General features: G+C 41.4%; 42 protein-coding genes (1 of these 42 running past the window's edge). 22 read left to right on the plus strand and 20 right to left on the minus strand.

Translation table 11 applies throughout. The features are described 5' to 3' along the window. The first annotated feature begins 170 nt into the window (after positions 1-170). From ACM0OS_RS05570 to ACM0OS_RS05580, 3 genes are all read left to right on the plus strand, one after another. Entirely contained in the window at positions 171-1,931 is a 1,761-nt protein-coding gene (locus ACM0OS_RS05570; RefSeq protein ID WP_414542173.1) for an N-acetylmuramoyl-L-alanine amidase, read from the plus strand. Between the two features lie 100 nt (positions 1,932-2,031). Further along, positions 2,032-2,364 carry a hypothetical protein gene (locus tag ACM0OS_RS05575; protein WP_414542174.1) on the plus strand — a complete coding sequence of 111 codons (333 nt, stop codon included), beginning with the start codon at positions 2,032-2,034 and terminating at the stop codon, positions 2,362-2,364. Next, the gene (locus tag ACM0OS_RS05580; protein ID WP_414542175.1) at positions 2,364-3,062 is read left to right on the plus strand and encodes a DUF6745 domain-containing protein; all 699 of its coding nucleotides are present in this window, start codon (positions 2,364-2,366) and stop codon (positions 3,060-3,062) included. Before ACM0OS_RS05575 ends, ACM0OS_RS05580 begins: the two co-directional genes overlap by 1 nt. A 92-nt stretch (positions 3,063-3,154) precedes the next feature. Here ACM0OS_RS05580 and ACM0OS_RS05585 read toward each other — a convergent pair whose 3' ends face one another. From ACM0OS_RS05585 to ACM0OS_RS05605, 5 genes are all read right to left on the minus strand, one after another. Then, positions 3,155-4,996: a vWA domain-containing protein gene (locus ACM0OS_RS05585; RefSeq protein WP_414542176.1), complete on the minus strand. Its 1,842-nt coding sequence runs from the start codon at positions 4,994-4,996 to the stop codon at positions 3,155-3,157. A gap of 134 nt (positions 4,997-5,130) precedes the next feature. Continuing rightward, positions 5,131-5,604, minus strand: a complete 474-nt coding sequence (locus ACM0OS_RS05590; RefSeq protein ID WP_414542177.1) for a type II toxin-antitoxin system VapC family toxin — start codon at positions 5,602-5,604, stop codon at positions 5,131-5,133. A 7-nt stretch (positions 5,605-5,611) separates the two neighbouring features. Next, entirely contained in the window at positions 5,612-6,013 is a 402-nt protein-coding gene (locus ACM0OS_RS05595) for a hypothetical protein (protein WP_414542178.1), read from the minus strand. A gap of 62 nt (positions 6,014-6,075) precedes the next feature. After that, positions 6,076-6,591, minus strand: coding sequence for a DUF2085 domain-containing protein (locus ACM0OS_RS05600; RefSeq protein WP_414542179.1), 516 nt, complete (start codon positions 6,589-6,591; stop codon positions 6,076-6,078). Positions 6,592-6,632: 41 nt separating this feature from the next. Further along, positions 6,633-8,744 (minus strand): TIGR00300 family protein, encoded by a 2,112-nt coding sequence (locus ACM0OS_RS05605; protein WP_414542180.1) that lies wholly within the window; start codon positions 8,742-8,744, stop codon positions 6,633-6,635. Between the two features lie 612 nt (positions 8,745-9,356). On the opposite strand from ACM0OS_RS05605, the gene ACM0OS_RS05610 reads away from it, so the two are divergent. After that, complete coding sequence (locus ACM0OS_RS05610; protein ID WP_414542181.1) at positions 9,357-10,991, plus strand: TonB family protein; 1,635 nt, start codon at positions 9,357-9,359, stop codon at positions 10,989-10,991. Between the two features lie 86 nt (positions 10,992-11,077). Here the strand turns inward: ACM0OS_RS05610 and ACM0OS_RS05615 are convergent, their stop codons facing one another. Then, positions 11,078-11,557 carry a hypothetical protein gene (locus ACM0OS_RS05615; protein ID WP_414542182.1) on the minus strand — a complete coding sequence of 160 codons (480 nt, stop codon included), beginning with the start codon at positions 11,555-11,557 and terminating at the stop codon, positions 11,078-11,080. A 172-nt stretch (positions 11,558-11,729) separates the two neighbouring features. Here ACM0OS_RS05615 and ACM0OS_RS05620 point away from each other — a divergent pair, with 172 nt between their 5' ends. Next, the gene (locus tag ACM0OS_RS05620; RefSeq protein WP_414542235.1) at positions 11,730-12,554 is read left to right on the plus strand and encodes a M90 family metallopeptidase; all 825 of its coding nucleotides are present in this window, start codon (positions 11,730-11,732) and stop codon (positions 12,552-12,554) included. On the opposite strand, the gene speB is transcribed toward ACM0OS_RS05620, so the two are convergent. Then, positions 12,531-13,601: an agmatinase SpeB gene (gene speB, locus ACM0OS_RS05625; protein ID WP_414542183.1), complete on the minus strand. Its 1,071-nt coding sequence runs from the start codon at positions 13,599-13,601 to the stop codon at positions 12,531-12,533. The two genes, ACM0OS_RS05620 and speB, sit on opposite strands and share 24 nt — an antisense overlap. 417 nt (positions 13,602-14,018) lie before the next feature. Here speB and hflX point away from each other — a divergent pair, with 417 nt between their 5' ends. Then, positions 14,019-15,755, plus strand: coding sequence for a GTPase HflX (gene hflX / locus ACM0OS_RS05630; RefSeq protein ID WP_414542236.1), 1,737 nt, complete (start codon positions 14,019-14,021; stop codon positions 15,753-15,755). An 81-nt stretch (positions 15,756-15,836) separates the two neighbouring features. Here the strand turns inward: hflX and ACM0OS_RS05635 are convergent, their stop codons facing one another. After that, on the minus strand, positions 15,837-17,561 hold the full coding sequence (locus ACM0OS_RS05635; protein WP_414542184.1) for an ABC transporter ATP-binding protein: 1,725 nt from the start codon (positions 17,559-17,561) through the stop codon (positions 15,837-15,839). Between the two features lie 184 nt (positions 17,562-17,745). Between ACM0OS_RS05635 and ACM0OS_RS05640 the strand changes: the two genes are divergently transcribed. Beyond that, positions 17,746-18,693 (plus strand): ROK family protein, encoded by a 948-nt coding sequence (locus ACM0OS_RS05640; RefSeq protein ID WP_414542237.1) that lies wholly within the window; start codon positions 17,746-17,748, stop codon positions 18,691-18,693. Positions 18,694-18,957: 264 nt separating this feature from the next. Here the strand turns inward: ACM0OS_RS05640 and ACM0OS_RS05645 are convergent, their stop codons facing one another. Next, positions 18,958-19,824 carry a hypothetical protein gene (locus tag ACM0OS_RS05645; RefSeq protein WP_414542185.1) on the minus strand — a complete coding sequence of 289 codons (867 nt, stop codon included), beginning with the start codon at positions 19,822-19,824 and terminating at the stop codon, positions 18,958-18,960. Between the two features lie 715 nt (positions 19,825-20,539). Here ACM0OS_RS05645 and ACM0OS_RS05650 point away from each other — a divergent pair. Then, positions 20,540-21,097: a hypothetical protein gene (locus ACM0OS_RS05650; protein ID WP_414542186.1), complete on the plus strand. Its 558-nt coding sequence runs from the start codon at positions 20,540-20,542 to the stop codon at positions 21,095-21,097. A 240-nt stretch (positions 21,098-21,337) separates the two neighbouring features. Here ACM0OS_RS05650 and ACM0OS_RS05655 read toward each other — a convergent pair whose 3' ends face one another. Beyond that, positions 21,338-22,276: a phosphoribulokinase gene (locus ACM0OS_RS05655; protein ID WP_414542187.1), complete on the minus strand. Its 939-nt coding sequence runs from the start codon at positions 22,274-22,276 to the stop codon at positions 21,338-21,340. A gap of 452 nt (positions 22,277-22,728) precedes the next feature. On the opposite strand from ACM0OS_RS05655, the gene ACM0OS_RS05660 reads away from it, so the two are divergent. Continuing rightward, a complete protein-coding gene (locus ACM0OS_RS05660) occupies positions 22,729-24,330 on the plus strand; it encodes a peptide ligase PGM1-related protein (RefSeq protein WP_414542188.1) in 1,602 nt (533 codons plus the stop codon). A gap of 270 nt (positions 24,331-24,600) precedes the next feature. On the opposite strand, the gene ACM0OS_RS05665 is transcribed toward ACM0OS_RS05660, so the two are convergent. After that, complete coding sequence (locus ACM0OS_RS05665; protein ID WP_414542189.1) at positions 24,601-24,810, minus strand: plasmid partition protein ParG; 210 nt, start codon at positions 24,808-24,810, stop codon at positions 24,601-24,603. A 491-nt stretch (positions 24,811-25,301) separates the two neighbouring features. Here ACM0OS_RS05665 and ACM0OS_RS05670 point away from each other — a divergent pair, with 491 nt between their 5' ends. The 8 genes from ACM0OS_RS05670 (at position 25,302) to devC (ending at position 33,954) form a co-directional block, all read left to right on the plus strand. Continuing rightward, complete coding sequence (locus ACM0OS_RS05670) at positions 25,302-26,369, plus strand: Rieske 2Fe-2S domain-containing protein (RefSeq protein ID WP_414542190.1); 1,068 nt, start codon at positions 25,302-25,304, stop codon at positions 26,367-26,369. A gap of 131 nt (positions 26,370-26,500) precedes the next feature. Next, on the plus strand, positions 26,501-27,484 hold the full coding sequence (locus ACM0OS_RS05675) for a Rieske 2Fe-2S domain-containing protein (RefSeq protein WP_414542191.1): 984 nt from the start codon (positions 26,501-26,503) through the stop codon (positions 27,482-27,484). 52 nt (positions 27,485-27,536) lie between these two features. Beyond that, positions 27,537-28,541, plus strand: coding sequence for an oxygen-dependent coproporphyrinogen oxidase (gene hemF, locus ACM0OS_RS05680; protein ID WP_414542192.1), 1,005 nt, complete (start codon positions 27,537-27,539; stop codon positions 28,539-28,541). Between the two features lie 86 nt (positions 28,542-28,627). Beyond that, positions 28,628-28,858 (plus strand): hypothetical protein, encoded by a 231-nt coding sequence (locus tag ACM0OS_RS05685; RefSeq protein ID WP_414542193.1) that lies wholly within the window; start codon positions 28,628-28,630, stop codon positions 28,856-28,858. A 309-nt stretch (positions 28,859-29,167) separates the two neighbouring features. Further along, on the plus strand, positions 29,168-29,782 hold the full coding sequence (locus ACM0OS_RS05690) for a hypothetical protein (RefSeq protein ID WP_414542194.1): 615 nt from the start codon (positions 29,168-29,170) through the stop codon (positions 29,780-29,782). 195 nt (positions 29,783-29,977) lie between these two features. After that, a complete protein-coding gene (locus ACM0OS_RS05695) occupies positions 29,978-31,381 on the plus strand; it encodes an FAD-binding protein (protein WP_414542195.1) in 1,404 nt (467 codons plus the stop codon). Positions 31,382-31,520: 139 nt separating this feature from the next. After that, complete coding sequence (locus ACM0OS_RS05700) at positions 31,521-32,735, plus strand: ABC exporter membrane fusion protein (RefSeq protein WP_414542196.1); 1,215 nt, start codon at positions 31,521-31,523, stop codon at positions 32,733-32,735. 61 nt (positions 32,736-32,796) lie between these two features. Continuing rightward, positions 32,797-33,954, plus strand: coding sequence for an ABC transporter permease DevC (gene devC / locus ACM0OS_RS05705; protein ID WP_414542197.1), 1,158 nt, complete (start codon positions 32,797-32,799; stop codon positions 33,952-33,954). A 719-nt stretch (positions 33,955-34,673) separates the two neighbouring features. Here the strand turns inward: devC and ACM0OS_RS05710 are convergent. Continuing rightward, positions 34,674-37,055, minus strand: coding sequence for a phosphoketolase (locus tag ACM0OS_RS05710; RefSeq protein ID WP_414542198.1), 2,382 nt, complete (start codon positions 37,053-37,055; stop codon positions 34,674-34,676). A gap of 550 nt (positions 37,056-37,605) precedes the next feature. Between ACM0OS_RS05710 and ACM0OS_RS05715 the strand changes: the two genes are divergently transcribed. After that, positions 37,606-37,806, plus strand: a complete 201-nt coding sequence (locus ACM0OS_RS05715) for a hypothetical protein (RefSeq protein ID WP_414542199.1) — start codon at positions 37,606-37,608, stop codon at positions 37,804-37,806. Positions 37,807-37,816: 10 nt separating this feature from the next. Here ACM0OS_RS05715 and ACM0OS_RS05720 read toward each other — a convergent pair whose 3' ends face one another. The 7 genes from ACM0OS_RS05720 to ACM0OS_RS05750 all read right to left on the minus strand — a co-directional run bounded on the left by ACM0OS_RS05720 (position 37,817) and on the right by ACM0OS_RS05750 (position 51,742). Next, on the minus strand, positions 37,817-38,590 hold the full coding sequence (locus ACM0OS_RS05720) for a Uma2 family endonuclease (RefSeq protein ID WP_414542200.1): 774 nt from the start codon (positions 38,588-38,590) through the stop codon (positions 37,817-37,819). Positions 38,591-38,679: 89 nt separating this feature from the next. Then, positions 38,680-40,569 carry an SdrD B-like domain-containing protein gene (locus ACM0OS_RS05725; RefSeq protein WP_414542201.1) on the minus strand — a complete coding sequence of 630 codons (1,890 nt, stop codon included), beginning with the start codon at positions 40,567-40,569 and terminating at the stop codon, positions 38,680-38,682. 72 nt (positions 40,570-40,641) lie between these two features. Further along, on the minus strand, positions 40,642-42,765 hold the full coding sequence (locus tag ACM0OS_RS05730) for an OmpA family protein (RefSeq protein WP_414542202.1): 2,124 nt from the start codon (positions 42,763-42,765) through the stop codon (positions 40,642-40,644). 65 nt (positions 42,766-42,830) lie between these two features. Then, positions 42,831-46,553, minus strand: coding sequence for a TonB-dependent receptor (locus tag ACM0OS_RS05735; RefSeq protein ID WP_414542203.1), 3,723 nt, complete (start codon positions 46,551-46,553; stop codon positions 42,831-42,833). Beyond that, complete coding sequence (locus tag ACM0OS_RS05740) at positions 46,550-48,088, minus strand: hypothetical protein (protein WP_414542204.1); 1,539 nt, start codon at positions 48,086-48,088, stop codon at positions 46,550-46,552. The genes ACM0OS_RS05735 and ACM0OS_RS05740 overlap by 4 nt, the downstream gene beginning before the upstream one ends. Before the next feature lie 471 nt (positions 48,089-48,559). Beyond that, a complete protein-coding gene (locus tag ACM0OS_RS05745; protein ID WP_414542238.1) occupies positions 48,560-49,114 on the minus strand; it encodes a hypothetical protein in 555 nt (184 codons plus the stop codon). A 123-nt stretch (positions 49,115-49,237) separates the two neighbouring features. Beyond that, entirely contained in the window at positions 49,238-51,742 is a 2,505-nt protein-coding gene (locus ACM0OS_RS05750) for a hypothetical protein (RefSeq protein ID WP_414542205.1), read from the minus strand. Between the two features lie 570 nt (positions 51,743-52,312). Between ACM0OS_RS05750 and uvrA the strand changes: the two genes are divergently transcribed. Continuing rightward, positions 52,313-55,189: an excinuclease ABC subunit UvrA gene (uvrA, locus tag ACM0OS_RS05755; protein ID WP_414542206.1), complete on the plus strand. Its 2,877-nt coding sequence runs from the start codon at positions 52,313-52,315 to the stop codon at positions 55,187-55,189. A 42-nt stretch (positions 55,190-55,231) separates the two neighbouring features. Then, a complete protein-coding gene (locus ACM0OS_RS05760; RefSeq protein ID WP_414542207.1) occupies positions 55,232-55,648 on the plus strand; it encodes a DUF29 family protein in 417 nt (138 codons plus the stop codon). A gap of 92 nt (positions 55,649-55,740) precedes the next feature. Here the strand turns inward: ACM0OS_RS05760 and ACM0OS_RS05765 are convergent, their stop codons facing one another. Then, complete coding sequence (locus ACM0OS_RS05765; RefSeq protein ID WP_414542208.1) at positions 55,741-56,169, minus strand: DUF2358 domain-containing protein; 429 nt, start codon at positions 56,167-56,169, stop codon at positions 55,741-55,743. Between the two features lie 204 nt (positions 56,170-56,373). Between ACM0OS_RS05765 and ACM0OS_RS05770 the strand changes: the two genes are divergently transcribed. Continuing rightward, positions 56,374-57,237: an alpha/beta fold hydrolase gene (locus ACM0OS_RS05770; RefSeq protein WP_414542210.1), complete on the plus strand. Its 864-nt coding sequence runs from the start codon at positions 56,374-56,376 to the stop codon at positions 57,235-57,237. Positions 57,238-57,550: 313 nt separating this feature from the next. Further along, positions 57,551-57,671, plus strand: partial view of a pentapeptide repeat-containing protein gene (locus ACM0OS_RS05775; RefSeq protein ID WP_414542211.1) — the 5' portion only. It continues 338 nt past the right edge of the window; 121 of the gene's 459 nt are visible here — the first part of the coding sequence; the start codon lies at positions 57,551-57,553; its stop codon lies beyond the right edge, outside the window.

The raw sequence follows: 57,671 nt of genomic DNA on the forward strand, positions 1-57,671 counted from the left end.
GGGGCAGGGAGCAGGGGGCAGGGGGGAAATACTTTTGGCTATGACTACAATACTTTCAATTTCTATTGCTTATTGCCTTGATATTTTGAAATCGTAAACTTCTTATTCTCTCTGCGACTCTGCGCCTCTGCGTGATAAAAATTATTTTTCTTATCACCTCATAATTTTCCATGCAAATATTTATCGGATTAATAGTTTTACTTACTCCTGCTGTGGCTTTAGCGCAAGAAAATACGCTCAAAGTAGTTTATCCGCCAGCGAATCATCAAACTAATACAGATAAAATCTTCTTTTTGGGAACTGCACCATCAAGCGGACAAGTTTTTATTAATAATCAATTAATTAACCGCAGTAAATCAGGTCATTTTGCTCCTAGTTTTCCTTTGCAAATGGGAGAAAATCTGTTTACGGTGCATTACCCAAATCAAGAAATTAAAATGCGGATAACTAGAGTTAATGACAAAGTACAAAAACCCCCAAAATTAGGTTTTGTTGTAGATTCCCTAACTCCTAATGTTGACATTGCTCGCTTACTAGGTGAAGAAGTTTGTTTTAGTGCCATAGCTACACCAAATGCAAAAGTACAAGTTAAGTTAGGACAGCAAACTGTTAATTTATTACCACAAACACAACAAATATCTTTACCTAGTAATGCGGCAATTTATATAGATAAAAATCAACCTATTATTCAAAATATCCCAGGGAAATATCAGGGATGCACTAAATTAACAACATCTGGTGATATCAAACAACCAGAATTTAAATTAACCCTTAATAACCAGACAATCACTCAAATTAGTCCTGGTAAAATTCTCAGCCTTTCACCAGCTAAACTCCCAGTAATAGAAGTCATAGCTGATGCTGGTGTGGCGCGAACCGGCCCCAGTACCACTGATTCCCGCTTAACTCCATTACCCAAAGGTGTACAAGCATCTGTTACAGGTAAACAAGGTGATTGGTTACGTTTAGATTATGGTGGATGGATTCATAGTCAAGAAACTCGGACTATACCAAAAGCTATTCCTCCACGTTCTCACATTCGCAGCATCATATCGCAGCAATTACCCACAGCCACAGAAATTGTCTTTCCGCTACAAATACCTGTACCTGTGACTATAGAACAAGGCAATAAAAGTTTTACTCTCACACTACATAACACCACAGCCCAAACTGACACAATTCGCCTAGATGATAATCCTATAATTTCTCGCCTAGATTGGCAGCAAATCACGCCAGAAACGGTGCAATACACTTTTCACCTCAAAAAAGACCAACAGTGGGGATATAACGTAAAATATCAAGATACAAGCTTAGTTTTGAATTTGCGCCATCCCCCTCAGCGCAGACAACAAAGACCATTATCAGGGTTAAAAATTTTGCTGAACGCCGGACATGGTGGAGAAGAATTAGGTGCAGCAGGGCCTACAGGTTATTTAGCGAAAGATTTAAATCTGGTAGTCACAAAACTATTGCGGGATGAATTAGTGCGACGAGGTGCATTAGTAGTGATGACTAGAGAAGATGATCGGGATTTATCTTTAGTGGCACGTCAGAGAATGATAGATCAAATTGAACCTGCGATGGCTTCGCCCGCCGTAGGCATCGCACTCACTTTTCATTATCGATTTTTACCCGATGACGGCGATGCAGAAAATACCAAAGGTATCAGCAGTTATTGGTATCATCCCCAAGCCCACAGTTTAGCAGTGTTATTACAAAATCGGTTAGTTCAGGATTTAGGTAGGTCGTCTTTTGGGGTGTATTGGAATAATTTAGCCCTCACGCGTCCTCATACTGCGCCATCGGTTTTATTAGAATTGGGTTTTATGAGTAACCCCGATGATTTTGAATTAGCGATGAATCCTCAGGAACAACAAAGGTTAGCAAGGGTTTTAGCTGAGGGAATTGTTGAGTGGTTTAATTCTCAATGACAACAAATTACCCCATCGAATAACACAGCCATAAACCTTAAGTAAATTTAAGCAACCCTCACACCCCAACCAGTAAATTAAAACACCATATAATAAAAGCATGAACAGCGATCGCAACCACACTCCAACCAACACTCTCTACAGACATGGCGACGTTCTCATCAGACGTATAGCCACCCTACCTGTAGGCGCACAAAAACGTGAAGGTACAACTCTCGCTCACGGTGAAGTTACAGGACATAGCCATCGCATTCAGCAATCTCAGGCTGTGCAATTGTGGGCACATGGTAATGACTTGTTTCTCGAAATCAAAGAATCAAGCGCCACCTTAATTCACGAAGAACATCGAGTCATTGAATTACCCCAAGGACTTTATCGAGTCTGGAAACAAAGAGAATACCGTCCTGATGCTTACATAGAGGTAGAGGACTAATGCTCAACATCATGTCCAATGGGCGTATCCCAAAAAAACCTGTTAAGCAACGCCCTGATATTAACCATGAACCTGTATCACCTGAACGTGGGCGAAAACTGATTTTAGAACATCGCGCCTGGGATGGAATACGTGTTTTGGGTCATCTAGATTTAAGCGGTGCAGCGCATCTTTACCAACTTCCAGAAAATCTCACAAGTGAAAGCCTAGATATTACAGACTGTGTAAACTTAACTACCTTACCTCCAGGTCTTCACGTCACTAATTGGATTGAATTAGCTGGTAGCGGTATTACTAACTTACCTGCGGGACATGGTTTCGTTTTGTACTGGCGGGGTGTAAGGGTGACAGATGAAATTGCCTTTGCCTCACACACTCTTACAGGACAAGAGATACTCAATATCGAGAATGTAGAATTGCGCCGTGTACTGATTGAGCGTTTGGGATATGAAACATTTTTACAGCAAGTAGGCGGATTAATCCGCGATCGCGATCAAGATACTGGCGGAGAACGTCAACTTGTATCCATACCCCTAGAAGATGACGAACCATTAATGGTATTAAAAGTAACCTGTCCATCCACCGGACACATTCACGTCCTGCGCGTTCCCCCATACATGCGAAATTGTCATCAAGCAGCAGCCTGGATTGCAGGTTTTAATAATCCAGATGAGTATCATCCAGTAGTGGAAGCGTGAAGAAATTAGGGAGTAGAGAGTAGGGGGAAATACTTTGCATTAGTACTAAAATTTTTGTTTTTCATCTCCCTCATCTCCCCAATCCCCAATACTTAAACACCGGGTTGCACAAATCGTTTAATTTCCCCACAGGCTATATATGATTTGCCATCGGGTGCTGTTTTCACTTCATCAACAACGTACAGCATTCCTTCTTCACGCACCGTCCGAGGAAAGCGCATATTCCAATCTGGTTCATAGCCGTCGGAAACTACCCTAGCTCTGAGTTTGCTCCCTTCTTTGACACACTGCACTAAAATTTTGTCGTCCACAGTGTCAGTCGTAGCTAAGTCAGCTGCACTAGCCGGGCCTTTGGCGGCTTTACCTGTGCTAACTCGTTGGGATGATCTGCGGGTAACAAAAATATCTGGTTCACCAGGTTGAGTCAGACGGGTAATTGTACCTTCTACACGGTAGAAACTACCATCGCTGGAAAGTTCTAGTTTTTCAACCACATAACGTGCGCCTTCAGCACGAATAGCTCGCGGAAATTGGACGTTCTTGCTAACATCGTAACCGTCAGACTTGACTTTAACTCGCAATTTACCTGCTTCCCGAACACAGTGTAGTTCCACACCAGAACCAACTTCATTCACCACCGACATCGCGTAGACTTCATCGCCAGCTGTCACACCACGCCCCACTAAATCGCTCCGGTTGCGGTTCATGGTTTGGTAACTTTGATCTCGCAGTTCTTTTCTCCCAGCATTACCTAGAGCTTTTTGCGCGATGCGACTGGCGAAATACTCTAACTGATCTATTTCCTCAGCAATTTCAAAGTTCTCATTTAATCCTTTATCCCGTAACTCTTTAATTAACTCACGCAAAATTTGTTCAGCTTCTTCATGTTTGCCATGTTCAGCTAAATTCAGAGCAATTTCTTTGGCTTTAGCAATAGTGAGGCGGCTGAGTTCTAAGATAATATGACTAGAAGATGCGATCGCGGATTCTTCTACAGTGCCAACTTTGGCAATAACATCGGCCATACCAGAAACACTTTGAATTATTTCATCTTGGATAACATCAGCGCTGTAATGCAACTTCATCACAGGTAAATCACCAATTGCGGCGGCTGTTATCTCTAGACTCAACCCCAAAAGTTTATCTTCTCCCTCGTACAGTTCGCCCAAGCTAATCACAGTTTGACCAGCTTCATTTTGACTGACTGTAGCCAAACTTAAAGTATCTACAAGGCTAACACCATCAGCTAATTCCAGTGTCACCTTCAGATTTTGACCTACCACTGCTCTGAGACTATCTAGCTCAATGCTAAATACTTCTGTAGCCTCATCAATACTTTGGATAAAATAGAAATTACCATTGGCGGCTCTTGCCATCCCAATCAACAAATCTTCATTAAAACCTTGATCAAAACCTAGAGTAGTTGTAGTAATACCTTCTTCAGCTTTTTTGGCTGATGTCGCTGTGAGTACCTTGGGGTCTCGAATACCCATATTAGCGTGACCATCGGTAAGTAAAAGCACCCGATTGATTTTTTGCGAATCAAGTTGTGATTTTACATGTTCGCAACCTTGTAGCCAACCCCCAGATAAGTTGGTAATACCGCCGGCTCGAACTTTGCGAATAGAGGTTTTCAATGCAGATTTATCAGTTACAGATTGGGGTGGTATCACAGTATCTATTGCATCGTCATAAACTACCACTGAGAGAATATCTTTTGACTCTAGTTGATCTACCACAGACTCGGCGGCTTTGAGTGCATGATGTAAGGCTGCACCAGCCATAGAACCAGAACGGTCAATTACTAGAGATAGATTGAGGTCACGCCGGGGAGATTCAGCAATATCAGCTCGAAACCGCAGCAAAATGTTTGTCTTTAATGAAGACCCTGTAGGTAGAATTGCCTGATCAAAGTCGTAACTAGTATTAATCATTTTATATAGCCTTCTGAGTTAACTGTATTTAGTTACAAGCCTGATATTGGAGAGTTTATCAGGGTTATTTTTAGTTTACCCAGAACGCAGGTGAATCAGTATATAGAGGTAATTTAAAGTAATTATTGCGTCATTTAGTCATTTTTACCGCAGTTATTTAGAGTTTGCTGCCAATCTGCTACACATATCCCTTTACTCTCAAACCGTGATATGTGTTTTAAGTTTGTGGTGACAATTACGACTTCATCAAAACTTGGTAACTGGAGAATAGCCTGAGCCGCAAGAATAACATCACCATCCAAACTACCATCGCTTGCAGTCGGCTGACCTTGATTTCGCACCCATGCCCATAATTCTGCTGCTTTTCGCATTGTTTCTGGGGTTAGTGGTATGAGGCAAGTTTGACTAAGTTTGTTGAGGCGATCTATACTCTTTTGCTTTCCTTGTCTCAATAATTCCCGCCGCAGCTCATAGTCAGCTATCTCTGGCACACGTATAGCAGTTTCAGTGTTTTGTAAAGATTGTAGCCATTTACTAACTTTCGGTTCGATTTTTGGATGCGTAACTTTACTGAGGGGATGAGTGTCCAGTAATATAACATTACCCATTTGATTGTTATACAGTCCGCCAATTCTGATTTAAAGCTGTTTCAATCTCAGGGTATGTTTCTTCATCGTATCCTGATTCATCGGCCATCCATTCATCAACTAAGCCTAGGACTTTTTCTAACGAATCGTCCCCGTTTGTTTTTGGTTCAACAAATCCCTCAAAGTCAACGATATCAATGTCTCTCGTTTGACTCGAAACGAATGTTGCTCGGCGATAGCTTCCGCGAATACTAGTAGCGGGAATCAAGTAATTATGTTTACGATCAGCAAAATATTGTCGTATTTGACTAAAAGGCGAAGATTTTGCCTCAACCAATGCATCGACTCTCGCCTTAACTTCTAGCAGTTCTGCTAAAGAAAGGGCATCTAATTGTTGAATAATCAAATTTATCGATGGTGTCTTGACCATAGAGTTACTATAGGTGAACTTATTTTTCAATTCTATGCCATTCGCGGCTGAAGTCTATCTGCTTACCTAGCGCTGTTACCATACTGCGACTCATGCAAAATTGGCATAGTAAACAAACCCCAAGCCAAACCCGTAATCAAACCAAAGGGAGTCACCAAATAATTATTAAAATCCCATAACCCAAACACCTGGGCCGCCAATTCCAAAGGATAAGCCATCATCAACACACTAGCCAGCGCTGCACCATTCCAGCCATACTGACTCAACCAATAAAAACCCTTACCACCACTCATCCCATACAACAACCGAGTAATTAGCAACCCCGTCACAGTACCATAGCAGCGCATACACACAGCCATAATCAACGGGGGAGCTAAATCAAGTCCCATATTTGGTTGCGGACACACATGATTACCCATGAAATAGATAATGTCCGCAATCCTCCCCAACAAAAACACATCAGACGCAGCCAAAAAAGGAGCAAAAGGCGGGCCGAAAACCATCCCCACCAGCATAAAGTCAGCAACAAAACTGACCCAATTAACCCGTAACTCATCCTTAAAAGCTACCCTTACCATTCTTCTTCTTCGCGCCTTTGCGTCTTTGCGTGAGACATTTCTTAACCTACATTAGCAACATAGGGACTTGTCAACTTATCCAACTGCTGAATCAACAGACTGAGAAACAAACCCACATCAGTCACCACACCCACCGATTCCACAGAACCGCGATCGCTTAACTTAGTCACCACAGCTGGATTAATATCGACACAGACCATTTTCACTCCAGCCGGAGTCATATTTCCCACCCCAATGGAGTGCAGCATACTAGATAACATCAAAATCATCTCCGCACCCTCAATCTGTTTGGCGTATTCCTCCTGTGCTGTCAGCAAATTCATTTCGGTATCAGGTAAAGGCCCATCATCCCGAATGGAACCAGCTAACACAAAAGGTATATTATTCGAGACACACTCATACATCACGCCACTTTTAATTACTCCCGCCTCCACAGCTTTGGCAATACTGCCATAACGACGGATAGTATTAATTACTTTGAGATGATGACGATGTCCACCACGCACCGCGACACCCCGCTTCATGTCCATCCCCAAGGATGTACCCATCATATTTTGCTCGATGTCATGGACTGCGATCGCATTGCCACCCAACAGTGCTTGTACATATCCTTCGCGCATTAACTGCGCTAGGTGTTCACCACCACCAGTGTGAATCACCACAGGCCCCGCTGTGACAACTACTTTACCGCCAGCATCTCTAATTTTTCGTAATTCCCAGGCTACTTGCTCAACTACCAGTTCCACGCGCCGTTCGCTAGAAACTCCCGCTGACATAAAGCTGAATTCTTGAGCATTCCGCTGTTCTCGTGATTCTGTTTTGCGGATGGTGCGGATACCTAGTACATCAACAACTACCCGGTCATCAACTTCTAAATCGCGTAAAATTTTACACCTTGCCACTAGACCATCAGAACTTTGAGTAATGGCGATCGCCCCATCCATGCGCTGATTTTGTACCTTCACCCATTCACCGTTAATCCGCACTTCTGTGGGATAAATCGTACTCACGTAAAAATCATCAGGAGCAACCCCATTTTGGATCACAGGTTCTAGTTTGGCATCCCGTTCATCGTGGGGCAAATCTACCGCACCCAAATCGATTAACTCAGAAATGATTTCTTCCATCACTTCATGGGAAGGCGCTGACACTCTCACCTCAGCGGCTGAAGTGCTTTGCCGTTGTTCTCCCAAGTTGAAATTCATCACTTGGAAGCTACCCCCAGCATCCACAATCAAATCCAAGGCCCGATTAATTAAACCAGAGTCGAGTAAATGCCCTTCTAGACGAATAATTCGGCTTTCTACCGAGACATTGGCATGGATTTCTGCATGTAGGGGTTCCGTTACGCGCAGGGTGAGACATTTAGCTGCACCACCAGCTTTGAGAAATTCAGTGAGTGGCGTTTCAATGACGCGGAAGCCCACATCTGCTAAACGTGTTTTTAAAGCATTGCTAGCCTTGTTCATGATGACGATGCTTTCCACGTTCACCGTGTTGCAGGCAAAGTTGACAGCATCGGCTTCGGTAATCTCTATCCGCTTTTCTGGTGCGACGCGCATTTCGATTAAGCGGTTAGAATAGGCATCAAAAGCGCCAGGATAATACAATAAATAGCCGTTAGCTAAAGGACAGAAGCAGGTATCTAGGTGATAGAACCGCTCATCAATTAGGCGCAGGGAAAGCACCTCAATATCTAGCCATTTAGCTAAATAAGGGTGAGAATCTAATTCAGAACGAAAGCCGTATCCTGCCCATAGCCAACGTCCTTCTCGATCTAATAGTGCATCCCCTGCACCTTCAAAGGGTAGGTCTTTAGGTAGTAAATGAACTGTGTAACCGTTCTCTTCAAACCAGTTGTTGAAAAAAGGTTCTTCGCCCTGACGTTCTTTGTGCAAAAAGCGGCTGAGGACGACATTATCTCCTAACACCAAGCCAGCATTGGCAGTAAACACCATATCTGGCCAACCGATCTGGGGTGGTACTAAATCTACAATGGCGTGTTGTGTAAGGATGTGGTAGAGTTTCTGCCACTGTTCGACGGCGCGATCGCGCGATGACTTGTGAATATTCCCTTCCATCCAGGGATTGATTACATAGTCCACATCGTAGTGGTCAGGGGCGCACATCAAAAAGCGAATCAGGGAAGTCATAAAAAATATTACAAGCGTTTAGATGCTACAAGCCTACTTCGGATACAGACTTTTACTAGTTCTAGTTTTGTAAAACCAGCTATTAACCTTCTATCTTTTGATAGTTCTCAGGTGACACACAGGCTCCGCTCTTATTCTATTCTTAGAAAAGACAAATTAAAGTGTCAATTTGGCAGCAGTAATTTAGTCAGTAATACAGATGCCAGTATTAACTCACAAACTGGAGTATAACCTTGATTTACAGAATAGTTGCAGGTTAATTAGCTAATTATTTGACTAGATGAGGATATATCGTATTTTTTGATTTTCTGAGGAAGTAATCAAAATTTGATTGATCCGCAATCACCCCAGATATATTTGATATAATTTCGCAAGATTTTTTTATAAGTTGATAATTATTTTAAATAAAGCTGAATCGTACACTTAGTTTATGGGGTTGATGGGCAACTAATTTATCGACATAAGTTAAGCTGTAATTACAGAAAATGCTTACAATTCTCCGGTAAAACCCACCATAGTAGGATTACGGAAATAATTTGCCTATTTCGCTTGATATTTTGAGCTAGTACGTTTTAAGATAGCTAAATTAGTGATAATAGGTAGCAATAGACTATGAGCTTTTCTGGAATTACTGTCAAACATCGTTCCCAAGAAGTTGAGGCTCTCAAGTCGTTTCTGATTTACAGTCTGATTGGTTCGTTAGCGCTACATATTGGCGTATTGGCCTCAGGCATAGGCAATTTGTTGGTGAGAACGCCTGAAGAAGAATATGCACCAATAGAAATAGCTATTATTGATCCTCCTACTGAAGAACCAGAAAAACCACCCGAAGTAATTCCAGAAGAAACAAAACCACCCCAACCGCGCCCAATTACCAGTAGCGAAATTCCAGTTAGTCCGGCAAAAACAGAAATTGTCCAGGAATCCCAGCCACAGATTGCTCCTCAGCCTCCTGTAGTTGCCGCAAAACAACCCCTCGTAACACCGCCAGAACCAAAGGTTGAGAGTGTAGAAAAGCCTCCAGTGCAACCGCAACCACAACAACCTACGGTAGCTGCTGAAAAGCCACAGCCAACAAGTGTTCCCCGACAAGAAGCTGTAGCCAAGCTAGAATCTCTATTAACTTCAGAATCATCACCATCAACAATTGCTGTTGCTCCCACTAATCAAGGTAACGAGAAATTGAGGGAGTCTTTAAGCGGCTTAAGAGATTCTAGAGCTAGTCAAGATAGTAATGCAGTCGAGTCTAATGAACCTAGTGGTACAATCGCCGTCCCCAGACAAACTACAGCTACCAGTACTAACAGTACACGAGTACCGCGATCGCCCATAGCGGCAGCACCTACAGCACCACAAACTCCTAATGCTGGCAGTAATTCCAGTGGTTCAGGTGATGGTCGTGCAGCGTGTACCCAGTGCCGTACCAGCTATCCAGAGTTTGCTAAAAGACGAGGAATCGAAGGTAGAGTAGAAGTAGCTGTTGATACTGATGCTAAAGGTAATGTCACTAATGTCCGGATTGTTAACTCTAGTGGCAATAGCCGATTAGATGAAGAAACAGTCAGACAAGCGCGTAATTGGAGATTAAAACCCTCAGAAGGTGGTAGACAAGGAGTTTCAATAGCTACTGATTATGCTATCCAAGGTTCCCAGCGACACCGCCAAGTCCAAGAAAGAAAAAAACAACAAGAAGCACAAGCTCAACAAAGAAGTCGCCAGACCGCAGCACCTAGTTCTAGTAACTCTCCAGCCCCAACAACTAGCGAACCCAGAGTTAGAGCAAGACGAGAAACTACACCAGTAGCGAATCCAGCCGCAGCTTCTAGTCCTACAACGACAACACCAGTCAGACAACCTCGTCAACCTGCACCCAACACTGCTACAGGCTCGTCATCGGGAACCAGGACAACTCCTACTCCCAATCAAGGAAATGTCAGAGATTCTTTACGCAGTGTCCAGCGTCAGCGAACATCTCCTACTTCAGCACCACCAAAACCAGCAGCACAGCCAGCACCACCAAGACCAGCTGCAAAACCAGCACCAGCACCAAGACCAGCACCAAGACCAGCACCAAGACCAGCACCAGCAGCTAACACAAATCGCCGTCCTCGTCCCACAGCCAATACCCCACCTCCCGCTAAGACACCATCTCCTAGTCAAAACAATTTGCGGGATTCTTTACGCCGTAGTCGCCAAAGCGCTCCCTCACAGCCAGCAGCAACGCCTGAAGCCGCGGGTCAAGAGTAATTTCACAAGAATGCTCCCGCTAGTCCTGTTCATGTGCAGAAGCAGTGGGAGCAAGTACCGCCAAACGAGACTGATGGGTTTTATTTTTAGGTGTGGGATTCTTGAAGTTCTGTGGACTTAGCTGCTGCTGCTTGATAAGCGTCTAAATATTCCTTACCACCCAACATCACATCACCGTAATACTCATAAGGTGCATCACCATAAATTGGTAAGGGGTCATCTTCTGGATAATCTTCTTGCGATTCTTCTATTACTGCTTTCAGTTGCTTGACACTCCAACTCTGTGCAGCGAAGTACCAAAGCTCATGAGAACTTTTTTGCAGATGTGGCAAGGTGGGGTCAATAATCTTGACAGTTGAATCATTACCCGAAGTATCACTTAATTCCATCCAACTATGTTCAATTGGTTGAGATGGTTTATCAGCAACCGCTAAAAACCCCTGGACATACTTTGCGCCTTTTGTGATTAATACTGCTCTGTAAGCATTATCAAATGGCTTATTAGCTTTGCTTTTTATACTTTCAGCAATTTCAAGGGAAAGCGTTTCATCTAATGCTTTATTCATTAGAGTGGGGATGAGAGCAATGACTACACTATATTTTATCACTACCATGTCGGCGGATAGCTTTATTTTTGAATCTTAGTACCGCTGATACTAGGTTAGTAGTAGCGTCAGGAGTCTAAAATAGTAAAAAATAGCATATGTGAATCAGACAGCGTTAGGCGCTCAAAAATCAATGGTGGAAATAATTGCTGTTTTTATGATCATTGGGCTGATGGTGATTGGTATTTTAATCAGTCCCTTAATCATTAAACAGCGTCGCAACCGTGTTAAACGCCGTTCTTTTCCTCCATTGTGGAATGCCATCATTGAAAATCATCTGCCCATTTATCTCCAGCTTTCACCTGATGAACGGAGAAGACTTCAGGGACATATTCAAGTATTCTTGGCAGAAAAGCAATTCATTGGCTGTGGCGGATTACAAGTAACCGCAGAAATGAAGGTAACTATTGCTGCTGTGGCTTGTTTACTTTTACTCAACGAGCGAGGAAAATACTTCCCGAAACTGCGTTCTATTTTGATTTATCCCGGTACATATTTTGTCAATCAAACTGTGGCTACGGGAAATTATGTAGTCGAAGAAAGACGCGAGGCCCGATTGGGAGAATCCTGGACTCAAGACCAAGTGATATTGTCTTGGTTACAGGTTAAACAAGATACCGATAACTGGAAAGATGGACATAATGTTGTGCTACACGAATTTGCCCATCAGTTAGATCAAGAGGATAGAACAGCCAACGGTGTGCCTATCTTACAGCACAATTCCGATTATGTTATTTGGGCGCAGGTGATGACGGCAGAATATCAACAACTTTGTCATGATATTCAAAAAAAAGCCAAAACTGTGATGGATGGCTATGGTACGACCAATCCCGCCGAATTTTTTGCCGTGGCTACTGAAACATTTTATGAAAAACCACGCCAATTGCAACGGCAGCATCCGGTACTTTATGAGCAATTACAACGCTACTATCAATTAGATCCTGTTCAATGGACTTAATGATAAATCCATCAAATTCGCTAGTTTGTAAACAGTCCGCGCCCCAACATTACCATCCCACTCCGCATCGCCAACTTCGCAGACATCAAAACCGATGATTTTGCGTGGCTTGCCGCCGTAGGCATCGCTTTTGATCAATTCTCGAAATAAACAAAAAGTTTGCTCTAATTCTAAGCCACCAGGAACAGGAGTACCTGTATTTGGACACAACTTGGGATCAAGTCCATCAACATCAAAGCTGATGTAAATATACTCTGGTAAATGACTGATAATTTCTCGGCATAAATCAATCCAAGTGCTACCAGCGTAGAGCTTTTGTTTAATCATGGGATCATAATAAGCGATGATGCGATTATCTGATTGATCAATCATTGCCACTTCGTCATGAGAAATATCACGCACCCCTACCTGCACTAACTTGGAAATCTGCGGTATTTTCAGCCCATTAAACATAATAGAAGCATGGGAAAACTCAAATCCCTCATAAGCATCGCGTAAATCTGCGTGGGCATCAATGTGTAAAATGCCGTAATTTGGGTATTTAGTGGCTAATGCTTGGAGGTAACCTAAAGGTACACTGTGATCCCCACCAATGACTGCAACACGTTTCCCTTGGTTAATTGCTTCCTGACACTGGGCAAATAACCATTCATTTATCTGTTGACCAGCTTGATTAATTTCAGTCAGCACAGGGGTTAAGTCGGGTGCATCTGTCAATGATTTACCTTGTGCTAATCGTTCAATAATCTTCGCTGCCAAGGTGCGATAATATTCGTTTTTTTCTAAAATATCCTGGGAAATTTCCTGCATAAAAATTCCCTGTTTCCAGCCATCAGGATGATCGAAATCGAATAAATCCAGTTGTATGGAAGCATCCAAAATTCGCTGTGGCCCATTGGCAGTACCAGCACCATAAGATACAGTTGCTTCCCACGGCACAGGAATAACAATCAAGTTAGCAGACTCATAATCGCATGGCAGACCAAATAAGTTGCCATTAATTTCCCCTACGCCACTAGGATTGTAGTCTGGTTGTTGAGTACTCATCTGGATTTACACCTGCCTGGGTAAGTTACTGTCTCGTACCCAATTATCCTAACGAAAAGAGGCTCCGTAAGATTGCTTCCTGGGACTTCCAGAAATTAAATTATCCAATTTACTGGGATGCAAGGTTGTCTTTCTCCCCCCTGCTCCCCTTCGGGTTCGCCAGTCGCTCATGGGGGAAACCCCCAAGACCGCGCTGGTCTCACCTGCTCCCCTGCTTACCGAGTGTTCGCGTAGCGTCCCGTAGGGATTTGGACATTTATGTAGTTGGAAGTCCCCCTAGCGTCGCCATGACAAAAACTTCACTTTTCACAGTGCAAGAGGTTTGCAACTATCAAAAGAAAGAGTTTGCACACCAAACCCTGTTGTAAAATAGACATTAGCAGGATTCGGGGGGCCATTTACTGGTCATAAACGCCTATAGAAACTATCTTTGGAAATCTTCAGGGCTTAAAGTCCAGTCAGCTGAAGCAACTACAGCGACTGTACCACCAGCGCATACCAGGCGATCGCATCACAACGCCTGAGTTCTCCCAGCGTCTGGCAGCCATTAGTACAGAAATCAATCAGCCTGTGTCTGCCTACCTCAATCGTCGTGGACAAGTGTTTCGCGTAGGGGTAGGCACACCGCGTCAAACACAAATCCCACCGCTGGAATTGCCCCGTTATGGTGCAGAACGTCTCAGCGGTATTCGTTGTATTTCTACCAATCTGAAGCCAGAACCGCCCAATGAATCGGCACTGACGGCCATGGTGATGCAACGTTTAGATGCCCTAGTAGTATTAAATATTACGGGGACAGGATTTACGCGACGTGGTGGCGGCTCTACTGGATACGTTAAAGAAGCTTATTTAGCTCACCTAGTATCAAATACTAAACAACTAGTCTCAACTGAGCAATCAGCTATCGGTACGCAAAATTCTGAAATCTTCTCCAGTGTATCGCCGCCTATGAGCTTAGATATGCTGGCAGAACAGGATTTCATCGAATTGGTGGAAAATCTGGAAGCAGAATTTCAGCGGGAATTTGTTGCCCAGGAAGTAGATGCGGAAAACGATCGCGTGTTAATTGTGGGAGTAGTAACAGATCATGTGACTGCCCAACAATTCCAGGATACCCTGATAGAATTAGCGCGGTTGGTGGATACGGCTGGCGGCGAGGTACTACAAACATTACAACAAAAGCGATCGCGCATTCATCCCCAGACAGTAGTGGGTGAGGGTAAGGTGCAAGAAATTGCTCTAACGGCCCAAACCCTGGGAGCTAATCTCGTGGTTTTTGACCGCGACCTCTCACCCGCCCAAGTTCGTAACCTAGAAAGACAAATTGGTGTCCGGGTAGTTGACCGCACTGAAGTGATTTTGGATATCTTTGCCCAACGGGCCCAATCCCGTGCTGGTAAATTGCAAGTAGAACTAGCACAGTTAGGATATATGATGCCGCGACTAAGTGGTAGAGGTCTGGCCATGTCGCGGTTAGGTGGTGGTATTGGGACTCGTGGCCCCGGTGAAACTAAACTGGAAACAGAACGCCGGGCTATTCAAAGACGGATTTCCCGATTGCAACAAGAAGTAAATCAGTTGCAGGCTCATCGTTCGCGGTTGCGCCAACGTCGCCAACATCAGGAAGTGCCTTCAGTGGCTTTGGTGGGTTATACCAATGCTGGTAAGTCTACCTTGCTGAATGCCTTAACCAATGCTGAAGTATATACCGCAGACCAATTGTTTGCGACTCTTGACCCAACTACCCGCCGCCTGGTACTTTCTCATGGCGAGACTGGGGAAACTCAAGAGATTCTACTGACAGACACAGTGGGATTTATACATGAACTGCCTAATTCCTTAATGGACGCCTTCCGCGCCACATTGGAGGAAGTCACAGAAGCTGATGCTCTACTGCATTTGGTGGATTTATCCCATCCGGCTTGGTTGAGCCATATTCGCTCAGTGCGGGAAATTTTGGCACAAATGCCAGTAACTCCTGGACTAGCTTTGGTTGTGTTTAATAAAATTGACCAAGTTGACAGTGAAACCCTGGCTCTAGCCCAGGAAGAGTTTCCTCTAGCGGTGTTTATTTCCGCAAGTCAACGCTTGGGATTAGAAACCCTACGTCAACGGATTACCCAGTTGATTCAATATGTTGTTGATAATCGTTAACCTCTCAAAGGGAAGTTAACCTGGGTGGATTCAAGGAATTAAGATGTTGAGCCTGCGTTAGCAGGCTTTATTATGAGGTTTTTAACTAAACTGTTGAGCATAAAACTGAGCGTAGCGTTGCTCAAGTGCGATCAATTCCTCATGGGTTCCTGATTCGACAATTTGACCCCGTTCGAGTACTAAGATGCGATCGCATCGGCGCACTGTACTTAAACGGTGGGCAATAATAAATACTGTCCGATTTTGCATCAGTCTTTCTAATGCTTCTTGGACTAGTGCTTCTGATTCGGAATCTAGCGCAGATGTGGCTTCGTCCAAAATCAAGATTTGCGGGTTGAGAAAGACTGCACGGGCGATGGCAATTCTTTGTCTTTGTCCACCAGATAAATTCACACCCCGTTCACCTACCCAGGTGTAATATCCATCTGGTAGTTGGGTAATAAATTGGTGGGCGTTGGCAATTTTCGCTGCTGCGGCTACTGCGTCCATGTCAAAAGAGTCTTGGCCAAAAGCAATATTTTGGGCAATAGTTCCCGAAAACATCACGGTTTCTTGGGGGACAATGCCAATTTGTCGCCGTAGACTCTGCAACTTCACATCCCGAATATCCACACCGTCAATTAAAATTTTCCCAGATGCCGGGTCATAAAATCGGGGAAGGAGATTAACAAATGTGGTTTTACCAGCACCGGAAGCACCCACAAGGGCGATCGCCTCTCCTGGTAATGCCAATAAACTGATATCTTTTAATACAGGTTCACCTGGTTTATAGGCAAAGGATACATGATGATATTCCACTTTGCCATGAACTGGAGGTAAGGCGATCGCGTTGGGCTTTTCTAATATTGTGGGTTGAATTGCCATCAATTCAAAAACCCGGTCAACGGATGCCTCACCTTGTTTAAATTCGTTGTAATTATTAGTAGTGTGACCAATGGGGTCAATTAATAACGCCGCCGCCGCCAAGTAGCTGAAAAATTCCCCTACCGTTAAGTTATTTTGGGAAATTTGCCAAGCTCCTACTATTAATAAAGATATGGCACTTAAGGCTTCCAGAAAGCCCACTATAGGTATTTGAATTGCTTTTAGTCGTTCGGCAGAGTATTTGGCTTGAAAACTGCGTTCTGCTTCATTACCAAACCTAGCAATCTCATAGTTTTCGGCGGCAAAAGCTTGTACTAAACGAATACCGCTAAATACTTCCGTAAGAATTGCCGATAAACCAGAAACGCGATTTTGGCTTTTGAGAGAATACTTGCGTAACCGTTCGCCAAACCAGGTAATTAAAACAGCCATCAGTGGCGCAATAATCACTATAGCTAGGGTCAATTGCCAATTCAGGTAAATCATGTAGATGGGTATGGCCACCAGTTGCAAAATGCAGGGGATAAAGTCGTGAAACAGTTTATTTACAACTTCCCCAACACGGTCAATATCTTCAGTGAGGCGGTAAGATAAATCACCTGCTTTGGCTGTCTCAAAATAGCTCAAATCGAGCTTTTGTAAGTGGGAATAAACCTGCTTGCGGAGATTAAAAGCTACCCTTAAAGCAACCTTTGCCATGTAAATATCTTGCAAAGACTGAAACAAGCCGCGCACTAGAAACACTAAAACGAGACTTCCAGCCAATTGGGCGATCGCTACTACATTACCTTCGCCGAAGGGAGTTGCCAATCTACCCGCCAGATTAATGAGCGTTAATGTCGCCAGTACATATCCACAGATACCAATAAATCCCTTGGTAATATTTCGCCACTGGGGTCGAAGATAGGGTGATAATTGCCAGTAATTAGAACGGGTTTTCAAGCTGCAACTTCCACAAAAATATTTTATCTTGTTTGACGCTATCAGCTTTTGCGTAGTTTCAGGAAAATTATCTATTTTTCTTGTGGCTAGAGACTAGTCAATGAATGTTTGCAAAAGTTGATTGACACGAACAGGGGTAATGAGTGATGTGTTAAATCAATACTTGATTTATGACTCGGAAATTATGACGTTAATTTTAGCGCTGGATTTTGGTGGAACTAAGCTAGCCGCAGCAGTTGTAAATTCTGGTTCTCCGGAATGGTTACGCTATGAACGTCGTCTTTCCCCAGTTAATGCAAATGCTAACACTGACTTAGATATTATGCGATCGCTCATTGATTCTCTACTACAAGGAGAAAAACCTGCTGCAATTGGTGTCAGCTTTGGGGGGCCTGTTGATGCTTCCACTGGTACGGTACGGCTATCTCATCATGTGGCTGGTTGGGAAAATATTCCTCTCAAACAGTTGTTAGAAGATGAGTTTAGCGTTCCTGTGAGTGTAGACAACGATGCTAATGTGGCGGCTTTGGGTGAATACCGCTTTGGTGCTGGTGCGGGACACGATAGTTTGTTTTATATCACCATCAGTACTGGTGTGGGTGGTGGTTGGATACTCAATGGCCAGCCTTGGCGGGGTGTGGGCGGTATGGCTGGCGAAATTGGACATATGGTTGTCGATCCAGCAGGGCCATTGTGTTTGTGTGGGAAGCGGGGATGTGTGGAACGATTAGCGTCGGGGCCTTATATGGCGAAGAATGCGCGGGAAGGTTTGGAAAATCAACCGCACACAGGCGAAATATTGAGGGGGTTGGTGGGTAATAATTTGGAGTTGATTACAGGAAAGGTGGTGAGTGAAGCAGCAGCGCAAGGTGATGAGTTAGCGTTGGATGTTTTAGCTAAAAGTGCTTGGGCTTTGGGTGTGGGTATTGGTAATGTGGCGAATTTGATTAACCCACAGTTATTTATTTTGGGTGGGAGTGTAACTAAAGCGGGGGATAATTGGTGGGATGTAGTGCAAAAAGTGGCGCGAGAGACGGCGTTACCGGAAATTGATTTTGCAGTTGTCCCAGCGGCGTTGGGTGATGATGCACCGCTTTGGGGTGCTGTGGCTTTGGCGGAATTAGGTTTTTGACATCCACCAGCGCATTTCTCATAGATAATCTTGCATACGTGAAGAGTCCCGCTAAGTAAGTTGGCGAGAATAAACCTAATTATGTAAAGAATCGTGGGACGCACGATCTAAAAGCTCAAAATATGTCCTCAATGAGGAGTCTTTGAGAAGCCTACACTTGCCTGTACTCAGGAAGTGTAGGTACGTCACGATAATTAAATTTTAGTTGCTTCGCCTCCGTTGGAGACTCACGTTAATGTTGTTTTTTTGTAATTATGATTGATATTAGACCTTGTCTTGGTAAATAAAATTGAATTGTTGCAATATTAATTTCATTTCATGACGAGCTTTAAAAGCACAAAATAAAAGAATAAATATTACCTGTAAATTCGTCAATAACTCAATATTACCATCCTTCAAGATAGTGAATAATACAAGCAGTGAAAAGAACATCAAACGTATAAATTGCTGGGGTATAGACTCAGGCCAAGAACCAGCTTCACCAAATCTATAAGTAAAATAGTTTATAAAAGAAGCAAAAATTTGAGATGCAAATAGCATCACACTAACAATATCAATTGATGTGATTACAGCAAAACTAAAATATTTGCAGGTTTGTAATAATGGATAAATCCATACCCTTGTCTTTTTATCTACATGGTTATAGACATAGAAAATAATACGCACAAGGACTAATAAACCCAGCCACAAACTGATAGTATGCATATTGAGCAAATGTCTTCTATCAATTTGAGAAATAGGCTGCCCTATTTGATTAATTTCTAGCAAAATAACGCCAATAAAAGCAAATAATAAAGCCCATAACCAATTAGTCCATATATTAAAATTATTTTTATAAGTTTTATATGTGCTTGATAATACAGGTGCTTTTTCAAAATTTTCTGCTATTAAATCATTCTCGTAATAACCTATTTCATAAATGCACCAAAAAGAAAATAGTAAAAATAAAACTCCTACAGCATGAATTATAGGTTGGATACTCAGAAAGCTTATTCCTAAAATTAAAATTATAAAATCTTCAGATATAATTTTCTTTAAAAAATAATTTTTTCCAGGTCTTTTAATACATTCCAGATAATAAAAAGGAAACCGAATAGATTGAAAAGGATTTTTATTAAATTTATTTATCATCAAATTCATGAGAAACAACATTTATTTAAAGGTATTAAGATTGCCAAATTGTTAAGATTCGCAACCTGAATGTATCTATTCTGTTAGGTTATCCAAAATTACAAAATGTGATTTTAATATTAGTAAAAGTTGTCATTATCTATGAAAAATAGGTCATTCCATATATAACTATTATGATCAACACTTAAGTATTTTGAACAAAAAACATGATTTTTGATTGACATAGTAATGACAAAGAACTTTACATAAACCTAAATATATAGGTAAATCGACTTAATTACTGTAAATTCATAAAGACTTTAAAGTCTTACTATCTTTTGTTTAAGATATTGTTAAATAACAAATAAGCTTTTATTAATGATGTTATCATATGTATATTTTTAATTTATATAATATTCATATAAAAACGTCAGTTCGATGAACCGCACTAGGATACAAAGTCAGATCCCTCATGCTTCCTAGATACCGCCGTCACCCTCTTAGTGATGCCTACGGATGCCGAAGGCTGTACGCGAATGGCACTAAGAAAAGCTCAAAGCTTTACCCAATAAGGGCTACAGGTTTAATATTCAAATCCTACAGGAATGGCATGAGTTAGTGGAGAGCCGATGAGGGATGATATAGAATTGCCTAAAATTTTTTTGAAGGTAGAAAAAGCTTACTCGTTTATGAAATACTTCCTGGAGACAAGCAAGCAAATACCATAACTACTACTGTGACACTAAGAGTAGAAATCCTCAAGAATAAATTTAGTCAAAGTTTAGGACTACCTTTTCAAGAATTATTACCAGAATCTACGATTAAACAAGCAATTTTTGAGCTAAAAATTAAATACAAAAAGCGTTTAGCTGAACCTCACGAAAAACTAACCCGTCAGGCTAAGAGTCGCAAGGATCTCCAAAAAGTGCTAGATACTGAACTACGACAACTCGCACGTTCAGCATCATATACTACTCGAATTAACAGCATTCAAGATATTGCTTCTTTGTTGGTTCAGAGTAGTGAAGAAGAAAGGCAAAGATTTGTACAATATCGAGGTCGATTGTTGAATAGCGCAGAAGTAATAGCGCTAAGTGCTGATATTCTCTGTGAAGCTGGAACATACGAAGCTCCTTATGATTTGAGTCCACAAGATGCACTGGTCTATTCATCGGTTATCAGTCATCTTCGCCAAAATCAACCCCAAGTATCGTGTTTTCTCAACCGCAATTCCAAAGATTTTGACAACCCAGATATTGTTGATGAACTGACTAGTACAACACGGCGTAAATAGGCATACCATTTGAAATCGTCAAATAGCCTGTTTGATAAGCTTTTTGACTTTTGACTTCCGCGCAGCGGTACTAGATTAAATTGCAATATGATACCACGCTTTGATCATGGTTATGGCTTCATTAAATCTCAATTGCAATTATAAAAGGTTTAACCAATTACTGTGTGGGAAAAATTCGATGTTAAGTGTAGGTAGTTGACGGTAACCCAGACTAACGCATTACACGACTCCTGATGGCAGTTATTGATGAATTTGCGTCGCTTTCAGCATATGGTAAGTAATAATCAACTGAGTTAGCGCTAGAGGGTAACTTTGCAATGTCTCTCCAGTTGTTCCCGCGATTTTGCCCAACTCTGGATTACTTTCGCGATCGCACACATTAAGTAGGTAAGGCATATCCGAACATAAAATATGCTCTAATTTATTCACCTGTTCTAAAGTTGCATGACCATCAACTTCCAACACATCCACGGGTTTACTCATATCCCGGTCTAATCCCAGGCGGATGGCTGACTGAGAATTACCATTAGTTAAATTAAGAATTGGTGTAAAATTAGGATGAGGGATTGTTGGCCGCAGTACCAACCGGACATTTAAATGTCCATTGCTACCATCAGCATCATCACTGGCTGGATAAAAACTCACAACTATATCCGACCATTGCCGTTGCGGACGAATAAAACTATCTGAGTCTGGTTCACGCTTTTCTAGTTCTGCTAAGACTTGTTCCGGAGTGTAGCCGCGCTTTTGGGTATCTCGCTTGACTTTCCATTGAGCGCGTAGCGGTTCTGGTGGTGCAAGATAGACCTTCACGTCGTAAGCGTCACGAGCTGCACGGGTAGAATAACCCAGTAATCCTTCAATAATTACGAATTTATTAGGCTTGATATACTTTGGTGCCTCAAATGTCCCGGTTTTATGGCTGTAAACTGGCTTGAGAATTGGCTGTCCTGTGCGTAGCAGCGATAAATGTTGCTGCATAATATCTAGATGATTACAGTCAGGATGGAGGGCTGTGATGCCAATTTCTGCACGTTGCTGGCGATCATAACGATGGTAATCATCGGTACAAATAAGCGTGACATTTTCTGGCCCAAGTACTTGAGCAATTCCCCTAGTCAGCGTTGTTTTGCCTGCGGCGCTGTCACCGACAATTCCCAGAATTATTGGACGGCTCATTATACCCCCCCGATACGAGCAATAAGTACAGTAATCAACTTTTTCAGATAATGTTCTTTATTTTAGAAGGTAATTGACAAATAAATCAGGTGTATTAGTGTACGCAACATCTCTATACATTTTTCCAGGCACTCAGGAATAAGGAATGAATATTTAGACACATCAAATAGCAATGCTATTCATTTTTATTAATGGGTTTTGATGACGAATTTTATTTACCATAAATACTTATATGTAAATAAGCGGCAGATATTGACAAATATCAACAAATCTCTGCTTACTGGTACGATTTTATGAGTCTCATGGTACAGGTCATAAAAATAATGACTGTGACAGAATTAGATTACTAATATCTCCACTCAAAGAAGTGTTGCATATTCGCGGTATCGGACTTTCTTTGGTATATACCAGAGTAGTAAAGCAGTGTTGGGGATGATGACGGGGTAGGGATTATGGTGACACTAAATATTACAGATTTTGACAAGATAGATAAGTTTCGCCATCTTCAGTTGACTTTGTGCGATCGCTGGCCAACTATCGAGCTATTTGACAATAGTGAGGCGGATATTTTAATTATTCCCTCCCTCAGCATCGACCAGCGTGAACTCCAAAAAATTGAAGGTTGTGAGCATTATGAAGAAAGATTGCTATTTTCGTTGATGCGCTTGCGAAATCCCCGCACAAGGCTGATTTATGTTACTTCCATGCCTCTGCATCCAAGTATTATTGATTACTATTTGCAATTATTACCAGGGATTCCGTTTTCCCATGCTCGTAATCGTTTATTGCTACTTTCCACTTATGATTCTTCCCTGCGACCGCTGACGGCTAAAATTTTAGAACGTCCCCGGTTGCTAGAGCGAATCCGCCAAGCACTGCGGTTAGAAAAATCATTTATGACTTGCTACAATTCCACATTTTTGGAAGCTGAATTATCTTTGAGATTAAATGTACCATTGTACGCAGCCGCCCCAGACTTACAAAATTGGGGGACAAAAAGTGGTAGTCGCAAAATTTTTGCAGAAAGTAAAGTACCATTACCAGACGGAAGTCCAAAGGTGTGGAATCAGGAAGATTTAGCAGAAGTTGCTTGTGAGTTATGGGAACGCCAACCAACATTACAACGCATAGTCGTGAAACTCGATGAAGGCATTTCCGGAGAAGGTAACGCCCTGCTAGATTTAAGACCAATTATGGATGTAGCACCAGGGAAAGTTTCTCATGAGGAAACAGTAGCAGCAATTAGCGATCGCTTTACAAATTTACGCTTTCAAGCCAAAAAAGAGAGTTGGGCGAATTTTTCCGGACGGATTACTGAATTGGGAGCCATCGCCGAAGCATTTGTAGAAGGAGAAATCAAGCGATCGCCTAGCGTCCAAGGACGCATCACACCCACTGGCGAAGTAGAAATTGTCTCCACCCATGACCAAATTCTCGGCGGGCCAGACGGGCAAATTTATTTGGGTTGCCGATTTCCTGCTGATCCCAGCTATCGGATGCAATTGCAGCAATGGGGATTACAAATTGGCAGAAAACTTTCTGAAAAAGGCGCAGTTGAGCGCTTTGGCGTTGATTTTATCACCGTTGACAAGGGCAATGGCGAGTGGGATATTCAGGCGATCGAAATTAACTTGCGGAAAGGTGGCACAACTCATCCTTTCATGACATTGAAATTATTAACCAACGGTCGCTATGACCTATCCACAGGATTATTTTATAGTCAGCAAGGGCGACCCAAATACTATATAGCTACCGACAATCTGCAAAAAGACCGTTATCGCGGATTGTTACCCAACGATTTAATGGATATTATCGCCCATCATCGATTGCACTTTGACAGTGGTACAGAAACAGGCACAGTCTTTCATCTCATGGGTTGTCTTTCCCAGTTTGGCAAGTTGGGCTTAACCAGCATCGGCGATTCACCACAACAAGCTGAAGACATATACAACAAAGTCGTAAAAGTGTTGGACGAAGAAACCCGCAGCGACAACCCAGATTTTCCCCTGTTCTCAGATTACACCTTTCCTATTGCTTGGGAAGGATATAGCTAGCACCGCAAGGCGGAAGTGAAAAAGCAGGGGGGTAAGGGGAGCAGGGGAGCTATCGCCTACAAGGGGCGAAGCTTTAAACCTTATCTTTTTGGTAAATAGCGGGAAGATGGCGCAACAGGTGGGGTTGAATCCCCATTTTAACTTTCCCCCTTGCTCCCTTGCCTCTTGTTCCATTCCAGTTTCCAATAAAGACTTCCTGAACCAGTAAAACTACACAGCCCAGTTATAGAAAGAATTAGACCTGCAATTTATTTAATACACTTTCTTGAATCATGCCGATTTATTACTCTTTTCACTTTTAGGTGCGGGCGAGTTTCTCTGAGATTTTGGCAGTTCCATATCATTTTTTGCTAACCAATCTTCAATAAGTTCGGCTGAAACGTCGGACATATTCAGCCCTTTAAAAAAGCAAACTGTTTTAAACCTGTCTTTTGTTTCAGGGGACAGGTATACCCGAATCGAAGCTTCTCCTTGTGCCACACTATACTCCAACTAATAAACCTATTCACTAGTTTATTGGTGTAATGGTTTATCGGGAAAAATTATACATTGGTTGACTAATGCACTAGTGCATTGGTATAGTATCACCTATGCCCAAGGAAAGATACTCCAACTCTATCCAAAGGATGACACACCACAAAGGCAATAGACGCCAGAAAGTGTCAGAGCGGGTTAACGAATACTCTAAAAGCTAAAAAAGCAAATTTTGGCTTTATTTGCTGCTAAATACATACTTTTATGCGATGAAACCAAATGATCATATGCCCACAAACCACAAATAATACTTCCGAGGGAGAAATATTGGTAAATCGCCTGTAGGCATTATTCCGGGTATGTTTGATCGGCTGGTATCCGGGGACTGTCTAAAAACACTTACCTTTGCAGCTATCCCTGTATTCACGAATAAACAATCATCCAGTGAAAAATCACTTTAGGTTCAGTCATTTATCGAGAATCTTAGGAGCTTAGGGATGCTAAAGAACTTCTGGTACGCTTGTGAATTTAGTTCAGCTGTGAGCAACCAGCCCAAGCAAATTGTGATGTTAAATCAGAGATTTGTCCTCTACCGCAATTCTCAAGGGCAAGTAGTCGTACTAAAAGATCAGTGTTCCCATCGTGGTGCAGCATTGTCTCAGGGCTGGCTAGAAAACAACTGTATCCGTTGTCCTTATCATGGATGGAAATTTCAAGCTGATGGAAAATGTTTAGAAATTCCTTCTAATGAAACAGGAGTACCTATTCCTAAAAGAGCGAATATCACCAGTTACCCAGTGCAAGAAAAATATGGGTTTATCTGGATATTTTATGGTGACTTACCGCCATCAGAAAGACCACCTATTCCTCCTTTTCCAGAATATCAAAACCCCAAAATGCATCCTATTTATCTAGAATACGAGATGCAAACTCACTACACTCGTGTCATAGAAAATGCTCTTGACCCTGCCCATCTTTATGCCGTTCATGCTAATTCTTTTGGGGCGGGATTATCGCAAGATCCCACAGTTGAAAACTATGTAGTTCAAGATGAAGATTGGGGATTCAGTACCAAAATTATCTACAAAAACTATACCAAGCCTAAAAATGGTATATTTAAATCTTTTTTCCGTCCCAAACAGACACAATTAAATGCCACTACCAGCTTCTATCTGCCAAATATAACTAAAATTGAAAGTGACTTTGGTCGGGGCAAAATCATCAATTATGCTATTCATCTTCCTGTGGATAACCACACCACACTGAGCAAGCGCATTCAATTACGTAATTTCTTTACCTACTCTTGGGCTGATAGGTTATTCGTGAATTTTCACCATAAAGTTGGTTTGGAAGATAGGGTAGTAACCGAGTCCCAATATCCCAAATTGATACCGGAAACTTTATCAACTGAAGTTCATGTTCCTGCTGATGCTTTAACCCTAGCTTATCGCCAGCTTCGCCAAAAATATTTATCTATGGGCTGGGGCGAGGACTTTAATAAAAACAAATTAGATGATTCTCACCAAAAACTAATACAACCTGTCTATACATCATCGATGAACTAAATTCACCGTGGTTCTAATTTTCATAAATTACAGATTTAGCTGGGTGGACAATTTCTGAATTTCCCGCTTGCAAGTGCAACTTGGGATTAATGTGATATGACAACATATTTAAAAAACATTAGGAGACAAATATGTTGAAAGACTTTTGGTATGCTTGTGAATTAAGCTCGGCTATTACCAATAAGCCTCAGCAAGTTGTGATGTTTAATCAGAGATTTGTCCTCTATCGTAACTCTCAAGGACAAATTATAGCTTTGAAAGACCAATGTCCCCATCGTGGTGCTGCCTTTTCTCTGGGTTGGATTGAAAAAGACTGTATTCGTTGTCCCTATCATGGATGGAAATTTCAAGCTGATGGGCAATGTAATGAAATTCCTTCTAATACACCAGGGACACCTATTCCTAAAAAAGCTCGTGTAGATAGTTACCCAATTAAAGAAAAATATGGTTTTGTTTGGCTATTTTATGGAGATTTACCAGAAGAACAACGTCCTCCTTTACCAACATTTCCAGAATACATGGTTTCCACCATGCGTCCTGTATATGATGATGGCATAGATAATGCTAACTATGCTCGTCTCATGGAAGCTAATCTCGATTTTACCCATGTGATTGCAGTCCATAGAAAATCTTTTGGTCAAAGAATACCTATCAATAAAACTATTAATTATGATGTGGAAAAATACGATTGGGGTGCAATTGCTAAAGTCAATTATGAGTCATTAGGTAACTCAAAAAGTTTTTTGAATTTTTTACTAGGTGGACGACCGGAATTAAAGACAAAATTGACTTTATATTTGCCTAATGTTACCCTCGCAGAAATTAGTGTAGGTAGAGGTAGCCGATTTGATATCAAGTTTGGAATTTTAGTTGCTCACCTACCCATTAATGAAAATACTACTCGTGTGAAACGCGTTTTATATCGTAATGTTTTACCTATACCTTGGTTAGATGGCTTTTTTAGAAAAATTGACCATAAACTTGCCCAAGAAGACACAGTAATAGTTGCTAGTTTAGATTCTCAATCAATGCCAAAAATATCAGATGAGCTGCATGTTGCGGCTGATGCTTTGGATATTACTTTTCGGAAGTTTTTACTAGAGGCTAGAGGCTAGAGGCTAGTCCCTCAATAAATGTACTTCATCAATCAATCGTGGGGAGAGAAATATGACTGATGTCCTAGAAAAATCTGTGACTCAACAAGTAACCATGCGTGGGGTAATTGACAAGTTTTTCAGACAGATGTTTGATAATACTTGCCAAGCACTAGCAGCGATAGATGGACAAAACTTATGTGAACAGTCGTGGAATCGTGACCACAAGGGTATCTGGACAGTTGGTGAAAGTACTAAAGAAGCCATATATATTGACCGAGTGCTACATAATGGCAATGTTTTAGAAAAGGTGGGAGCTAATTATGTAGCGATAGAGGGTGAATTACCTCCGGGAATGTCTTTTCAGCAATCAGGGGCCTTAGCTACAGGTGCAGCGGATCAAATGATTACCAAAAGAGGTAACCGCTTTTTCGCCACAGGTTCTAGTTTTGTGATTCATCCTCATAACCCGATGGCGCCGACTGCTCATGTGAACTACCGCTATTTTCAGATTAATAATAATAACCAACCAGTTTATTGGTGGCTGGGCGGTGGCGCTGACCTCACACCGGCATATCTATTTGAGGAAGATGCAGTTCATTTTCATCAGGTGCATAAAGAAGTTTGTGACAGGTACGACTCTGCTTATTATCCCCGCTTTAAAAAGTCGTGTGACGAGTACTTCCACATACCCCATCGTGGTGAACACCGAGGTATAGGTGGGATTTTCTTCGACCATCTCAATCACGGTAATTCCCAAAAACTGTTGTCTTTTGTGACCAATTGTGCTGATGCTTTTCTTCCTGCTTATATACCCATTGTTGAAAGACGCAAAGATATGCCCTTTACAGAAGAGAACAAGTATTGGCAGCATCTAGTGCGGGGACGTTATGTGGAATTTATTTTGTCATGCGATCGCGGCATTCGTTTTGGTCTAGCCAGTGGTATGGTGAAGCAGCAAAGTGTGTTCAATTGTATGCCGCCTGCTGCTAGCTGGGAATACGACGACCAACCCGTACCCGGTAGCAAAGAAGCAATGCTTAAAGAAGTATTGAAAAATCCTCGAAATTGGCTATAAATTTGCCGAGCCTGATCCTTATTAGGAACTGATGGAATCCTGAATCGAGAAGACCCAGCATAGTAAATAACATAGTCATTTTTGAGATGAAAAAAACAAAATCGCTGAAGAAAAAAGCCAAAAATGTGTTGAGGAATCGCTCCACTACCTACAACCAACGGCTGTCATTAATGGCGAATGGCTTTAGCTATGACACAACAAAACAACAACAAGGAACAACTAGTGAACTGGAAATAGATATTGCATTATCTTGCCTGAATGCTTGTAAATATGGGCTGATTTGGATAGTTGGACTTTGCTTGTATTCGAGTATTTAGAGACTGAGGATTGGGAGATGAGGGAGATAAAAACAAAGATGTTGGTACTCACCGAAAATATTTCCCCCCTACTCCCTGCCCCTGACAGGTGTAGGTATTTTACAAACGTGCCTGAAATGGAGTTTTTACGTTGGTTAACAACTCAAATTTTAGTTTCTGATTTCCCAACCAAGAACGAAATTTCGTTATTTGAACCACGTTTATCGCTCTGTTTGAGAGTGCCTACTCATACCCAAATAAAAAACCTACACTTGTGAGACTCCCTGCCCCCCTGCTTCTTCCCCCCCTACTCCCTTATTAATTATGAACATGGAAACTGAATTGGTTACGGGTAATCTTCGCATGGAAGACATCATCAATTTAGATGAAGCCAAATCCATGAATTTGTTTAGAAAACGATTTCAAAAATATAAAAAGCTGGTAGAGGAGCTAGGAGAAGCAGCGGCTTTTGAAAAGATGATGGAAAAATATCCTGAACAACAAAAGGCGTTGATGGGTACTTTTATTGATGACAATACTCTAGCTCAAGGTTTTCAGCAAGCTGCTCCCTTGCTAGGTTTGATGGGTTTTGTGATGGATGTAGTCGATGTCTCTCAACAGGGGACAGATGCAGCTTTAGAAATTCAAAGAGTTTGCCCGGTTCTTTCTCTTGCCAAAGAATACGGTTTTGATCATCCCTGTCATCTATTTTGTGAGATGGAACAAGAAGCCACAAGAAGAGCTTTTCCGGGAATTAAAGCGGCGATTTTAAGTAAACAAGCAGAAGGTGATTGTGTTTGTGTATTTAAGTATGAAAGAGCAAGTAACAAAATATTATTAACTAATATACAAGAGCTAAGTTTAAAACATCGCATTTTATCTTTAATGGGATTAGTACCTAACTTGTGTAAAGTTGCTTTCAAGATGATTAGATTACGTTTTTAACTAATAATAAGCATTGATTAATTATGATTTAACTCAATCTCATTCAGTTGCAGGAATAAAGAACATGAGATTGTTTACTGGCATCGCAATGACAAAAGCTCCATTTTTCACGACGAGGTTTAAATCAAATTCTTGAGGACTAAAGTCCTCACTACAAACTTTTTTCGTAGATAAAAAATTAACAATACCAATTTTATGAACAGTATCATTACCGATTTAAAACAAATTATTGCTGGAGAAGTTAGCAATAAAACGACAGATTTAGAGGTGGTTTCTCAAGATTTTGGTGGCATTATTCAAAAACAACCTCAAATTGTAATTCGTCCGCAAAATGCTAATGATGTGGCTCAAGCTATCAAATATGCTGCTAAACAAGGGTTAACTATTTCATCACGGGCCGCAGGACATTCGTTAGGTGGTCAATCTTTGAACCAAGGTGGAATCCTCTTGGATATGCGAAATTTCAATCAAATTCATGAGTTTCGCGCTGATGAACTTTGGTTCCAAGCTGATCCTGGTGTGACTTGGAAACAGATAGTTGATACAGCCATACCTCATGGTGTGATTCCGCCTGTCCTCACCAATAACTTTGAAGTTACCTTAGGGGGAACACTCTCGGCTGCTGGTTTAGGTTTGAGTTCTTTTCGTTACGGTTCTCAAGCTGATAATTGCTTGGGTTTGGAAGTTGTCACTGGAACGGGAGATATTGTTTGGTGTACACCAGAAGAAAATAGTGAACTTTTTTATCACGTTTTGTGTGGTTATGGACAGTTTGGGATTATTACTAAAGTCAAATGTCGTCTGAGAAAATATCGCCCTTATACTCGTAGTTATTTTCTTTGCTATGACGATTTAAATACTCTTTTACATGATGAACGTCGTCTAGCTTCGCAAGGGTATATTGATGGTTTAGTATCTTTATTCTCTCCCTGTTTACAAGGTGTATCTAGGGCGGAAAGTAAAATCAAACCGCTAATACAGTGGTTTTACAGAATGCAAATTACCATAGAAGTTGATTCTGTCAATGATATTAATGATGTGGAATCACTATATGATTTAAATTTTTATCGTCATGTGCATACCGAAGACTTGACTTTTGAACAGTTTATTCAACCCATAGGACAAGTACCTCATCCTGTGGGTACTGCTAATACTTGGATTGATATTTTATTACCTGCTAAACGGGCAAAAGAATTTATTGATCTTGCTCTCCAGTCTATACCTTCTTTTGTTGATTTTAGAACTGTACCAGTAGGTTCATTTTGTCTCAAAGCTGACAATCACAAATTGCCGATGTTTCCTTTACCTGATGATGATTTAATTATCGGCTTGGGTATGTATCCTACTGTGCCTAAATCTCAGATTACACCTGTGTTAGAGCAGTTAAATTTACTGACTGATTTGGGTTTCCAAATGGGTGGGAAAAGATATTTGGCGACTTGGGCGGACTTCGATCTACCAAGATGGCGATCGCAATTCGGTGACTACTGGCCAAAGGTCAATGAAATGAAGCAGAAATACGATCCTCAGCAAATACTCAATCCTGGTTTCTTTAAGTATGAGGCATTGGCTCAGGTTGGTGTCAAGTCTGGCGACTAGAAGTCGCGCGCCAGTTGCTTATGGGGGAGACCCCCAAGACCGCACTGGCTTGGCTACACAAACCAAACCCGCCTACGCGGGTTAAGACCCTTACCAGTAAACCTTATTTGCACCGACCTAGTTACAAAAGGGATTTGAGATGTTGCGAAATTCTGAGGAAATTAAGAAATCGTCTTTGTTTCCAGCTAATTTGCGTTGGTTAGCTGCTTTGGGTGTTACTTGTATGTTGGCCATGGGAACAGGTGTAGTTTATGTAACTCGTCAATCTAATACTACTAATACGAAAAGTCCGGTTATGACTACACCAGTTAATCAACCTGTGATGTCAACCATCAATGCACTAGGAAGATTAGAACCAGCGGGCGAAGTAATTAAAATTTCCGCTCCTACTGATCCTAGTGGTGGTAGTCGTGTTGCTGAACTTTTGGTAAGTGAGGGTAAAGAGGTACGCGCTGGAGAGGTAATTGCTATTTTAGATAATCGCGATCGCCTGCAAGCTAATTTAAAAGAAGCACAGCAAAAAATCCGAGTTGCTCAATCAAAGCTGGCGCAGGTGAAAGCCGGGGCGAAACAAGGTGAAATCTCGGCTAAAGAAGCAACTGTCAGCAATTTGCAAGCACAGTTAGAGGGAGAAATCCAGACTCAAAAAGCCAGCATTGCGCGTTTAGAAGCAGAGTTACAGAATGCAGAGATAGAATTTGGACGTTATGAAAGTCTTTACCAAGCAGGAGCGATCGCAGCTTCAGCGTTAGACGGTCGCAGATTAACTCTAAGAACCGCCCAAGAAGAATTAAATGGAGCGAAAGCCAGTTTAGCCAGAACCCAACGCACAATCACCGCCCAAATTAAAGAAGCCCAAGCCACCCTAGAACAAACAGCAGAAGTGCGCCCTACCGATATAGCCATAGCACAAGCAGAAATAGATAGTGCGATCGCCACGGCTGAAAAAATGCTAGTTGAACTGGAGGTAGCATATATCCGCGCTCCCAAAGCCGGCCAAATTCTGCGAATCCAAGCCCGTCCCGGCGAAACCATCGGCGAAGAAGGAATAGTGGAACTGGGACAAACTGATCAAATGTATGCGATCGCAGAAATTTATGAAAGTGACATTGGCAAAATTCGCCCCGGTCAAACTGCTAGTATTACCAGTCCTAGCAACGCCTTTGAGGGTAATTTAATAGGAAAAGTTGATCAAATAGGTTTAAAAGTAGCCAAAAAAGACGTTTTAGACAGCGACCCCACAGCAGCCACAGACGCCAGAGTAATTGAAGCCAAAATCCGTTTAGATCCAGCCGCCAGTCAACAAGTATCTAAATTTACTAACCTCCAAGTCAACATCGAAATAGATATTTAAATCAGGAAACAGGGGAATAATTTTGACTACTTCCCCATCTCTCTACTCCCCACTCCCTCTAATGTTTAAACCAAAAATTCCCCTAGCTTGGCGACAATTAATGAAGAAACAAGGGCGTTTTATTGTTGCCCTTTGTGGAATTACTTTTGCTGACTTTTTAATGTTAATGCAATTAGGTTTTCAGTCGGCTTTATATGATAGCAATACCCGCTTTCATGAATTGATAACAGCAGATGTAGTATTAATGAGTCGCCAAGGGCAAAATTTAGGATTACTTAGTAGTTTTCCCCGGCGGCGGTTACTTCAAGCTGCCAATTTATCTGAAGTTGAGTCAGTTAATCCCTTGTATATTCGCATAGGAGTTTGGAAAAGTCCCCAAACCAAATTAGATGAATCAATTTTGGTCATTGGCTTTAATCCCGAAAACCCTGTATTTAATTTACCAGAAGTTAATCAAAAGTTAGACCAGATTAAATATCCCAACACATTGTTATTTGACCGCAACTCTAGTGGTAAATATGAACAGGCGATCGCCCAAATTTCTCAAGGTCAATCTGTCTCTACAGAACTGCAAGGACGTAAAGTGAAAATTGGTGGTTTGTATGAAGTTGGGGCATCTTTTGTTGCTAATGGTAGTGTCATCACCAGTGACCAAAATTACTTGCGAATTTTCTCTGCACAGCAACCAGGTCAAGTCAATCTGGGTTTAATTAACCTCAAACCAGGTAGCGATGCTGATGTAGTGGCCAAAGCATTGCAGTCTTACCTTACCGATGATGTGAAAGTTTTTACTCGGCAGGAATTTATTGATTTTGAAAAGAAATATTGGCAGGAAAATGGCGCCATTGGTTTTATCTTTTCCTTGGGTGTCACCATTGGCTTTCTAGTTGGTGTAATTATTGTTTATCAAATTATATACAGTGATGTCATGGATCACTTGCCGGAATATGCCACCCTCAAAGCAATGGGTTATCGCAATGCTTACTTATTATTTGTAGTGTTGCAAGAGGCTTTGATTTTAGCGGTATGTGGTTTTATTCCTGGTGGATTTGTTTCGTTTTTTATGTACGGATTTACCAGAAATGTTACCAAATTACCCTTATTTATGACTCCTGACCGGATAATTTTAGTTCTAATTTTGACAATGATCATGTGTTTGATATCTGGTGCGATCGCTATGCGAAAACTAAACTCAGCTGACCCAGCCGATATTTTTTAATTTGAGCAATTGAGACTTTTAATTTCTGATTTTTGGTATTAAGTATCAACATTAAACTTTCTCATAGTATTTTGGCTGATTTTATGACAATAATCGAACCAAATAATTATGTTAATTATACGTAATAACAACCAGTGACTTTTATTACGAAAATAATTAATTTATGGGAAAATTTTGGATACATCCTAAAGGAAGATGAACTGTAAAATGAGTGTGTTTAAATTAATTTAGTACGTTGTTAAGCACAGCAATTATTTAGGTTTGGTTCACAGCCAAACCTTTTTTCTATATTATCCAGTATTTTATTATCAGTAGTTAAGATATTTGCACACATCCTTTAGGAGGATGAACTAAAGTAATAGAAGTTTTAAATTAATATTGGTGTAGTAAATGCTTGGTATACATAATGGCTTGGTTTAACCAAGCCTTTTCTCATGCAAAATTGTCGATTAACTAATTATTTGTGGTCGTTCACAGATTGTTGTCGCTATTAACTAATTATTTGTGGTCGTTCACAGATTGTTGTCGCTATTAACTAAGTAAGTGTTGCTTTAACAGAGCGTTGTCATTTGACCACCTTTGTCATTGCGACCGTAGGGAAGCAATCTCAAAGCCTTGATTTTCGTAGCGAGTACGTAAGTCCTATAGTATTGGTCTTGACTACGACAAACACCGTAGCCCACAGGTTAAAACCTGGGGCTATATCAACTCATTAAGGCTTAATAAGGCCACTTCCAATCACGAATTTCCGGCATATCTTCACCGTATTCTTCAATGTAGTGCTTGTGTTCAATTAACTTATCTTCTATCATCTGTTTGACATAAGCTGCTGTGTATCCTAGTTTCGGCACACGGTCAATTACGTCCATCACCAGATGAAAACGATCTAGATCGTTAAGCACAACCATATCAAAGGGAGTGGTAGTAGTACCTTCTTCCTTATAGCCACGCACGTGCAAGTTCTTGTGGTTGGTATGGCGATAAGTCAGACGATGAATTAACCAGGGATAGCCATGAAAAGCAAAGATAATCGGTTTATCGGTGGTAAAAATTGTGTCAAAATCTTTATTGCTTAAACCGTGGGGATGCTCACTTTGTGGCTGTAGTTTCATTAAATTCACTACGTTGACTACCCGCACCTTTAAGTCTGGGAAGTGCTGACGCAAAATATCAACAGCTGCCAAGGTTTCTAAAGTGGGAACATCCCCAGCACAAGCCATGACTACATCTGGTTCACTACCTTTATCATTGCTAGCCCATTCCCAAATGCCGATACCTTTAGTACAGTGCTTAATGGCGGCATCCATATCTAAAAATTGCAATGATGGTTGCTTCCCAGCGACTATGACATTGACATAGTGACGACTTCTCAAACAATGGTCTGTCACCGACAGCAAAGTATTGGCATCGGGGGGCAGATATACCCGAATAATCTCGGCTTTTTTGTTAAGTACATGGTCGATAAAACCAGGGTCTTGGTGAGAAAAACCGTTGTGGTCTTGTCGCCACACATGGGAAGTTAATAAGTAGTTGAGGGAAGCAATAGGTCGCCGCCAAGGGATATCATTGGTAGTTTTCAACCATTTGGCGTGTTGGTTAAACATTGAGTCAATGATGTGGATGAATGCCTCATAACAAGAGAAAAATCCGTGACGACCTGTTAGTAGGTAGCCTTCTAACCATCCTTGACAATTTGTTTCACTGAGAACTTCCATCACCCGACCATTAGCAGATAAATGCTCATCTTCTGGGAGAATTTCGGCTACCCAAGTCCGGTCTGTAACTTCTAGTACAGCATCTAGGCGATTTGAAGCGGTTTCGTCAGGGCCAAAGATGCGGAAGTTGCGATATTCTTCGTTGAGTTTCATCACATCCCGCAAGAATTTTCCCGTGACTCTAGTAGCTTCGGCATAGCCTTTACCTGGTTGACTGACATCAACAGCATAGTCCTGGAAATTGGGCATCTTCAGGTCACGTAGCAAAAGACCGCCGTTAGCATGAAGATTATCACCCATGCGCCGATGTCCTACGGGGGCGAGTTCTGCTAATTCGGGAATCAGTTTGCCATGTTCATCGAAGAGTTCTTCGGGTTTGTAACTCTTCATCCAGTTTTCTAGCAACTTCAAATGTTCTGGATTACCGACTACATTCCCAAAAGGAACTTGGTGCGATCGCCAGTAACCTTCGGTTTTTTTGCCATCTACTTCCTTCGGCCCTGTCCAACCTTTGGGGGTTCTGAGGATAATCATGGGCCATTGGGGACGCTTTTTAAAACCGTGTACCCTGGCTTCTCTTTGGATGTTTTGAATTTCTGCGATCGCAATGTCTAAAGTTGCGGCCATTTGTTGGTGAACATCTGCGGGTTCGGCACCTTCGACAAAGTAAGGTTTGTAACCATAACCTAAAAATAGATTTTCCAATTCTTCATAACTCAACCTTGCCAGTAAGGTGGGGTTAGCAATTTTATACCCGTTCAGGTGCAAAATGGGGAGGACTGCACCGTCATGGACAGGATTGAGAAACTTGTTGGAATGCCAGCTTGTTGCTAAAGCCCCTGTTTCTGCTTCGCCGTCACCCACTACAGCCGCCACAATCAAGTCAGGGTTATCAAAAGCTGCACCATAGGCATGGACAAGAGCATAACCCAGTTCACCACCTTCATGAATTGAACCGGGAGTTTCTGGGGCTACATGGCTAGGAATACCACCAGGAAAGGAAAACTGTTTGAAGAGTTTCTGCATTCCCTCAGCATCTTGGGAAATATTGGGGTAATACTTGCTGTATGTACCTTCCAAGTAGGTATTGGCTACTAGTCCTGGGCCACCATGACCAGGGCCAGCAATGTAGATGGCGTTGAGGTCGTACTTTTTGATGACTCGGTTGAAATGAACATAAATGAAGTTCAGCCCAGGTGTGGTTCCCCAGTGACCAAGGAGTCGGGGTTTGACGTGTTCCTGTTTTAAGGGTTCTCGCAGTAGGGGATTATCTAATAAATATATTTGCCCCACTGAAAGATAGTTAGCTGCACGCCAGTAAGCGTTGATTTTATGCAGTTCTCCGTCTGTTAACGGCTTGGTTTGTGGAGTACTTACTAAAGTCATATCCAACCCTACAAAAGTATTTTTACAAATTCGCCAGTATGCCAGTTTAGTTGTCTGTGGTCATCAGTCCATCTTACCCACGACAAAGTTTTCCAGGTTGTTACTGGAAGATTAGGCAACATTCTTCATGATTACGGTTAATCAATTGCCAATAAATAATTGCACAATGCCCATAATGTCTCCATGAAAGACTAACAAATTTAGTATCCCATTGAAAAATTTTTAAAATTGATTTTAAGCTTAATTTAATATTTGTTTTCAAAGAATAGAGGATTATCTGGTGTCAGCTTAATAATCTCTAATAGGTGCTAATTATAAATAGTTCTTTTGGTAGAGGCGGATTAGAAGATAAAAATATTTATTTATCTAATTTATATTTTATTATCGATCTGTCTGCTCACAGAGTATTCCTGCAAGGGCTTTGTAAAGTTGCAGACCAAACTTTGTGTGATTAATTATGTACAACTGCTTATTATAAATATTTAGGCGATCGCCAGTTAATTAAAGCTAGCCTAGAGATGAAATTTCTTAGATAAACACTATAGAGAAAATGCCAGATTCAGCATTTACTATCTTTATGATCTTCGGCTTTATTTGGATACTCATGGGAGTTGCTGCGGTAATTGCTCTTGTGAAGTCGGAAGGTCAAGCAATTCGCTTTGACAAATCAGCACTAATTGTATTTATCCCCATTATTGTCCCCATTGTGATTGTTCTGTTATATCAGGTTTTCAGACCATTTTTCCCCTAAAATCAAAACCTTATTCTGAAACAAACGATTGCGCGGAGCGCAGTGCCGGAGGCGATCGCACTTCGTCCACTGATAAACTTAATGCTTGGGCAATTTGTTCTACACTCAATCCCATTTGCAATAATTGAGGTACAGCATTTCTTCTGGCTTGTTCTGCTTGTTCAGCCCGTTGGTGTTCTTGTTCAGCCCGTTGGCGTTCTTGTTCTAAGCGTTGGGAAATCTCTGCATAACTTAAAAAACGTTCACCATCTGGACGATAAAGCTGCAACCCAGTCTCTGATGGTACGAAACGAATTTGTGATCTCGGACTTACCCAATCTGCCATTTGAGGGATGACATCTAAACCATCTTCACCACGCAGCCAACCCTGGAGATTATTGCTATCAGGATCATAAATGTAATACTCCTCTACACCATAGCGGTCATAGAAAAGTAGTTTCTTCTCCATCTCTACTTTTGTGTTGCTAGGAGAGAGAATCTCAAAGACTACTTGCGGTGCAATTTTACCTTCTTTCCATTGTAGATAAGATAAGCGATCGCCTTTCGGTCTGCCTATAACTACCATCACATCCGGGGCGTTGACAATGTTATTACGCCCTTCTACTGGATACCAAAATAAATCGCCAGCCACAAATACGTTTGGGTCATCAGCAAATAGCCAATCGAGATTTTGTTTAATTTCGACAATCCAGCGAAACTGAATCGTGTTATTCGCCACTGGTTTTCCGTCACTATCTGGATAAATGACCTCTGGTTGAGTCTGCGGTGGGATTTGCGATATCATAGCTTTGCCCTCAGCAGGATGTGGAATAGGGATGTTTTTAAGGTAGCAGAGAACTGCGGATATCTGAATAATTCACTGCCAATACTTGATTATTTAATTTTTGCCCAAAAACGGATAAATCCATAGGAATCGCTTGGTGTACCAGGACTTGTAGCGGGAGGTACATCCCCTAAGTTGACGACTACAACACCGCTATGATTAACGCCGCCACAGTCAATATTTGGGTAAACGGTTGTAGGTTCTACACCTGGAGGAAAATATTGACCACCATCACCATCTGCAATATTGGTCAGAGGTATGTTATCGCCGTTGTAACTTAGTAAAATGCCTTTATCTGCACCTAGTAAACCATTATTAAAGGCTGTGGGAATAAAAGTGGTATTTTGGGGCAGGCGATCGCACATTAATACATTAGGTGCAGTACTATCTCCTGTAGACAGGAAATAGATAGTATATTCTAGTTCGTCTTCTGGTAGCACCGTACCACCATTTAACCTACCTTGTAAATAATTAGCAAACCAATTGGGGTGATTATCATCTGCATCATGAGGCGCAGGGACATAATGGGGAGAGTTGATATCATTTACCCCATCAATGAGGTCAGTGTATCTGGTGGAATTAAGTGCTGTGATGCGCTTGACTAAAATAATATTGGGATTACTAGCTACAGGTTGGTTAAACCCGAAGTTTTGATTGGTGACAGGAGTACCAGAAAGATTCACAGCCAAGTTGTTTGCTGTAGTTAAGGTATGTCCATTAGGAATATCTGGGTCATTGGTATCTACTTGAATTGTATAATTACCGTTAGGAATACCTGTAAATAAGTATTCACCGTTACTACCTGTATTAGCAGTGGCGATCACAGTATTACTAGCATTAATTAATCTGACGCTGATATTAGCAGGTAAAGTTGGCTCACCATTATTGAAATTACTATCATTATTTTCGTCTTTGTAAAGATTACCAGAGATTGTAGTCAGACCATCAAGCATAAATATACCCCCTCCCGCCATCAAATCTAATCCTCCTGCTCCAGAAGCACCAGAGGTAGTGAGGGGAAAGTCAGTTAGATTAATTAAATCGTTGCTATCCGTAATATCACTAGGAAAAAGAGCATAACCATAGATTTTTTCACCCGGAGTCATGTCAAGAGACGATATAGAAATATAAATACCAGATATTGATTGTGAGGGAACTGTATGTGATGGTCTAAATACTGGTTCAAGTTCTTCTCGACGCATGACTGCGCTAGTAATACTAGTTCCACTATTACCCCAGGTATTTGCAGGAACGTTCTTTAAGGGGCCAAATTTACTAGGATTACCATTTGCATCTAGTTCTGTTATGGCGGCTATTTTGAACGGGTCATTCCCCCCACGTTCTAAAATCAAAAAACCAATATTTCCAAGAGACGCATTTGGTACAGCTAAACCTGCGGAAATAATATAATCAATGCGCTCAATATTATTACTAGCGGTACTAGCATCATTAGAAAAAGCATTGTCAATACCTCTATTAATGATAGTACTGAGCATAGCTTCAGCCATTGTGTTTGTATAAGAAGAACGCATTTGAGTATTATTAACTGACGGAAAGAAAACAAGTTGTCTTTCTCCAGTTGTATTAGCATTATTAATACGGCGAAACTCTACACTGTCAGCTAAATTTATTAAAGTGTAGTTCTGGGTTCCGACTTGAAAACCTGATAATACTAAGTCATTAGTTGCACCTACCCCAAATTGTAAATCGATATTGCTACCACAACCTCCAGGATAATTGCCAGTACTACATGGATTACCTACCTGAGTACTATAAGTACTAAATGTTCCTGTTTGGTATGTAGCAGTCACGCCAGTTATCCCCACTTGAGCCGCAACTGGACTCGCTGTTACCATTGCGATCGCTCCTGCTATCCCTAGATGCCAGCCAAGAGGAAAACACTGATTAATTGGGATTAATTTTTTAAATAAAAAGTTCATTTTTTGGTTCCGTTAATTATATTTAGATAATTCATATTTTGCTAAGTTCTAATCTTCTCAATAACTAAGTTTTTATGGTTCAATCTGTAAGTCACTATCTTGTTTTGTTAAAATAATTTCCACACCACGAATATCCAAGAAAATAACTTCAACACGACGATTGTAAGCATGTTCAAGTCTATCTCTTCCAGGGGTTTTTAGTTGTCTCTCACCAAAAGAACGAATCGTCATTCTTTCTGGTGCAATCCCTTTTTTTAGCAGGTAATTTCTAGTGTTGTTAGCACGTCGTAATCCTAAAGCTTGGTTGTAAGCATCACTGGCGCGAGAATCTGTATGTCCCTGTAATTCAATGATGATAGTAGGATGCTGTTGCATGACAGCAGCGATTTGATTGAGAATTTCGCCACTCCGGGGACTAATCAAGTCTTTATCTAGGGCGAAGTGAATGTTATTAGGTACTTGTAAACGAATTGGTTGCAGTTCGGGTATGGATTCGGGTATAGGTTCAGGTTTAGGTGCTGGTGGTTGATGACGGGTGAGACAATGGGGAACAGAAGATGGGGAAATAGAAGATGAATTAGCAATCCGGACATTTTCTGCTGGTTCCGAGGTTCCATATTCAGGAAGAGTAGCGATCGCACTGATCATTTCTCCCAGTTGTGAATGATCCAAGGTGACACCAAATCGTCCTTGTTCATTGGCTGTGACGGTAGTAATCACTTGATTTAATGCGCCATCATGACCCACATTGTAAATTTGCACTTGCGAATGAGGATCAGCAACCCCATCGAGATTGACTTGATTATTAATACTGACAAATTCCCTAGCCAGAAATTCTGGTGCGTTAATTGCGGCGTTACCTGTATCTAAACGGCGATTTTTAGAGTTGCGTTGTGGATTTTTGCCGTCACCTCTTTGCCAATCTTGCACAGCAACATGACCATTGGTAATTAAATCAATGCTGAGTTCTTCTAAGTTAGCAAAACTGTTATTTGTAATGACGTTACGAATCGATGCACCATGATGGAAAGAACCGCCAACAGGAAAAGCCGTCACCACAACACCGGGGCCAGTTTGATGACTAATTAAGTTATTGATTATTTGATGGTCACTTCCCATTACATAAACACCAGCACGGCGAAGACGACGACCATTAAATTTGATTTGATTGTCGTGAATTTGCACTTTACCCTCTGGATTAAACATAAATATGCCGCTACCATCATTAGCACAAAGTAAATTAGAACGAATTACAGATTGATCAATTTTTCCTTCTAAACGAATGGCGTCGGGCATTCCTGCTAAACCGTTGCCCATAATAATATTGTCTATAATCTGCATTTTTTCAGCATTAACCCCGGTAATAATACCGCTACCATCGTGATAAGCAATGCGATTATTTTTAATAGTTGTATTTAAGCCATTGAATACATACACCCCAAAAGCAGATGTAGTTTGAGGCATACTTTCATCAGGGGGAATACCCAACCAATTATTTTCAATGATGACGTTTTTAGGTGGTTGGGTGTGATGAAATTGGTCTTTTGCGGCAATAAAAATATCAGCAGCAGGTGTACTGGCGGTTTCTCGGTGCTGGGAGGTGAAACCGAAAAGACTTAAACCGCGAATGGTAATATTATCGGCAAAAATTGATAAGCCCCGATATATTTCTTGTTGAGGTGCTGGAGTAATTACGACAATTGGTATGGGAACAGGAAAATTGACTGTGGGTGATTTACTAAGGTCATAATTTGGTTGAGTGGTGCCATCGATTGTTAAACCAGGTGTAGTTAAATTAGGCAGAATTTCTTTTAATTCAATAGTTGTTTGTAATGGAGGAAGATTAAATTCAATGCGGGAGCATGGTTGATTGCATTGTAGGATTTCTATTTGAGATTTTTCTGCATCACTCAGATTTTCTATTGATAATGTGCCGTTGACTAGATGAATTGCTTCTCGTAATGTCAGGAAATTATCTGTTTGTATTGTGTCTTGGTTGCTGTTGACAATTATGCGTAAATTGGTAAGGGGTGATTGAGCGTGAGTTATATCTGGAAATGCTAGTAGTATGAATAATAAAATGATTTTTGTCTCACGCAGAGGCGCAGTGAGCAGTCCGTTGGGCGGCTTTGCCGACTTGAAGGAACTGCGAACCCGAAGGGAGACGCAAAGAATAAAAGTTTTAAAAGACCTCATTCCTCTGAGTATTCTGTGTCTCTGTGGTTCGTTTAATTTCTTAAACCCTAAATGCTGATTTTTCATTATCTCCTCCTCAACCGTTCGACCAAACTTTTCACCACCGACTCTTGTTGCTGCGGTGTACCGATATTTTGTAACCCAAAACCGCTAAATAACTCATTCAACTTCAAAGTCAAACCCAAATAAGGCCCACCCGCAGAACGCGTTCCTGAAAAATCTCGGTCATCAACCTTACCAAAAGCATACCCAGCTGCTACCCGCAAATTAGGTGTCAGATAGTAACCAGTTTCCACAACAAAACCTGTTTCTGTATAGTTGGATTGATGAGTAACGCGTGCCTCTCCCACTAAATCCATGCTGTAGCCTAAACGATAGGTAGCGCGCAATTGTCCTAAATTAACCGTACTTGTCCCTACTAAATCGTTAGCTAAATTAGAAGTGCTGTTACGTAAGGCATACTTACCATAAAATTCCCATTGCCAATTGGGTGCATAAATAGCCTCAGCCGCAAAGGTATGATCTTGAGAACCTGTACCACTACCTAAAAAGATAGTCTCAGGAATGATTGCCGGGTTTTTACGGTATTCATAACGCAATAAAGCATTAAATTTATCATTGCTGGGGTCGCGGTAAGCTAAACCTACCCTTAAATGAGCAGTATCTCCTAATCCTGTTAATTTTTGGTTGGCGGAATTAGCTTGTTGATAACGCAATAAAGCTGTGAGCGATGGCGAAATTTTACCTGTAGCCCCTGCGGAAATTACTGAATTACTGCCACTACTAGAACTGCGATGTTCAAACCTAGCACTAGCTTTAAAATTCGGATTATCTGTATATTCCAATCCCACGCTGTAACTATCGCCACCTTGAACCCCAAGGGCTGCTGCACTTTGACCAATGGCGAAGGGTTGAACAAATTGTTGACCTGCACCGGTACGTCCGATGAAGTTACCAAATACATGTTCGTAAGCTAAATTTAGCCGTAATCCAGGGGCAATTGTCCAACGATTATTTAAACCGATGGCACCTTGGGTAGTAATTTCGTTAGCACCTCCTAAAATTGAGTAACGTCCGGTAATGCTGGTATCTGTACCTAGTTTGTGTTCGCCGTTGACACTCAAACTCGTAATGGAGTTACCGGCAAATTGACCACGACTATAAAACTGTTGCGCCAGACTAATATTAATTCCTGGTATGGCTGCCCAATTTAAACCTAAAATAGTCCGGTCTGGATATACGGTGTCTGTTTGATTGGATAAAGTGAGTTCGTTTTGGGCGATAAAAGTCAGGTTTTGTACCACAGGAAGTGTGAGCCGCGAACGCAGTTGATCTGATTTACTAGTTAAAGGGTTGGTAGGAATCCGGTCTTCTCGATTCCGATGAATCCAATCCACATCGAAACTCGCACTACCAATTTTTTGCTGAATCCCAGCGGAAATTGTCGTCAGGGAATTATCAACTTGACTCCCAGGAACTGCTGTAGAACGTGGTGCCAATAATTCTTCAAAGGTGTCTAAAGGTTGGGGCGCAATGCCAAAGTTATCTTCATGGTCGTATTGCACTCTCAAATTAGTTCTAGAAGTTAATTTACCTGTGAGTTGTGCGCCATAACGCGTTTGTCCAGGCACAAAACTAATGGTGGCATTATTGGCAAAACCTGTATCGGCAAAGCGATAATAAGCACGACCTTGTAAATTATTAAAAATCTGTCCTTGGGCTTCTAAACGGTAAGCTTGACCACTTACTAATCCCATTAAATCAGAATCATTACTAGAACGGGCGTATTCTCCGATTAACTTACCCTGTGAACCTAGGGAAATCATGGCATCTGCGCCATACAATTCAAAGCCACGCACCCCTTGATTTTCTCGGATGTAGGTTGCAGCTACCCAACTTTCTTGGTTGAGGACACGAGACAAGTTGTATTGCAAACGTCCTGCATAAATATTGTTATTAGACTCTTGACTCTCATATTGATAACTCGCCACAATCCGACGCACTAAGACTTCGCCGGTATTACTGATATCTGTCCGGAGGATAGGTTCACGAAATAAAATTGTGCCGCGATCATAATCTATTTCATAGTCTGGGCCGCGGTTGAGTTGTTGACGTTCTAATACAGTACCGGGACGATTGAGTTCTTCTAATTCCAGAAAGACATTTTCACTACCGGGAATTAATAGCCGCCGAGATAAGAAGTAAAAACCGCTAGTCCCATCAGGTGCGATCGCATCTCGTTGAAAGCCTTGGACATTATTACCGTAAAAACCCGTAAATTGTAAGTTACCTAAGTTGTAGTTAGTTTTAAAACCATGAATTTGTCGGGTAATTGCCGTATATTGCTGTGACTGACGAGCAAACTCTTCGGTGTTGTAGTCCCCCCACATAGCATAATCAGGGGTGCTTCCGGGGATGTTGCTCGAACGCTCAAACCGCAGGTATAAGCTGTCAGTGGAAGGAGTCAAGACATCGATTGTCGAACTATCACCGTAAACAGGATAATTTTGCTCACTAAATTGATAATTGCGAAATAAGCGCGACTCACAATTACAGTCTTCGTTGAGATTGCGTTGACTATCATAAGCACCAGTAAACAACCAATCGCCCACTTTCCCAGTCGCAAATACCGCCGAACGCACATCTAATTGACTACTATTATTGCCATCTGGCGGCAGAAAATCTCGAAATCTGCTGTAAAAATTAGTACCTCTTGCTCCCAAACGCACATCTACTACCCCAGTCACTAAACTCGGACGCAAAGCCGTTTCTACTGGCAACTGGGTAAAGGCTTCTAAATTGTTAGATATAGCCCGAATCCGGACAGTTTGTGCTTGTAAAGGCGATCGCAATTGCGCTGTAAATTGTCCTCCCTTGGCCTCAACTTGAAATCCCGGTTGATCAGGATGGAGATCTACACCGACAAACTCACCAGCCGTAGGTATCAGAGTTACAACAGCATCACGATTGGAGCGATTACCATTTTCATCAATCAATTGACCATTGATTGTCGCTAGAGAACGTCCATCAGCCGGAATCCGCGCTTCTACAGTTGCTAATGTGAGTTGCTGAGGCGCTCCCCTAACTGTTAATTGGACTGTTACAGGGGGTGTTGTGGCATCAACTATTTGAGCAGAAATCGTATTAGTTCCTTCTTTTAACGGGACACCATACCATGTCTGCGTTATCAAGTTATTACTCTCGTCGGTTTCCGTTCTGCCAATTAAAGTGGCATCAACCAACATATTGTTAACACGCAATTCGATTTGACTACCTACTGGAAATTGCAGCATTACCGTAGTTGCTGGCACATCGGCAACCATATCCGCCGTAGGAGTCAGAATATTAACCGTAGGAGTAGCGTCTTCCTGTAGTTGTGCTAGTTGGCGTAAACCCTTGGGTAATTGAATATCCGGCGCTGGCTGAAAAGGCGTAATTTCGTTAGGAGAGTTAGAAGAATCTGGTTGATGCTCGTCTGTTACTTTTGCTACTTGACCCAAATCTTGCAGCAACTGAGAGTCAACAGTTGGTTCTATATCTTCCCCTACTATTTGTAGTTCTGGAAACTGTTCCAATTCCCCAGTTCCCAGTTCCCCAGTCCCTAGCACTGCACTGAGATGCCCTGAGCTTGTCGAAGGGAGCGCAGTCGTTCTACGAAGTCGTTCCCGCAGGGTAATGTCCTCACTCCCTTCCACAGCATGAGCGATCGCCGGATACAATACCATGCTCATAGTTCCGGCCATGACTGCTATTAACTTCAGATTATTGGTGTAGTACATGGCTTTCATTGGTTAACTCGCTCCTGAAATGTGGGAGTAACGGCGAAGTTCATCCGCACCAAACCACCGGGTTCTAAACGAACTAAGCGAGATTGGCTATTGCGTTCGCGGAATTTTTGATTGGGAGCTAGGGTGTAACCAGGGAGGCTACTCAGGTCTAAAACTCCTGTATGACTACCGGGTAAGACATTAGCAACGGAGAATAAGCCATTGATATCAGTAGTAATACGGTTACCATTTTGAAAAATGATTACTGAATTAGGAACACCAGGTTCACCCGACTGTTGTTCACCATCAAAATTTTTATCGACAAACACCCGACCAATGATGGTGCCGCAATCCGAGGTAATTCCTGGGCGAATTTTTAAATGATGGGTAACTGGGCCATCTTTGGTACTAAAACCGTTATCAGCTCGTTGGGCATTAACGATCGCACTATTACGACCAGTACCCCGCACAGCATCGGGGGTTAATTGCACAGCGTAGGCAATATTTAACACCTGACCGATGGGAATGGTGGTTTCGGAATTGAATGTGATTGTCGAACCGTTGTGAGAGGCAGTAATCTCAATTGGTTGACCACCTACTTCTCCTCTAACTGATTCTGGTAAAAACCGGAATCCTAAAGGTAAGTTGTCAGTCACAATTAAATTGTTCAAACCTGCATCACCTTGATTGCGAATTGTCAGCCGATAAATCGCTGTATCTCCTGGTTCAGATGTAGCGCGATCGCCTGTTTTGACAATCTGCACTTGATTGGGTTGACACATCCCCGTAGTGAAGCGAAAAGCTAATAAATCCAGTCCTACTAATTCGGCGTTGGGAACAAACGTAATTGTGTCTGTAAAACTCGTACCACCGGTAGTAGTAATTGGCTCTCCATCTAAAGAAGTTGCTACATAGCGAATAACACTGTTATTGATGCCTCCAGTACTTGTTAAGAGTTCAATTTTGATGCGGCGTTGTTGATAAATAGAATTAGCAGGAGGATTAACGACAAAAATGTAGATTTTACCCGGATCAGTTTGACCTTCATTAGGATCTAATAAAAAGTTATAAGTACCACGGGGTTCTTGATTAGTTAAAAAATACGGATTAACATTTTCAGTATTTGGCGCTAATCCAGCGGGAATATTATTATCAGGAATATCTGGCAATTCTGTACGAGTTAAGGTGAGTAAGTTACCTAATTCTGTACCAGTCGGGTCGTTGGGATTTGGCTCATATATACCAACAGAAAACCCTGTATAGTCAGGCAAGGGTTGACCACCACAACCTAAAATTCTGCCAAATGGGTCAACTAAGGGGTTGCTAATAGCATTTATTTGAACAGAGCTTCCTTGAAATTGTAGATTATTACTAGGGTCTGTATATCTATATCTAGCTTGATTATTAATAGCTGGACGCGATACCAAATTGCCTGCTTCTTGCGCTGTTACATGGATAGAAAAAAACAATATCATTCCTAGCAAAAAAGTTACAGTCAGACTCTGGAACCATCTACTATAAAAAGATTTTTTTTGTCGCTTTGGTAAACGAATCACTCACTATTTCTCCTTTAAGAGAGGCACCAAAATGTAATACCCTTTTAACGTCAGTTCGATGAACCTCTCCCCAACCCCTCTCTGACGCGGAGAGGGGCAGATATATTTCGCCTTTTCAACGAAAAATAGACATTTCAAAGCCGCTAACACCACTTGCTACAAGTCGGCGTTTAGCCGCCCTTACAAGGGAGAGGAATGGAAGCGGAGTTTTTTAGATCCGTCGAACTCACGTCCTTTTAATTGTTTTTGCTATTTGTATGACAGTTGCTAAATCAGGGAACTTGCTTAATGCACTGCCTTATCTTTGCGGTTTGTTCTTCTCAGCGTCTTAAAACTAAGGTGATGAACTACTCGTAGAGACTTAGCCGGACTAAATCCCTCCAAGAATTTGCGATTCATACTAAGTTGCGTTCAAATATAATATTCCTACTCCCTATTCCCTACTCCCAGCCCAAATGCAACTCGGTATCATTACCGCACTTGCACTTGATAATTGGCTTTGACTATAGACTTGGCATCTACCGTAGGGACATGCAAACGGATATGGGTGTAAACATTAGCTGGTGCTGGACGAGTTTCCACATTGCCATTAGGTAAAGTAACTTTCACCGTGGGATTTTCCACAAAACTGCGTCCATTATCAATGCTGTAAGTAATTTTGCTATTTTTATTCCCATCAACATTTGCAGACTTCAGCACGTACACCATACCTTTGGGAATCGGCTGATTGAGAGTCAGATTTTTGACTGGGCGATCGCTTGTATTTTCGCCATTTAAGGTATAACGCAGCACATCACCTGGCTGCACTTGGACTTTACCTTGTAAGGGTTGCCATTTCTTGACTTGCTTACCTTGTTGGTCTTGAGAAATGACTTGTTTTTCCGCATCTAAACGTAACTGTACTTGTCCTTTTTGAGCATTTTGGGCGATCGCCACTCCAGAATCCCATATGGGGATTTGCCCGATAAATGGTACTGTAGCAATTAAGGCGATCGCACCTATACCAATAATTGAAATCCGCTTCATCTTCATCACCTCAAACAATGTTGTCAATGGATGTAGAGACATAGCATGACTAAACCTCTACACACCAATACTTGTTCAACGAAGAACAACAAAACTTTCCCGTCTATTGTTCCCCGTTGAGTCTTAATTCACTCGACGACGGAAAATAAATGTCCTTTCTTGACCAGGTTCAACATTACCTGTAACAGTATTGATATACTTAGTCACATCAGTATTTACCGTTGTCCCTGTTTGGTCGATACTAGGATTAGTCGCTGGATTACCATTGAAGAATTGAATTGTGGCAGCACCAGAATCTTGAGCTGAACCGACGATATTACTCGTATCAATTTGACCGTTAGCATCGTTGTCTAAAGCCCAGTTATTACCATTGCTAACACCGTCTTCTGTAATCACTACATTGTTAGCTCGTAAAATCACATTACCCGTACCAGATTGAGCTTCGGAAATATTGCTATATCTAATCCGGTACTCAATAATATTTCCTGGTGCTGGTTTCTTGGGATCACTACTAAAGGTGCCATCACTACCTTGTACAGCCGGGCCAGTTCCTGCTAGAATCCGTGACTCTTTCACTAATTTCAAGTACCCAGTATATACACGGTTGATGGTGATGTTTTGAGGTTCTGTTCCTTGTAAACCAGGATTACCATCATCAATAAAGGCAGTAATTGGTACTGGGAAGCCGCGGTTAATATCAGTAGATAAAGGTGTACCATCTGGTAAATTCACTTCCACACCGTAGTTAACACTTGTATCTGGTGCAACGTTAGGAATGGTGATGTATTCTGCAATCGTATTAATTACAGATTGATCGCCTGTGGTATTGGGGTTACCGTCAGCATCAAACAAGAATTCAGTACCATCCCATACATAAGATTTGGATTCAGAACCAGAGGTAATGGTAACTACTGTATTTACAGGTAAATGGGTACTATCTGCTGGGGGTGTGGGTACTAAAGAAATGCTATTGGGATCAGTCCCACTATTTTGTACCGTGTTAGTGAAGGCTACAGATGACGGGTCAAGTGTATCGCCTGGTTGTTTATCGGTGGGTACCAACGTTGACTTGTTAGTGAAGTCATCATTGTTATCATTAGGGCCAACTGCGGCTGGTTGACCTTGTGGGCCATTCAGAACTTCGGCTGCATCAGGAGTTCTAATCACAAAGGTGTTTGCTTCACCACCAAGGCCACTACCACTGTTGTTGTTACCAGTATCAATTCCAGTATTAGCTAAGTCAGCTGGGTCATTAATATAACCATCAGAGATGTCTGGACTTGTGTCAGGAACACCATCGCCATTGGTATCGGTTGAACCTGGGGGAATACTACCATCATCGTTATAGTTACTGGGGTTTTGGTCTCCAGATTCGTCATAGACGATAACACCAGGAATACCTGAGGTTTGACCAAATAATTGGGCAATGTTATTCACCGTTAATGGTGAACTCACACCAGTTCTCACTTTTACCTGTACTGTGAATCCATTTACCGTCTGTCCAGGAGAAACAGCTGTGACAGTACTGGGATTATTAACAAAACCAATCCGGGTGACAGTACTTAAATTAGCAGGAGCAGTTGTAGTCCAAGCAGCTTGATTGGCATTAATAGTTACAGAAGTAGTTGTATAAACAACTTGCCAACCAGGAGGGGGTGTTGGTGCTATTACTAGTTCAGTCTCTAGGGGAATAGCATCAGATACTAAGATCCGAGATTGGGTAGAACTATCGAGGTTGATGTCTGTCCCCACTAACGGTGCTGGGGTGATGTTATTTCCTGTGGGGTCATTCAATTCCACCCGTAAACTCAAACCGTAGGTCAATCTGTCATCATCAATGGCTGGAGTTCCCCCATTTTCATAACCAGTCCGTGTCTTCAGGACTGTAGCCAAAGCATAAGTTTTTAGCGACTGATTGACAGTGATTTGCTGGGTAGCACTAGCTTCACGGACACCATTCACTGGTGCGCCATCTACTTCATCAACAACACCACTAGCATCAAGGTTATCTACAGTGTAAACGTCACCACCATTCGGGTCTCGCAGTTGGTTTTGAGCATTACCTGGTGTATCACCCAAGATGACAGTAATCACATCGTTCGCCTGAGCGCCTGGTTGTACAACCACAGGTACCCTGACTAACACAGAACCACCCGCAGGAATTGAATCTGTGATCAATTCACTACCATCAATAGGAGTCCAGGTTGTACCACCGTCATAACTGACTTCTAAAGTACCTGCGACACCAGGCCCAGTCACCTGCGCCAAATTGGGAATCCGGAATCTGGTGGGGTCGTTACCAACGTTAGTGACTGTATATGCATAGTTAACCGTGTCGCCAACCTTAACCGGGTCACTCGGTGTTGAATCGGTCACACCGGAAGCGGTAACAGTAATACCTGCAACCTCTGCTACAGTGACAGTTACCGTATTGGATGTAGCATTAATGGTTGTTCCAGGATTATTTGGATCTTCGTAAGTAGCCGTAGCGGTGTTACTAATGGATTCACCTGCTTTAGTACCTTCAGCTATAACAGGTATAGCAAATTGAAAAAAGCTTCCAGTTAATAATGTTGTTGCTACTAACGAACGGTAAATTTTGGATCGACTTTTCTTGCAGTAGTTCATCAAAACTATTAATTTTTGGATTTTCTATAGATAATTGAGCATTTATTTCCAAGCAATAATTTCACGAGCAAATGAAATTATTTAAGCTGTTAACTCAATCCCCTATATTTTTTGTTCCCACCATGATTTCATCGCAGGATGTAAAAAATATTGTGTCATTTAATACAAAAAATAGTATATGGTATTTGTACTGATTTCTGAGATTTACTTGGAAAATTAGTGTAATTTTTTGTTCATAAAGCTCAAGTATGAATTGTCTATTTTTCTAAGTATTTAATCGCTCAAATTCTTATCCAATAAGACTTTTGGAGGAATAAATAAATAATTGCTTTAATGTATACAGAAATACTAATTATGTAAACTCTTAATTGATTACAAATGCTATTTACATATAAATACCGATTTAATTAATACCTGTAAAGCCAAAGACTAGTTAATATCACACAAGCTGATAAATAATCTTATGGGGCAATCACTACCTAAAGCAGTACTTATGTTCTACTATAACTAATGTAAAGATAGTATTATTAAGAACTGTTGCCCGCAGCCTCTCATTATCAGCCAGTCAATATGTCAGATAAAAAGCTAGCCTCTTCCTTAAATGGACATCTTCCCTACCCCAACTACAACAGCCAGAATACCATTCGCATTCGGGGTGCTAGGCAGCATAATCTGAAAAATATTGACTTGGAATTACCACGCGATCGCCTGATTGTATTTACTGGCGTTTCTGGTTCGGGTAAGTCTTCTCTGGCGTTTGATACCATCTTTGCGGAAGGTCAACGGCGTTATGTGGAATCCCTTAGCGCCTACGCCCGACAATTTCTCGGACAATTAGATAAACCGGATGTGGAAGCCATTGAAGGCTTAAGTCCGGCGATTTCCATTGACCAAAAATCAACTTCCCATAATCCTCGTTCCACTGTGGGGACGGTGACGGAAATTTACGATTATTTGCGACTATTGTTTGGTCGTGCGGGTGAACCTCATTGTCCCATATGCGATCGCTCTATTGCCCCCCAGACCATTGATGAAATGTGCGATCGCATTGCGGATTTACCAGATCGTACCCGGTTCCAAATTCTCGCCCCAGTTGTCCGGGGTAAAAAAGGTACTCACCGCAAGTTACTATCTAGTTTGGCATCTCAGGGTTTTGTGCGTGTCCGCATTAATGGGGAAGTACGGGAACTGTCTGACTCCATAGAGTTAGATAAAAATTTGACACATACCATTGAAGTTGTCATTGACCGCTTGGTGAAAAAGTCCGGTATTCAAGAGCGTTTGGTAGATTCTTTATCTACGTGCTTAAAGCAGTCTGGTGGTATTGCTAACATTCTGGTGACAGATGAAAGTGGAGAAGAAGAAGAATTAGTATTTTCCGAAAACTTTGCTTGTCCAGTCCACGGGGCGGTGATGGAAGAATTATCGCCGCGTTTGTTCTCGTTTAACTCACCTTATGGTGCTTGTCCCCACTGTCACGGTTTGGGGACTTTAAAAAGATTTGCGCCGGATTTGATTGTACCTGACCCAGAAGCACCAGTTTACGCTGCGATCGCGCCTTGGTCAGAAAAAGACAATTCTTATTATCTGGAGTTGCTTTATAGTGTGGGACAGGCTTATGGGTTTGAGTTGCAAGCTAAGTGGAATCATCTGACGGTAGAACAACAGCAGACTGTGTTGTATGGAGAGAACACCGAAGGAACCACAGCAGCCCAAAGAAAACAGAATTTTAAGGGTGCGATTCCCATTTTACAACGGCAATATGAAGGTGGGACTGAGTTAGTTAAGCAGAAGTTAGAGCAATATTTAGTTGACCAGCCGTGTGAGGTTTGTGGGGGGAAACGCTTAAAACCAGAGGCTTTAGCGGTACGGTTGGGACAATATGGCATTTTAGAATTAACAGGGGTATCGATTCGGGATTGTCAGCAAAGAATTGATCAGTTAAAGTTAAGCGATCGGCAAATACAAATTGCAGATTTAGTTTTAAAAGAAATCAAAGCTAGATTGCAATTTTTGTTAGATGTGGGCTTAGATTATCTCACCCTTGACCGTCCCGCCATGACCCTTTCTGGAGGGGAAGCTCAACGTATTCGTTTAGCAACGCAGATTGGTTCTGGGTTAACTGGCGTACTTTACGTTTTAGATGAACCGAGTATTGGTTTGCATCAACGAGATAATGGACGGTTACTGCAAACCTTAACTAAATTGCGCGACTTAGGTAATACTTTAATCGTAGTTGAACATGATGAAGAAACCATTCGTGCAGCCAATCATATTGTTGATATTGGCCCTGGTGCAGGGATTCATGGTGGTAATATTATCGCCCAAGGTGATTTACAAGCCTTACTAGCAGCAGAAGCATCTTTGACGGGTGCTTATTTATCTGGGAGACGGGTAATTCATACACCAAAAGAACGTCGAGAAGGAAACGGGCGCAGTTTAATCATTAAAAATGCCCATCGTAATAATTTACAAAATATAGATGTAGAAATTCCTTTAGGTAAACTTGTCGCCGTGACTGGTGTTTCTGGTTCTGGCAAATCTACCCTAATTAATGAATTACTTTATCCATCATTACAACATCATCTCACCAAAAAAGTTCCTTTACCGAAACACCTACAAGAAATTAAGGGATTAAATGCTGTTGATAAAGCAATTGTGATTGACCAATCTCCCATAGGACGCACACCACGTTCTAATCCTGCAACTTATACAGGCATTTTTGATGCGATTCGAGATGTATTTTCCCAAACAGTAGAAGCCAAAGCTAGGGGATATAAACCAGGACAATTTTCTTTCAATGTTAAAGGTGGACGTTGCGAAGCTTGTAGCGGACAAGGTGTAAATGTCATTGAAATGAACTTTCTTCCCGATGTTTATGTGCAATGCGATGTATGTAAAGGTGCGAGATATAACCGCGAAACTTTGCAGGTGAAATACAAAGATAAGTCTATTTCTGATGTTCTCAATATGACAGTTGAGGAGAGTTTAGAATTTTTTCAAAATATTCCCAAAGCAGTGACCCGCTTGCAAACTTTATATGATGTCGGCTTAGGTTATGTTAAACTGGGACAACCTGCTACAACTTTATCTGGTGGAGAAGCGCAACGAGTAAAATTAGCCACAGAACTCTCTCGCCGCGCCACAGGTAAGACACTTTATTTAATAGATGAACCTACCACAGGGTTATCTTTTTATGATGTCCATAAATTGTTAGATGTGTTGCAAAGATTAGTAGATAAAGGTAATTCAATTTTAGTCATTGAACACAACTTAGATGTCATTCGTTGTTCTGACTGGGTGATAGATTTAGGCCCAGAAGGTGGCGATAAAGGCGGAGAAGTTATTGGTGTGGGTACGCCAGAGGAAGTTGCAAAAAATCCTAGGTCTTATACTGGGCAATATTTACAACAGGTATTACAGCAGTATCCGGCGGTGAAGAAGTAGGAGTTATATTTCACGCAAAGTCGCGCAGGAAGAGAGGAAAGGATGGAAGAGTTATTGATGTTAAAGGAATTATTACAGGAGGGGAAAATTCCCGAAGCATTGGAATTGGTAGAAGAATTGGAGGAAATGAGTAAATCTGATAAGCTGAATAAAATTTTTAGTTATGGGATTATCGTTTTATTGCATTTAATTAAACAAGCAGCAGAGAAACGTACAACTAGGTCTTGGGAAACTTCTATTTTTAATGCTGTTAAGCAAATTCAACGCACTAATAAACGACCAAAGACTAAGGGGAATTATTTAACCGAAGCCGAATTACTAGAAACTTTACAAGATGCCTATGAATCAGCATTAAGAAAGGCTGCATTAGAAGTTTTTGAAGGTAAATATTCAGCAGATGAATTACGTGAAGTGGTCAATCAGCAGAGCATAATTCAAGAAGCTTTAAATTTAATTTAAGCAAACCTTTCTGCGCCTGGGGCGTGAAAGAAATCATCTCCAAAATCTGCAATGTCGAAAAATTATGTTTACAGCCACATCAGGAGAATATTTTAGTTATTTTCTTCCCTTTGCCAAAACTGCTGTAAAATCTCTCCTGGTGGGCGATCCCATGTATCGATATGCTGATATATTAAATTATTTTGGTTAAGTTTGTATGTTGAATAGCCATTAAAAAATAGCGGTGCTTTCCAGGGAACACGTAAGACTCCCCGAACTGTCCACTGAGCTAAAATAGTATCTTCGGCTGTCTGAGAGACTTCATGCAAGTCAAAATAAATTTGCGTAAAAAATAACCGGGCGTGAAATCGCAATGTCCAAAATATAATGCGGTAGTTGAATTTCCATTTAAATTTATTTACCGGGTCTTGAAAGTAAATATCCTGCGTATAAATATCATAGGAAATATCTTTTTTAAACAGTGTTGGTAAATCTGACTTCAGAGTATTAATTACCTGTTCAACCTGTAATTGAGATTTCACGCGTCTTTTCCTCTACAAATGAAGGGCTTTTTGTCAATCCCCTTTGACTTGACATACTACTTAATGTGATAGTTTGCTGACTTAACCCCATATCTAGTTTAGGGAGAATCACTATACGAAACTGTCGCTTAACAGATGTATTGACCCAAAACTCAACCCATAATTTTGACAATACTCACATCATACTTGGAAGAAATACAACATATGTCTGTAATCCAAAATTCCTGGAAACACGAATATATCACCACCAATGAGGTGAAACTGCACTACGTTACCCAAGGAGCAGGGCCATTAATGCTGATGTTACATGGCTTTCCTGAGTTTTGGTATTCGTGGCGGCATCAAATCCCAGAGTTCGCCAAATATTTTCAAGTCGTCGCCCTGGATTTACGCGGTTACAACGACAGCGATAAACCCAAAGAGCAATCAGCTTATGTCATGGATGAATTTATCAAAGATGTGGAGGGGGTAATTAAAGGCTTAGGATATGACAAGTGTATATTAGTTGGTCATGATTGGGGCGGTGCGATCGCTTGGTCTTTTGCCTATGCTCACCCGGAAATGGTAGAGCGATTAATTATCCTCAACCTCCCTCACCCTGCTAAATTTTCCCAAGGTTTACGCACTTTTCAGCAGTTGCTACGCAGCTGGTACATCTTCTTATTTCAACTACCTTGGCTACCAGAATTAATCCTACAATCTTCAGATTATCAAGTCATTGATCATATCTTTCAAGGCACAGCAGTTAATAAAAATGCTTTTACCCCAGCAGATATTGACGCTTATAAAAATGCTGCGGCTAAACGTGGCGCGGTTACAGCCATGTTGGACTACTATCGTAACATTTTTCAACAACCTTTTCTCACTGAAAATTGGGGAATTTTGACTATGCCTACATTAATGATTTGGGGAGAAAACGATACTGCACTAGGAAAAGAACTGACTTACGACACAAAACTTTATGTTAGAGACTTCCAAATTAAGTATATTCCCCATTGCGGACATTGGGTTCAGCAGGAAAACCCTGATTTGGTTAATCAGTATATGAGGGAATTTCTGGTACGTTAAACTACTACTTAAATGTTTATACTGTGTGCTATTTGGTATTAAGAGAATACTAGTCAATATCTCATGTTCAACTATGCCAAGTGGCACAGCTTCTTAAAAAGATTTAACTTTAATTTAATGGCGTTATTTTGGCAAAAATTATCGGATAGCCAATGCCTACAACCATAAGCAACAGTATTTCTGGCAGCATAAAGACATTTTTGTAAATCAATATCAATTTGTATAGTAAATCAACTATTTTTATAAATTTAGTGAGATAATACAATCGTGAGGAAAAGAACGGATTTAATCTAATGACGAAGGGGAAAAAATTATGAAACTCAAGCTATTCGCCACTCTAGCCTTAGCAACTCCCCTAATTTTTGCTAGTGTTGTGAACGCTGGGAATTCCCAGGACTTACAAAAATTACATTTCACTAGAGAATGTGTACAGT

It is taken from the genome of Nostoc sp. CCY0012, from assembly GCF_963920855.1.
Taxonomy (GTDB): Bacteria; Cyanobacteriota; Cyanobacteriia; order Cyanobacteriales; family Nostocaceae; genus Cyanocohniella.

Coding starts and splice junctions, on each gene's coding strand:
- ACM0OS_RS05570 (WP_414542173.1), top strand. CDS start 171: ATGCAAATATTTATCGGATTAATAGTTTTACTTACTCCTGCTGTGGCT.
- ACM0OS_RS05575 (WP_414542174.1), top strand. CDS start 2,032: ATGAACAGCGATCGCAACCACACTCCAACCAACACTCTCTACAGACAT.
- ACM0OS_RS05580 (WP_414542175.1), top strand. CDS start 2,364: ATGCTCAACATCATGTCCAATGGGCGTATCCCAAAAAAACCTGTTAAG.
- ACM0OS_RS05585 (WP_414542176.1), bottom strand. CDS start 4,996: ATGATTAATACTAGTTACGACTTTGATCAGGCAATTCTACCTACAGGG.
- ACM0OS_RS05590 (WP_414542177.1), bottom strand. CDS start 5,604: ATGGGTAATGTTATATTACTGGACACTCATCCCCTCAGTAAAGTTACG.
- ACM0OS_RS05595 (WP_414542178.1), bottom strand. CDS start 6,013: ATGGTCAAGACACCATCGATAAATTTGATTATTCAACAATTAGATGCC.
- ACM0OS_RS05600 (WP_414542179.1), bottom strand. CDS start 6,591: ATGGTAAGGGTAGCTTTTAAGGATGAGTTACGGGTTAATTGGGTCAGT.
- ACM0OS_RS05605 (WP_414542180.1), bottom strand. CDS start 8,744: ATGACTTCCCTGATTCGCTTTTTGATGTGCGCCCCTGACCACTACGAT.
- ACM0OS_RS05610 (WP_414542181.1), top strand. CDS start 9,357: ATGAGCTTTTCTGGAATTACTGTCAAACATCGTTCCCAAGAAGTTGAG.
- ACM0OS_RS05615 (WP_414542182.1), bottom strand. CDS start 11,557: ATGAATAAAGCATTAGATGAAACGCTTTCCCTTGAAATTGCTGAAAGT.
- ACM0OS_RS05620 (WP_414542235.1), top strand. CDS start 11,730: ATGGTGGAAATAATTGCTGTTTTTATGATCATTGGGCTGATGGTGATT.
- speB (WP_414542183.1), bottom strand. CDS start 13,601: ATGAGTACTCAACAACCAGACTACAATCCTAGTGGCGTAGGGGAAATT.
- ACM0OS_RS05640 (WP_414542237.1), top strand. CDS start 17,746: ATGACGTTAATTTTAGCGCTGGATTTTGGTGGAACTAAGCTAGCCGCA.
- ACM0OS_RS05645 (WP_414542185.1), bottom strand. CDS start 19,824: ATGATAAATAAATTTAATAAAAATCCTTTTCAATCTATTCGGTTTCCT.
- ACM0OS_RS05655 (WP_414542187.1), bottom strand. CDS start 22,276: ATGAGCCGTCCAATAATTCTGGGAATTGTCGGTGACAGCGCCGCAGGC.
- ACM0OS_RS05660 (WP_414542188.1), top strand. CDS start 22,729: ATGGTGACACTAAATATTACAGATTTTGACAAGATAGATAAGTTTCGC.
- ACM0OS_RS05670 (WP_414542190.1), top strand. CDS start 25,302: ATGCTAAAGAACTTCTGGTACGCTTGTGAATTTAGTTCAGCTGTGAGC.
- ACM0OS_RS05675 (WP_414542191.1), top strand. CDS start 26,501: ATGTTGAAAGACTTTTGGTATGCTTGTGAATTAAGCTCGGCTATTACC.
- hemF (WP_414542192.1), top strand. CDS start 27,537: ATGACTGATGTCCTAGAAAAATCTGTGACTCAACAAGTAACCATGCGT.
- ACM0OS_RS05685 (WP_414542193.1), top strand. CDS start 28,628: ATGAAAAAAACAAAATCGCTGAAGAAAAAAGCCAAAAATGTGTTGAGG.
- ACM0OS_RS05690 (WP_414542194.1), top strand. CDS start 29,168: ATGGAAACTGAATTGGTTACGGGTAATCTTCGCATGGAAGACATCATC.
- ACM0OS_RS05695 (WP_414542195.1), top strand. CDS start 29,978: ATGAACAGTATCATTACCGATTTAAAACAAATTATTGCTGGAGAAGTT.
- ACM0OS_RS05700 (WP_414542196.1), top strand. CDS start 31,521: ATGTTGCGAAATTCTGAGGAAATTAAGAAATCGTCTTTGTTTCCAGCT.
- devC (WP_414542197.1), top strand. CDS start 32,797: ATGTTTAAACCAAAAATTCCCCTAGCTTGGCGACAATTAATGAAGAAA.
- ACM0OS_RS05710 (WP_414542198.1), bottom strand. CDS start 37,055: ATGACTTTAGTAAGTACTCCACAAACCAAGCCGTTAACAGACGGAGAA.
- ACM0OS_RS05715 (WP_414542199.1), top strand. CDS start 37,606: ATGCCAGATTCAGCATTTACTATCTTTATGATCTTCGGCTTTATTTGG.
- ACM0OS_RS05720 (WP_414542200.1), bottom strand. CDS start 38,590: ATGATATCGCAAATCCCACCGCAGACTCAACCAGAGGTCATTTATCCA.
- ACM0OS_RS05725 (WP_414542201.1), bottom strand. CDS start 40,569: ATGAACTTTTTATTTAAAAAATTAATCCCAATTAATCAGTGTTTTCCT.
- ACM0OS_RS05730 (WP_414542202.1), bottom strand. CDS start 42,765: ATGAGGTCTTTTAAAACTTTTATTCTTTGCGTCTCCCTTCGGGTTCGC.
- ACM0OS_RS05735 (WP_414542203.1), bottom strand. CDS start 46,553: ATGAAAGCCATGTACTACACCAATAATCTGAAGTTAATAGCAGTCATG.
- ACM0OS_RS05745 (WP_414542238.1), bottom strand. CDS start 49,114: ATGAAGCGGATTTCAATTATTGGTATAGGTGCGATCGCCTTAATTGCT.
- ACM0OS_RS05750 (WP_414542205.1), bottom strand. CDS start 51,742: ATGAACTACTGCAAGAAAAGTCGATCCAAAATTTACCGTTCGTTAGTA.
- uvrA (WP_414542206.1), top strand. CDS start 52,313: ATGTCAGATAAAAAGCTAGCCTCTTCCTTAAATGGACATCTTCCCTAC.
- ACM0OS_RS05760 (WP_414542207.1), top strand. CDS start 55,232: ATGGAAGAGTTATTGATGTTAAAGGAATTATTACAGGAGGGGAAAATT.
- ACM0OS_RS05770 (WP_414542210.1), top strand. CDS start 56,374: ATGTCTGTAATCCAAAATTCCTGGAAACACGAATATATCACCACCAAT.